A 57671-nucleotide genomic window follows, 5' to 3' on the forward strand; every position below is an offset into this window, starting at 1 on the left:
CTACTACCGACCACCCCGCTAGCTGAAATCGCACACAGCGGCGCATCACGAGACGGCAAGCTCGACCAGCGAGATGAAGACGACCCGAAACCGGGAAACCCGCACGACGCTTACCAAAACTAAAAGCTCGCCCGCGCGAGAAAGCTGTAGCTGGCACCCCAGAAACTCAGCGCGCACCTGCACGGGCCGCTCCTGGTCTGCAGCGCAGCCGCGGCGAGTCACGAGATGGTGATCTCGACACGTTTAACAACGGCGTGCGGACGACCCGAGACGGGGTCACCCGCACGACGATTTTTGAACCGTGGAATCAGATTTGCACGGCAGTACGGCAGTACGGGCGAGCTGGCGAGCTGGCGGTTTTCCGGGCGGATATCGGAGGCGCCAGACCGGCGCGTTAGAAGCCGAGACGCCCGAGCTGCTTCGGGTCGCGCTGCCATTCCTTCGCGATCTTTACCCGCAGCGAGAGAAAGACTCGCTTGCCGACGAGCGGTTCGATCTGCTTGCGGGCGCGGGTGCCGACATCCTTCAACCGGCTGCCGGACTTGCCGATGATGATGCCCTTTTGACTGTCCCGTTCGACGAACAGATTGGCATAGATTTCGACCAGTTCCTGGTCGTCGCGCTCGATGATGTCATCGATGGTGACGGCTATGGAGTGCGGCAGTTCGTCGGTGACGCCCTCGAGGGCGGCCTCGCGAATGAACTCCGAGATGCGCGATTCGAGGGTCTCGTCCGTGACGGCGTCGGCCGGGTACAGCGGGGCATCCGCGTGCGGCAGCAGGCGCAGCAGTTCCGTCGCGAGAGTGTCCAGCTGGATGCGGCTGGTCGAGGAGATCGGCACGATCGCCTCCCAGTCCCGCAACTGTGAAACAGCCAGCAACTGGTTGGCAACGTTGGTTTTAGAGGACGCATCAATCTTGGTGACGATGGCGACCTTTTTTGCGCGGGGGAAGGCATCCAGTTGCTCGTTGATGAACTTGTCGCCCGGGCCGATCGGCTCGTTGGCCGGGATGCAGAGGCCGATCACGTCGACGCCGGCCAGAGTCGCGGTGACGAGGCTGTTGAGTCGCTCACCGAGGAGGGTGCGCGGACGGTGGATGCCGGGGGTGTCCACCAGGATGAGCTGGCCGTTCTTCTGGTGCACGATACCGCGAATGGCGCGGCGGGTGGTTTGCGGCTTCGACGAGGTGATTGCAACTTTCTCACCCACCAGTGCGTTCGTCAGGGTGGACTTGCCCACGTTGGGCCGTCCCACGAACGAGACGAATCCCGCTCGATAATCGGCGGGGAGTGCCTCGGTTGCTCCGGTCATGACCGTTCTCCTTCATCATCTGACACTGTTCTTGGGGTACTCGTCGGTACCGTGAGGAATGCTGTTTGCGCATCGATCAGAGCCGCGTCGCGTTCCACCAGCACGGTGCTGATGCGCTTGCGGCGGCCCTCGGTGCGCTCGGCGGTGAGGTTGAGCCCGCTGACCGAGGCAACCGACCCGGCGACGGGAAGCCGCCCGAGGGCCTTGGCCAGCAGGCCACCCACCGAGTCGACGTCGTCATCGTCGAGTTCGAGATCGAACAGCTCACCCAGTTCATCGACCGGAAGTCGCGCACTCACCCGAAAATGCCCGCCGCCGAGGTCTTCGACCTCGACCACGTCACGGTCATATTCGTCGGAAATGTCACCGACGAGCTCCTCGATCAGGTCTTCCAGGGTGAGTAGTCCGGCGATTCCGCCGTACTCATCGACGACCATGGCCAGGTGGTTGGACTCCAACTGCATCTGTCGCAGCATGTCGTCGGCCTTCTTCGACTCCGGCACAAACACGGCCGGCCTGGCCAGGTCGGCCACGGTGAGCTGAAGGGCGTTGATCGGCCGCTCGAAAACCAGTCGGGCCACATCACGCAGGTAGAGGATGCCGGCAACGTCGTCGACCTCACCGTCCAACACGGGCAGGCGCGAGGTGCCGCTGCTCAGGAACAGGCCCATGGCCGCGTCGATACTGGCGTCGGCGTCGATGGTGATCATGTCGGTGCGCGGAATCATCACCTCGCGTACGACCGTCTCACTGAACTCGAAGATGGAGTGAATGAGCTCGCGGTCGTCTTCCTCGATCACATCAAGTTCTGTGGCCTCGTCCACCATGCTGAGCAGCTGGTCTTCGGAGGTGAATGTCGCCAGCTTGGTGCGACCGGGAGTGACCCGGTTGCCGAGGGCGACGAGTGCGTTCGCGATGGGTCCGAGCAGAACGCGTCCGACGTGCACGAGCAGCGCGGTCGCGGCCAGCAAGCCGACCGGGTGGGCCCGTCCGACGCTGCGCGGGCTGGCACCGACGAGCACAAACGACACCGAGGTCATGATGAGCGCCGACAGCAGCAAAGCGAGCCAGACGGCCTCGATCGTGGTCGCGAAGACCAGGGTGACCAAGACGGCGGCCGTGGTCTCGGCGGTGATGCGAATGAAATTGATCGCATTCAGGTGCGCGCCGGTATCGTCGGCGATGGCCTGCAACGACCGTTTGGCGCGATGATTCGCCACCATGTTTGCGATGTCGGCCCGGGACTGAGTCATGATCGCGGCGTCGACGGCGGCCATCAATCCGGCAAAAACGACCAGGACCACGGCCGCGTAAATGAACCAGACGATGTGCATCAGGGGCGTTGTCGTTCCTGCATGGCGAAACCGATGAGGATATCGCGCTGAATACCAAACATCTCCTTCTCCTCGTCCGGTTCCGCGTGATCAAAGCCGAGCAGGTGCAGCACGCCGTGGGTGGTGAGCAGCAGCAGCTCATCGAGGGTGCTGTGACCCGCGGTCTCTGCCTGCTCCTTGGCAACCTGCGGGCAGAGCACGATGTCGCCCAGCAGACCCGGCGGGGTCTCCTGCTCCTCTGTACCGGGGCGCAGTTCGTCCATGGGAAAGCTCAGCACGTCGGTGGGGCCGGGTTCATCCATCCACTGCACGTGCAGCTGTTCCATGGCACCCTCATCGACGAGCACGATGGCGAGCTCGGCGTCGGCGTGTACGTGCATGGTGTCGAGCGCGAAGGCAGCGAGACGCAAAATGGCAGCCTCATCGACCGGGATAGCCGACTCGTTGTTAATTTCGATGCTCAACTGGAACTCCGTTTCGGGTTGCGGCCCGAAGCGCTCGTGCGCTGGGGGCCACGGGTGGCAAATTCTCGGGCTTCAGCACTCTCCTGGCGAAGGGCCTGCCTCTGCGCGTCGTATTCGGTGTAGGCATCGACGATGCGCCCAACAAGCGAGTGCCGCACGACATCGGCACTGGTCAAATAAGCAAAGTGGATGTCGTCGATCCCGTCGAGCACGCGCGTGACCAGTTTCAGGCCACTCGTGCCCGCCGGCAGGTCGATCTGGGTGACGTCTCCGGTGATGACCATCTTCGAGCCGAATCCCAGGCGGGTCAGGAACATCTTCATCTGCTCCGGCGTGGTGTTCTGGGCTTCGTCGAGCACGACAAAGCTCGCATTGAGGGTGCGCCCGCGCATGTAGGCCAGCGGTGCCACCTCGATCGTGCCAGCAGCGAGCAATTTAGGAATGAGCTCTGGGTCAAGCATCTCGCCGAGCGCATCGTAGAGCGGGCGCAGGTACGGGTCGATCTTGTCGGTGAGGGTGCCAGGCAGAAAACCAAGCCGTTCCCCAGCCTCAACGGCCGGGCGGGTCAGGATTATGCGCTCGACCTCTTTGTTCTGCAGCGCCCGCACCGCTTTCGCCATGGCGAGGTAGGTCTTGCCGGTTCCGGCCGGGCCGATGCCGAACACGATCGTGTTGTCATCAATCGCGTCGACATAGTCCTTCTGCCCGATCGACTTGGCCCGAATGCTCTTGTTCCGCGCCGTGAGAATGGGGGCACCGAGTTGGGCGGATGGACTCACGGAGCTGTCTGCGGCGAGCATCCGCGCTGAGGTGGCAACTTCGGTCTCGCCGAGATCGTGGCCAGTGCGCAGAGCCAGTTGCAGTTCCTCGATCAGCAGGCGCACTGCCGCCACCTCGGCGACCGAGCCGCCGAGGGTGACGTCATTGCCGCGCACGTGCACGTCAACCCTGGGGTAGGCAGCCTCGATGGTGCTCAGGTAGCGATCTTCGGGACCGAGCAGGCGCACCATGGCGACGCCGTCGACGGTGAAGCGCAATTTGGTGTTAGCGCTCGCGTCGGATCTGGCGTTGTGGGGCTCAGAGGGCGCCAAGCGAGTCCTCCCCCAGCGAGTCGGTCGATTCCTGACTGCCCAGCACGTGGGCGTGCACGTGGAAGACAGTCTGGCCAGCGGCCGCCCCGGTGTTGAAGACGAGGCGGAATTGCCCGTTGGTTCGTTCGTCAGCGATGCGCTCGGCTACCGCGACGAGTTCGGCCAGGAGGGCGGGGTTGCCTGCGGCCAGTTCGACCACGTTCTGGTACTGCGGGTCTTTGGTGGTGACGACGACGTGCACCGGGGCTTTCGGGGCAATGTCAAGAAACGCGATGATGTGTTCGGTCTCGGCGACGATCGTCGCCGGAATCTCACGCGCGATGATGCGGCTGAAAATGGTCGGTTCAAAACCGGAAGAAGACATACCTCTATCTTAAGCGGCGCTACCAGCGGCACGCGCTACCAACGACCCAGGGTCGCATTGAGGATTGCGAGGGCGGCGGGACCGGCGGTCGACGTGCGCAGCACGGTGTCACCGAGGCGTACCTGGGTCGCGCCGGCTTGTTCCAGAAGTAGCAGTTCGGCCGGGGAGATTCCGCCCTCTGGCCCGACGACGAGCAGAATGTCGCGGTCGTCGGTGGGCGCGGCCACCTCGGTGAGGCGACCGCTCGCGGTCGGGTCGAGCAGCAGCATCCGTGTGGTGGCGGCGAGCACGGCCAGTTGTTTGGTGCTGGCGAGCGGGGCAACCTCTGGCAGCCAGGCCCGAATGGACTGTTTGCTGGCCTCACGCACGATGCTGGTCCAGCGTTCGTGGCCCTTGGCTATCTTCTGGCCCTCCCACTTGGTGATGGAACGGGCTGCGGCCCAGGGAATGACGCCATCGACGCCGAGTTCGGTGGCAGCCTGAATGGCCAGTTCATCGCGATCACCCTTGGCGAGGGCCTGCACCAAACGGATGCGCGGCGTCGCCGCCGCGGTCTCGCTCGCGTCATCGACGCGCAGGGTCAACACCATGGCCTCCGCCGTCAGCACCGTTCCCTGCAGCAGCAACCCGGCTCCATTGCCAACGCGGAGCCGGTCTCCGGGACGAACCCGGCTGACCGTGACCGCGTGCCGCGCCTCAGCGCCATCAACAGAAACGACCGCCCCCGGACGACACTGCGCCGCCCGGAGCGTTTCCTGCAGATAAAAATGTGCCACGTCAGCCGAGGAACCGGTCGCGCAGCTTCGCGAACAAGCCCTGCTGGTACTGGCTCAGGGTGGGCGCAGGCGCTGCATAACGGGCAGCGAACTGCTCGATCAGGTCGCGTTCCTTGTGGTCGAGCTTGGTCGGCGTAAGCACGTGGATGCCGATCTTCAAATCACCTCGGCCACTGCCGCGCAGCTTGGTGATGCCACGGTCCTTAATCGTGAGCACCTCTGAGCTTTGCGAACCAGGCCGAATCTCGACTTCGATGTCACCGTCGAGAGCCTTCACTGTGACGTTAGTGCCAAGAATTGCACTCGTCATCGACACGTCGAGCGAACACATGAGGTCGTCGCCGTCGCGACTGAACACGTCGTGGTGGCGCACCTTCATCTCGAGGTAGAGGTCGCCATTCGGGCCTGAGGCCGGACCGGCCTCTCCGCTGCCGGGCATCTGCAGGCGCAGGCCGGTGTCGACTCCGGCCGGAATGTCTACCGGAACCGTACGTCGGGCGCGCACGCGGCCCTGACCGGAGCAGGTCATGCACGGCGTTGCGATGATAGTGCCGTAGCCGCGGCAGGTGCCGCACGGGCTCGATGTCATCACGTTGCCGAGCAGGGACCGAACGGCGCGCTGGATGCTGCCGGTACCGTGGCAGATATCACAGGTGATCGGTGATGTTCCGGGGGCGCAGCAGGAGCCCTTGCAGGTGTCGCACACGATCGCGGTATCGACCTCGAGATCGCGGTGCGTGCCGAAGATGACCTCATCGAGGTCGAGTTCAACCCGGATGAGGGCGTCCTGGCCGCGTTCGCGGCGGGATCGCGGGCCACGGCTGCTGCCTCCTCCCCCGCCGAAGAAGGTCTCGAAGATGTCGCCGAAGTTGCCGAAGTTCTGCCCGTCGAAGCCGCCATTCTGACCGCCACCCTGATCGTATTTCTGACGTTGTTTCGCGTCGCTCAGCACGTCGTAGGCGTGGGTGATGCTCTTAAACCGTTCCGACGCTTCAGCGCCAGGATTGACGTCGGGGTGCAGTTCACGGGCGAGGCGGCGGTAGGCCTTTTTAATTTGGTCGGTGGTTGCGTCGCGGTCAACGCCAAGCGCTTCGTAGTGGTCAGCCAAAGGTGGCTCTCCTTGAGTTGTGATGGTTGTTCGAAATAATGATGAAGCCGCCGGGGCGGCAACAGCCTTAGGTCTCGCCGAGCAGGCGGGAGAGGTAGCGAGCGACGGCACGCACCGCCGCCATGTTGTTGGAGTAATCCATGCGCGTTGGACCGAGCACGCCCAGGCGGGCAAGGTTGCCGCCTGCGGTATAGCCGCTGGTCAGCACACTCGCCTCTGGCAGGCCGAAAGCCGCATTCTCCCGGCCGATGCTCACCGAGACTCCGTGCTGGTCGGTCTCCATCTCGCCGAACAGGCGCAGCAGCACCACCTGCTCTTCGATGGCTTCGAGTACCGGGTAGATGCTGCCGGAGAAATCTTCCTCGGTGCGCACGAGGTTCGCTGCCCCCGCCATGACGAGTTTATCCTGGCGATTGGCGCCGATTTGGTCGGCGAGAGTGCTCGTGATGAGGTCGACGAGCGGTTGTAGAGTCGGCGCGCCTGGCCAGACGCTCGCGGTGAGGGCGGCACTGGCCTCGGCCATGCCGAGTCCAACGACAGCGACATTGAGTCGGGCGCGCACTTCGACGAGTGTCTGCTCATCCAGCGCACGCGGCAGGTCGATCACGCGCTGTTCCACCCCACCGGAATCTGTGATCAGCACCGACAGAATGCGGGTCTCGGTCAGCGGCACGAACTCGACGTGCCGCACCTTGGCGCGGGAAACAGAGGGATACTGCACGAGCGCGACCTGATGAGTGAGCTGGGAGAGCAGTCGCACACTGCGCACGAGCACCTCGTCAAGGTCAGCGGCGTGACCCAAAAAGGTTTCAATGGCTTGACGTTGCGCCGGAGTGAGTGGTCGCAGATCAGCGAGGTGGTCGACGAAAACTCGGTAGCCCTTATCGGTGGGGATACGCCCCGACGAGGTATGCGGCGCTGCGATCAGGTCTTCTTCTTCGAGGAGGGCCATGTCGTTACGAATAGTGGCGGCGGAAACACCGAAGGCGTGCCGATCAACGATGGATTTGGAGCCGACGGGTTCACGCGAGGCAACGTAGTCCTGCACGATGACGCGCAACACATCGAGGCCACGGTCGGAAACCATTGCGCCCGCCTTCCTGATTCGTGGGGTTCAGCTTCAGTTGAGCGGATGCCGCTTGCCGCGCGCTCCGGTAGGCACACTGGAAGGCAGGTTTGCCGGCACATCGTTGGCACTCGCATCCGCTGACTGCTAATCATATCGCGACTGCCTGAGCAGACCCATTGCCAGCGGCCCGAAGCGAGGGTTTAATTACCGTTATACCCGCCCAGCGCGTGCAGTGAAAGGGACGATCATGAGCGATCCGCAGTCACAACCTCCGAACGATCCGAACTATCGTGAACCGAACGTCGGGCAGCCCCAGTACGGCCAACCGGGCTACGGCCAACAGCCGGGTGGGAACCCCTACGGCGCCCCGCCCACGGCCGCCCCACTTTCAGAAGCCGACGATCGCCAGTGGGCCTCGCTCGCGCACCTCGGCGGAATCCTGAGCCTGCTGCCCTCCCTGATCATTTGGCTGGTGTTCAAGGAACGCGGGCGTTTCACCAACACCGAAGCAAAAGAGGCACTCAACTTTCAGATCACGCTCCTGATCGCGTACGTCGCCATCATCGTCGTCTCGACCTTCCTCGCCCTCGTCACGTTTGGGATCGGCGGAATTCTCGCGCTTCTGGGTTGGGTCGTCTGGCTGGCCGGGGTGATCTTTTCGATCCTGGGATTTGTGCAGGCCAAGGATGGCCGAAACTACCGTTACCCGTGGTCGATTCGCTTGATCAAGTAGCCGAGCGGTCAGTCCACCACAACGACGATTAGTCTGAAGGGACAGGCGTGGCCCGTACACGACTGTACGAGTGGCTCCGGTGAGTAAGCGCCGGAACCGCCCCGACCAGACCGATTTGCTCGAACAGGAGACCACATGTCCGAGAACGATCCGCGCACGAACCCGTATGAATCCACCCCACCGCAAAATCCCTATTCGCAGAATGTCCCCCAACAACCGATGAGCCCCGCCGACGAGAAAATGTGGGCGACTTTGATTCACATCGGCGGCATTCTGCTCGCTTTTCTACCCGGCCTCATCGGTTACATTGTGCTGCGGGATCGTGGTCCGTTCATTCGCGCGCACAGCGCGACGGCGTTGAACTTTCAGATCACCCTGACGATCGTCTACGTGGTGGCCACCGCGTTGACGGCCATCCTGATCGGCTACCTGATTTTGCCGGTGGCCTTCGTCCTCGGCATTATCTTTTCGATTCTGGCCGCGCTGGCGGCCAATCGCGGCCAAGGATACGCCTACCCGCTCACCATCAAATTCTTTAGCTAATCGCTGAGGCGCCGCACCACGGCGTCGGCCAGAAGCCGTCCGCGCAGGGTTAGTTCGATTGTCCCGGCGAGGGCGGCTTTGGCGTTGATGAGCTCATCGGCAATGAGTCCGGCGACCTCGATGCGACCCTCCGCCGACAGCGATGCGACCGGGATTCCGGTGCGGATCCGGCTCTGCAAGAGGATGCGTTCAAGCTCACGGGTGGGCGCGTCGAGCGTCTCGCGGCCAGCTGCCGGTGACAGGCCGCCGAGCATCCGTTCGGAATAGGCGGCCGGGTGCTTGACGTTCCACCAGCGCACACCACCGACGTGGCTGTGAGCGCCGGGGCCGACGCCCCACCAGTCCTGGCCGGTCCAGTAAGCGAGGTTGTGACGCGAACGGTGGGCGTCGCTCGTGGCCCAGTTGCTGACCTCATACCAGTCGTACCCGGCGGCGGCGAGAAGTTCGTCGGCCAGCTCGTAGAAGTCAGCCTGCTGGTCGTCGTCGGTCGGAGCAACCTCGCCGCGGCGAATCTGCCGGGCCAGCTTGGTGCCGTCTTCAACGATGAGCGAATAGGCGCTGAGGTGATCCGGCTGCAGGCTGAGCGCCTGTTCGAGACTCGTGCGCCAGTCGGCCAGGGACTCCCCCGGCGTGCCGTAGATCAGGTCGAGACTCACGTCGAGCCCGGCGGCGCGGGCCCACTCCACGACGAGCGGCACCCGCTCAGGGTCGTGGGTGCGTTCAAGCGTCGCGAGCACGTGCGGCACCGCGGACTGCATGCCGAACGACACGCGGGTGAAGCCGGCATCGGCGAGGGCACCGAGGTAGGCGGCATCAACCGAGTCTGGGTTGGCCTCGGTGGTGACCTCTGCGCCGTGCTGCAGGCCCCACTGGTCACGCACGGCGCTGAGCATCTTCACGAGGTCGGTCACCGGCAACAGTGTTGGCGTGCCTCCCCCGAAGAACACCGTGGCGACTTCGCGGGCCGGCACGCCCGACGCGGTAAGGATGCGGCCGGCGGCCTCCACCTCGAGCACGGCTTGGCTGGCGTAATCGCTCTGTTTAACGCCGCGCAGTTCGGTCGCGGTGTAGGTATTGAAGTCGCAATAGCCGCAGCGCACCCGGCAGAACGGCACGTGCAGGTACACGCCGAAATCGCGTTCGGCCGCACTGACGGCCGCTGACGAGGGAAGGAGTCCGTCGTCGGGCGCGGCGTCGCCGACGGGGTGGGGTCCGGCCATGGGTAGTGCTCCAGTACGTTTCTATTTGATGCGCGTTATTTGATCGCGCCGACGGGGTGCAGGGCCCGCAGGTACAGCTTGGTGAATTTCGTCTGCTGAAAGCGCAGCACCGGCCAGGCCAGGCGGTAGTACCAGGTGCTGGCCCGCGAGAAGGAGCGGATGGTCAGCCAGACCGAGTCGTCGTCCCGGTGTTCGACGATGAAGGATTCCTCGCCGCTCTCGGGGTGACCGGCCATAGTTCCGTAGGCGAACCCGATGCGGGCGGCCTCGTCGATGACGTAGACCACGCGCACCGGCGCTGTCACCGCGAAGAGCCAGACCTTCATTTTCAACGTCGCGGTCATACCGTTGGCGATATACGGGGTGCCGTCATCGTCGAAGGTCGCTTCGTTCACCGGATGCTGCTGGCTGGCAGCCGGCGTACCGTCGGGTTGAAAAGTCACCGGGGTGTACTGCACGCCGGTGCCGTTTTCAAGATCGGTCACCTCCATGCCGCTGCCGCGCTGGATTCCCCACGTCATCAGCAGCTTCGTCGCCGCCTCAAAGCGTTCCTGTGAACTGCCCAGCCTGACGCTCTGTTCCATCGGGCGGTACCCCTTGGGCGGATAGCTCATCAGGTCGGGCGCCAGCGTGCCGCCGATGGCAGCGTAGCTGACGGCGGCGTCGGTGAAAGTGGATCTGCGCATCCGCTTTACTTCTTGTCTTTCGTCTCGATGTCCCCCGACAGCGCCGCGATGAACGCTTCCTGGGGAACTTCGACCCGGCCAACCATCTTCATGCGCTTCTTTCCCTCTTTCTGCTTCTCCAGCAGTTTGCGCTTGCGCGAGATGTCACCGCCGTAGCACTTGGCGAGCACGTCTTTACGCATCGCCGAAATGCTCTCGCGGGCGATGATGTGCGCGCCGATCGCGGCCTGGATGGGCACCTCGAACTGCTGGCGCGGAATCAGTTTGCGCAGGCGACCGGTCATCAGAGCGCCGTAGGCATAGGCCTTGTCGCGGTGCACGATGGCGGAAAACGCGTCGACCTGCTCGCCCTGCAGCAGGATGTCGACCTTGACCAGGTCGGCTTCCTGCTCGCCGGAGGGCTCGTAGTCGAGCGAGGCATAGCCGGCGGTGCGGCCCTTGAGCATGTCGAAGAAGTCGAACACGATCTCGCCGAGCGGCATCGTGTAGCGAATCTCGACGCGGTCTTCGCCGAGGTACTCCATGCCAAGGAGTGTGCCGCGGCGGCTCTGGCAGAGCTCCATGATGACGCCGACGTAGTCTTTTGGCGCGAGGATGGCGGCCTTGACCATGGGTTCGAGCACCTTGGCGATTTTTCCGGTGGGGTATTCGCTCGGGTTGGTCACCGTGATGGTGCGTTTGTCGTCGGTGGTGACCTCGTATGGCACGCTGGGCGCCGTCGTGATGAGGTCGATGTTGAATTCGCGTTCGAGGCGTTCGGTGATGATCTCGAGGTGGAGCAGGCCAAGAAAGCCACAGCGAAAGCCAAAACCGAGAGCGACGGATGTCTCCGGCTCGTACCCGAGACTGGCGTCAGACAGCTTGAGCTTGTCGAGCGCTTCGCGCAGCGCCGGGTAGTCGCTGCCGTCGATCGGGTACAGCCCGGAAAACACCATGGGCTGCGGTTCGTTGTAGCCGGGCAGCGCGTCGGTCGCCGGGCGCAGGGCGGTCGTGATGGTGTCGCCGACCTTGGACTGTCGCACGTCCTTCACGCCGGTGATCAGGTAGCCGACCTCGCCGACCTTGAGCCCCTTGCTCTCGATCGGTTCGGGCGAGATGACGCCGATCTCGAGGATCTCGTGGGTCGCCTTGGTCGACATCATCTGGATTTTCTCGTGGGCCTTCAAGTGCCCATCGATCATGCGCACGTAGGTAACGACGCCGCGGTAGCTGTCGTAGACCGAGTCGAAGATCATGGCCCGGGCGGCGGCATCCGGGTTGCCCTGAGGCGCGGGAATCATCGTCGTGGCGAGGTCGAGCAGTTCCTGGACCCCGGCGCCGGTCTTGCCGGAGACGCGCAGCACGTCTTCGGGGCGACCCCCAATGAGGCTCGCCAATTCGCGGGCGTACTTGTCGGGGTCGGCCGCCGGCAGGTCGATCTTGTTGAGCACCGGGATGATCGTGAGGTCGTTCTCGAGGGCGAGGTAGAGGTTGGCGAGGGTCTGGGCTTCGATGCCCTGGGCCGCGTCGACCAGCAAAATGGCGCCCTCGCAGGCGGCGAGGCTGCGGGAGACCTCGTAGGTGAAGTCGACGTGGCCGGGGGTGTCGATCATGTTCAGCGCGTAGGTGACGCCGTCCAGCTCCCACGGCATCCGCACGGCCTGGCTCTTGATGGTGATGCCGCGTTCGCGCTCGATGTCCATGCGGTCCAGGTACTGGGCCCGCATGGAACGCTCGTCGACGACGCCGGTGATCTGCAGCATCCGGTCGGCGAGCGTCGACTTGCCATGGTCGATGTGGGCGATGATGCAAAAGTTGCGGATGAACTCGGGGGCAGTAGCGGCCGGTTCCAGCGCGTGAAGGGCTCGGGGTGACATAGTTCGTCCATTCTTCCATGCTCCGCCGGGTTGTACCGTCTACGCGAGTTGCAGAGCGCTGTCCGACTCTGGTCAGGCGCGGTGGGCGCGCTCCACGACCCGGCCGAAGCCGTCACTGTGGCGGTAGACCTCGACGCCGTCGATGAGTACGATTTCGGCGCGCGACCCGAGGTCGAGTGGGTCACCCGACCAGATCACGATGTCGGCATCGAGGCCAACGGTGAGGGACCCGACCCGGGAGTCGAGGCCGAGGATCACAGCCGGGTTGACGGTGAGGGCCTCGAGCGCCGTCTGCACCGGCAGCCCCTCCTTCACAGCCAGGGAGGCCTGGTGCACAAGAAAATTCACCGGTACGACGGGATGGTCGGTCGTGATGGCGACGCGCACCCCCGCGGCGGCGAGCACGGCCAGGTTGCCGATGTCGCGGTCGCGCAGTTCGACCTTGGTGCGTGCGGTGAGCATCGGACCGAAGATGACCGGAATGTTCTTCTCGGCGAGCACATCGGCGATCTTGTGGCCTTCTGTGCCGTGGTTGATCACGAGACGATAGCCGAATTCTTCGGCCAAGCGGATGGCCGTGGCAATGTCGTCGTGGCGGTGCACGTGCTGGTCCCAGGCCAGTTCGCCGGAGAGCACCCTGGCCAGGGCTTCCTTGCCGAGGTCGCGGGTGAAAGCGTCGCCCTTCTCGGCGGCGGCATCACGCGCCTCGACGTAGTTCTGCGCGTCGACGAAGGCCTGGCGGATAACCAGGCTGACGCCGAGGCGCGTGCTCGGGGTTTGCGACTTGTCCCCATAGACCCGTTTCGGGTTCTCGCCGAGGGCACTCTTGATGCTCACCGATTCGCTGATCACCTGTTCGTCGATGGTGCGGCCGCCCCAGCTCTTGATCGCAACCGACTGGCCGCCGATCGGATTGCCGGAGCCGGGCTTGACCACGATCGTGGTGACTCCGCCGGAGAGCGCGTCGCGAAAGCCCTCATCGTCAATGTTGATGGCGTCGATGGCTCGAACCGCGGCCATGTTTGGACCGGTCATTTCGTTGGTGTCGTTGCCGGCCCATCCGTTTGCCTCTTCGTGGATGCCCACGTGCCCGTGCGCCTCGATGAAACCGGGAAGCACCCACTTGCCGCTCGCATCGATGACCTCTGCGCCACTGGGAACACTCAGATCGGCACCGATGGCGCGGATGCGACCGTTCTCGATCAGCACAGTGCCGTTCGGGATGGTATCGCCCAGAACCGGAACGACGCGGGCGTTGATGATGGCGGTCAAAGTGGGCGTGGGCGCAGTTGTCATGGCTTCAGCCTAGGCATGTTGCGCAGCAACGGGGTGGACCGCGCGCTTTTACGGTCGCCAGCGCGCTGCGGGCTGGGCCAACCATCCAGCTGATCAGGGGGATTTGCCGCAGCCAGAGGCAGACGCCAAGCTGACTGGACCTGCGGCTGGCTAGGCTCACGGGTATGGCGACTTCCGAGGCCCCTGTGCCGGTTTTGCTCGTGCACGGCATCCGTGCCTCGGCCACGATGTGGCGTTATCAGGAGCAAACGCTCCGAGCGGCCGGCTACCCGGTGCTCGCGATCGATCTGCCCGGCCACGGGCAGCGGATGAATGAGCCGTTCACGGTGCCGGCCGCGCTCGCCGCCATCGACGACGGGGTGGCAGAGCTCGGCGGCCGGGTGCTGCTCGTTGGCCTCTCACTCGGCGGCTATTACGCCGTCGCCTACGCCGCCGAACATCCCGATCGGGTGGCCGGGCTGGTCGCCGCCGGGTGTAGCGCCGTACCGCTGGGTGTATTGCTCGAGGGATATCGGTTGCTGGCCCGGATCATTCATCGACTGCCCGATCGAGGCTTGTGGCTGCACGAGAACATGGCGCGTCTCCTGTTGCCCGCCGCCGGCGCCCGCGATGTGCTCGCGGGCGGCGCAGCGCTCGACGTGATGGATTCCGGGCTGCAGGCGACTTCGACGCTGACTCCCCTGGCCAGCCTCGCCGCGTATCCCGGACCGGTCTGGCTGGTCAACGGTGCGCTCGATCATTTTCGGCTGAACGAGCGGCGCTTTCTGGCTGCCTGCAGCTCCGGGGAGGTCGTCGTGGTGCCACGGGCGACGCACCTGTCGAGCCTCGCCCAACCGGAGCGCTTCACGGCCATACTGCTGCGGATTGCCGGGCTGGTGTCGCGCACGGCCTGAGGTCACGGCATCCGCGTGGCTGCGCAGCCGTATGGACGTGTGGGGCGTCGGCCTGCGACTATCGGACCATGGACATCCGCTACCCACGACCGCTCTGTGCCGGCGACCTGATCGGCGTCACCTCGCCCTCGAGCGGGGTGGCCGCGCTGCTCCGGCCGCGACTTGACTTCGCAATTCACAGCCTGGAGGATCGCGGGTTCCGGGTTGTGGTCGGGGAGTGCATGGACGGCGCGACCCACATCAGCGCGCCGGTGAAACAGCGCGCGGCCGAATTCATGGGGATGCTCCTCGACCCGCAGGTGCGTGCCATCGTGCCGCCGTGGGGCGGTGAGACGGCGATCGATCTCATCGCGCACCTGGATTTCAACGCCATCGCCGCCGTTGATCCGACCTGGATCGTCGGCTATTCCGACATTTCCACGCTGCTCACGCCCATCACGCTCCTCAGCGGAATGGCCACCATTCACGGCAGCAACCTCATGGATACGCCATACACGACGCCAGCGTCGCTCATGCATTGGCTGCAGATCGCCAGCCACCCCGCTGGCGCGTCCTTTCGTCAGTCGTCACCGGATGTGCACCGCCTGAACGACCGGGACGACTGGTCGGCCCACCCCGACGTCACCGAGCACGCCTGGAACGGCCACGGTCGGTGGGTGCGTCTGGACGATGGCACGGGGCCGGTCGACGTCACGGGGCGATTGATCGGTGGCTGCATTGAGACGCTGGCCTATCTCGCCGGGACCCGCTATGCCGACACCAGCCGCCTGCGCGGTGAAACGGATGCCGCCACCCTCGTCTACCTGGAGGCCGCCGGTGACGAGGCGACCGCCATCTGCCGCGCTCTGCACGGGATGCGTCTGGCCGGCTTCTTCGACGGCGCTGCCGCCGTGCTTGTTGGTCGCACGGCAGCCAAGGACTCCCCCACGCTCACGCAGTCCGAGGCCGTGCTGGACGCCCTGGGTGAGCTCGGCGTGCCCATCATCGGAAACGTCGAGTGCGGGCATGTCCCGCCGCAACTTCCAATCGTCAACGGGGCGATCGGCCGCCTGGTCTGCACGGACTCCGACCAGTATCTGCAGCAGACCCTGCTGTAGCTCGTCGCGAAGCCCTTTTCACGTCGCGCGGGAGCTACGCCAGTGCGCGGGAGGCGGAACTCGCGCGCAGCGCCGCAGCTCCCGCGCGACGTGATCTGCTGGCCGGTATCTGCTCGGCGCGGTTTGAGGTTGGGGCAATTACTGGTAGCGTTAGTGGTTGGCTTGCGTGTTGGGTCCCACCCCGCACGATTTTCGCCGTTCGAGCGCCCTCTACCCGCTGAACGGCTGTCCGTACTAGAACCTAACGAAAGCGTAAAAAACGTGGCAAATATCAAGTCGCAGATCAAGCGAATTGGCACCAACAAGAAGGCCCAGGAGCGCAACAAGGCCGTCAAGAGCGAGTTCAAGTCCGCGATTCGCGCGACTCGTACCGCAATTGCTGCTGGCGACAAGGACAAGGCCGTCGTCGGTCTCGCCTTTGCTTCCAAGAAGCTCGACAAGGCCGTCAGCAAGGGTGTCATTCACCAGAACCAGGCTGCGAACAAGAAGTCGGCCATCGCGAAGGCCGTTTCCGCACTCGTCTAGTCAACACCAGCACGTGAGGTGATTATCTCGGCTCTCAGCGAGCGGATGCCGCCCCTCGTCGCACAGAAACCCCCGCCACTTCGGCGGGGGTTTTCTTGTTGTTGACGGCCTGCCCGGCACGAAGCGGTAGTCGGCCTGGCTGGGCCAGCGGCCCCACTAGACTGACGCCGTGAAGAGCACCCCGCCGACCAGTGTCAGTACCGCCGAAAACGCCCCGCATCAGCGTGCGCACGCTCGTTTTGTCGCCGCGTTGCTCGGCGCCGCAGCCGTGGCCGTCGCGGTGTGGCTGGCTGTCAACACGAACGATGCCGTGTCGGGCAGTCCGCGTAACCAGCTGCTCATCGGGCTGGCCTCGATCATGCTTCTAATCATTGGAATCATGTTCTACCTCGGTGCCGCCTCGGCGGTAGAGCACGACCCCGGGGACCTCGAACCTGCACGGTCTGCGCGCATTGCTCGCCGCATCCGCTCGCGCTCGAGGCTCGGTGCGGTATTCGCGGTCGCCGCCCTGCTGACCGTCGTCGGGCTCGGAACACTACGCATTCTGGTGCCGCCCGCCGAACGGCCGGTGTCGGTGCAGTTCACCGAAATTACCGGGCGAGTGCAACTCGAATACTGCCCGAGCCTGCCGTCATCGTTTGAAGCCCTGGCTAAGCAGACCGATCTGGCCAGTTCGTCGACTCTGCTGCCGGTCTGGGTTGCCAGCCGGGTTTGCGGCAATCCGAGTTTTCAGCACGGAGTGTGGCTCTACCTGAACCGCTCGAGCATCACGGTCGCGGACGCCGGCAACCGCTGAGGTCTGGCGCGACGATGCACCGGCAACCGCTACTGCTCGCCGCGACGCGAGATAATGCCGATCAGGCGTTCCAGCGCGAAAACCGGGTCGCGCCCGGCGCCCTTCACCGCGGCATCCGTTTCGGCCAGCGCGAGGATACAGCGGGCAAGGCCCTCGTCGCTCCAGCCGCGTAGGTCTTTTTGCGCGCGTTCGACCTGCCACGGTGCCAGTCCGAATTGTGCGCCGAGCTGCGCTGAACCACCACGGGCACCGAACACCTTGGCCATGGTGCGAATCTTCATGGCGAACGCCGCGACGATGGGCACCGGATCGGCCCCCGAAGACAGAGCGTGGCGCAGCGTCACCAAAGCCTCACCGTTGCGGCCAGCGATGGCCCAGTCGGCTACTTTAAACGCGTTCGTTTCGACCCGACCACCGTAGTAACGATCGACCGTGGTTTCGGTGACCTCGCTCGTCGCGTCAGAGATGAGCTGCTGGCAGGCCGCGGAGAGTTCGGCCAGGTCGTCAGAGAACGCGGCCACTAGCTGGCGCAGGGCGCTGACCGTGACCCGTTTGCCGGCGGCTTTAAACTCGTTCGACGCAAACTCGTATTTCTCGGTGTCTTTCTTGAGTTCGGTGCAGACGATTTCGATCGCGCCGCCGAGACCGCCGCGGATGGTGTCGAGTAGCTTCTTGCCGCGCACTCCCCCGCCGTGCCGCAGCACGACATACGTGTCGTCGGCCGGGTTCTGCAGGTAGTCCAGCGCCTCAGCCAGAAAGGTGTCGCTGCATTTTTCAACGTTGCTGACTCGAATCAGGCGTGGCTCGCCGAACAACGAGGGACTCGCGAGGGTGAGTAGCTCACCGGGCGCGTAGCTGTCCGCCTGCACATCGCTGATTTCAAGGCTCGGGTCTTCACGCTTGAGAAAATCGCGCAGCTGGCGAATGGCCCGCTCGGCGAGAAATGTTTCGGTGCCGGAGACGAGCACGATCGGGGCGGGACGCACCTCATGCCAGCCCAACTGGGGAATCACGGTGCCCTTAGTCGGTCGGGTGGGGGCTGCCTTGCCGGCCCGGGAGCCGGTCGTGGCGGGTCGTGCGGCCAATGCGATCTCCCTGGGTTTGGTGCGGGTATAAAACCAGCCTATCCCGCACCGCTGACGACCCGAGCAGCCGTGTCGGGAGCCGCTCCGACCGGAGCAGCCGCGGCAGGCAGAGCAACCGAAACCGCGGCCGGCGTTCCGGTCGGTGACACTGGCGGAGCTCGGGCGGCGACCTTCTCCGTCCAGAGTACGAGAGTGCCGTCGGCTCCCGGCGCCACGACCGACATCCCCTCCCGATCTGTGCACACCGACACGGTGCCGACCGACGCGAGAATATTGAGCAGCTTGTCGGTGGGGTGACCGTAGGTGTTCTTCAGCCCGACCGAGATTAATCCGACGCGAGCACGAAGTTCCGCGTACAACTCCGGGCTCTGGTCGGCCGAACCGTGATGGGCGACCTTCACGACGTCGACCCGCCCCGGCGGTGACACGCGACGCAGGGCATCCTGTGCCTCTTGCCCCAGGTCGCCGAGGAAAATAGAACGGATGCCGCGCCCGTCGAACGTGATGATGATACTTCCCGGGTTGCCAACCTGCATGGTCGTCGCTCCACGAACCGGCCAGTGGATGTTCCAGTGCAGGCCGCCCAGTGTGCCGGAATCGCCGCGCGCGGCCTGCCGCACGGTTGCCCCGCCCGTGGTGAGGCGCGCGTGCAGGCTCTCATCCTGGGCATTCTCGGGCACGCCGACGAGGGCCGTGTCGACCCGGCCGATGACGGCGTCGACCCCGCCGATGTGGTCGAGGTCGTAGTGGGTGAGCACGAGGAGATTGATGCGGGTTATGCCCAGGATATTGAGACAGGTACTCAACAGCTTGGGGTCTGGTCCAACGTCAACGAGACCGTAGGCGTCGCCGTCACGCACGACCACGGCGTCGCCCTGGCCAATGTCACACGCCGCTATCTGCCAGTTCGGCGGAAAGGAAACCACCCGGCCGATTCCGGTGCCGATCAGCGACCCGGCGTAGCCGCCCAGCCCGACCAAAAGCACGGCGAGCACTGCCGCCGGCCAGCGCGCGCGTCGGGCGCCCGGTCCGCGCAGAGCGACGACGAGGGTGAGCACGGTCCCGACGGCGAGCAGCAGCACCCCCCAGGCGCCGCCCAGCCAGGGCAGCCGGTTACCCGGCAGGGTCGAAACCGCTTGCGCGACGGCGGCAATCCAGGCCGAGGGAATCCACGCCAGTGCGAGCAGCCCAGACGCCACCCCTGGCAGCACCGGCAAGGTCAGGCACGCGACCAGCCCGACCACTGTCGCCACGGGCGCGGCCGGGCCAGCCAGAATATTTGCCGGAACCCCATAGAGCGGCAGGCTCGGACTGAGCAGAATTAATACCGGTTGGCAGGCCAGCTGGGCCGCGAGCGGAATGGCGATGATGGCGGCGAGGGCGGGCGGCATCCACTGACTGAGCACCCGGCTCAGCGGACCGGCGATCACGAGTAGTCCGGCAGTCGCGAGTACCGAGAGCGCAAACCCATAATTGCGAGCCAGCCACGGATCGCTCACCAGCAGCCCAATCACAACGAAAAGCAGGGTTGGCACGCCCCGTCCCGGTCGTCCGGCCCCGATCGAGGCGAGGGTCAGCGTGGCCATGACTGCCGAGCGCAGCACGCTCGGCTCCGGTGTGACCAAAATGGTGAAGCCGAGCAACGTCAGTAACGAGAGCGCGATGCGCCAGGAGCGGCGCATCCTGAGATAACCGCCGAGCAGCATGATCGATGCAATGACGATCGCGCAATTGGCGCCGGACACCGCCGTCAGGTGGCTGAGTGAGCTGGTCTTCATCGCGGCATCAAGCGTGGGGCTGACGGCGCTCGTGTCGCCGATGGCCAGGCCCGGCAGCAGGTCTCCGCCGTCGCCGGCGAGGCTCGTCGCGGCCGCCCGGAACCCGGCTCGCAGCTCGTTGGCCCACTGCAACCACCACGGGGGTGCCGCGACACGACGCGCTGTCTCGGTAGTGAATAACAGGGCGACCGTGGCATCACCGGGCTCAGTCATGCGCAGCGTGCCGCGCACTTCAAGGATTGACCCGATCTCAGGTTCGGTTCCGCCCCTGGCTGCTTCGGCGAACACGACGACCGGGCTTGAGACGTGCGCCGTCTTGCCGCGGCTGTCGATCTGGGTCAGGGTGGCCTTGTACCGCACCCGTCCCGACGGTCCGCTGCCGATGAATGCTTTGGCCGCAACCGGCACCGACCAGATAGTGAGTGTGGCGGTGACCGGCGCGTGCGACCCGGCGGCGTCGCGCACCTCCGGCGGCAGCCGAACCGGCGACCACACGCCGACGGCGGTGGCCACGAGCGCCGCGCCGGCGCAGCAGAGCACCACGCTGGCGCACGCTGTCTGCCAGCGCGTGGACTTCGGCGCTGTCGGCCACTGGATGCGACGCGGCATTCGGCTGATCAGCACTATGCCGATACAGCCGCCCGCCACCAGCCACAGCGTCACAGCAACGGCGACGGCCCCGTCGGGCGCGGCGATCAGCAGGCCGGCGGTCAGCCAGACAGCAAGTGCCGGCAACGCAAGCCGAAGATCGAGGTTCATACCGTAATGAAGTCTTTGAGAGCCTCGAAGGTTTTGTCGCCGATCCCCGCGACGTCACGCAGCCCGTCGATGCTCGTAAACCGGCCGTTCTTCGTGCGGTAGTCCATGATGCGCTGGGCCATGGTCGGGCCGATCCGAGGCAGAGAGTCCAGGTCGGCCACCGTTGCCGTGTTGAGGTTCACCTTGGGCGCTTTCGCGTTGGCTCCTCCCGAGCCGCCGACCGCTGAGGGGAGCTCCGGTGGCACCTCGCCCTGTCGGGGAACATAGAACTGCTCGCCATCACTGAGAACGCGCGCCAGGTTCACGCCCGCAGGATCGGCCTCCGCTGTTCTACCACCGGCAGCAGCGATCGCATCCATGACTCGGTCGCCATCGTGCAGCTGAAACAGGCCGGGACGGGCCACAGCTCCCAGAACGTGCACAAAGATGATGACGCCGGCGTCCGTCGCTGTCGCCTGGCCGGGCGCGGCACCCGCTCCTGCGTCGAACGGTTCAACTGTCGCGCTGCTGCCCGAGGAGATCGACACCGCTTTGGACCCGACCGTGCGCTGCCCGGCCTGCTGGCCGAAGGCGGACACGATGGCGGCGGCGACGAGGGCAAGCAGCAGAAGCACGACCGCCGCTCCGACGCCGACGCGCATTCGGGGACGACCCCGAGCTGCGGGAGCGAGGCGCTCCAGATCGAGGGGGGAACGGTCGGGCTGCATGCTGGCAGGCTAGGCCGCGCGGAGCATCCGCTTGCCGCCGGTCGACCGATCTGTGCACAGCCGAGCGGGAAGCAGGGCTGTGGAGAAGGCCCCGACCGATCACTCACGATCGATCGGGGCGTTCACTTCGTTACGGTCGTGTGACGAACGAAACGAGCTTGGGCACGCGAACAATTACCTTGATGATCTCGCGATCACCGATCGAACGGATGACCGCAGCGGCGTCCCGCGCCATCTTCTCCAGGTCTTCGCTGGAGATTTTCGGCGAAACTTCGAGCAGGGTACGCATTTTCCCGTCGACCTGCACGACCGCCGTCACCGACTCCTGCACGAGCAGCGTCTGTTCGGCCTTACGCCACGGCACGAGAGCGATGCACGGCTCATAGCCGAGGTGCTCCCACATATCTTCGGCGGAGTAGGGCGCGAACAGGTTCAGCGCCATGGCGGTGGCCTCGGCGGCTTCACGCACTGCGGCATCCCCCGGGCCGGCACCGGTGTCGATGACCTTACGGGTGGCGTTGACGAGCTCCATCAGGCGTGCCACGACGACATTGAACTTGAACGACTCCACCAGGCCGGGCGCATCCGCGAGGAACCGGTGGGTGACACGGCGCAGGGTAACGTCGCCGGTCTTCCACTCCACATCGGGCGCGCTGGTTACGTCGCGCGCGACGCGCCAGGCGCGGGCGAGGAACTTGGCCGAGCCGACCGGGGACACGTCGGCCCAGTCAATGTCGTCTTCGGGCGGGCCAGCGAAGGCCATTGTGAGGCGTACGGCATCGACACCGTGGCGTTCGATTTCCTCGGTGAAGTAGACGAGGTTGCCGCGACTCTTACTCATCTTGGCACCGTCGAGAATGACCATGCCCTGGTTGAGCAGCGCGGTGAAGGGCTCGGTGAAGCTCACATAGCCTTCGTCGAACAGAAACTTCGTGATGAAGCGCGCGTAGAGCAGGTGCAGGATGGCGTGCTCGACACCGCCGACGTACTGGTCGACTGGCGCCCACTTCTCGGCCTCCTTCGGGTCGAAGGCCTTGGTGTCATCACTCGGGTTCAAGAACCGCAGAAAGTACCAGGAGCTGTCGACGAAGGTATCGAGAGTGTCGGCGTCGCGTCTCGCCGGAGTGCCGTCAATCGGATTCGGCACATTGACCCAGTCGGTCGCTCCGCCCAGCGGCGAAGTTCCCCGCGGCTTCAGATCGAGGCCCTCTGCGGGCGGCAGCAACACCGGCAGCTGGTCTTCGGGAACCGGGATCTCGGTGCCGTCGGCGCCGTGGATGATCGGGATTGGAGCACCCCAGTAACGCTGGCGTGAGACGAGCCAGTCGCGCAGGCGATAGTTCTTCGCGGAGCGGCCGAGTCCGTCGGCGGCCAGTTGCTCAATGACGCGCTTGATCGCGGTGATCTTGCTCAGGCCATTGAGGGGGCCCGAATTAATCAGGCGGCCCTCGCCAGCCAGCGCGACGCCGGTGCTGAGCGGGTCGAGCTCAGGCAGCTCTTCTGTACCGTCGAGCATGCCCTGGGTGATCACCGGGATCATGCCGGTGGCTGGGGAGTTGGTATCGACGACGACCCGCACTGGCAGGTCGAAGGCGCGGGCGAAGTCGAGGTCGCGCTGGTCGTGGGCCGGCACGGCCATGATCGCGCCGGTGCCGTAGTCGGCGAGCACATAGTCGGCGGCCCAGATGGGCAGGCGTTCGCCGTTGACCGGGTTGATCGCGTAGCGACCGAGGAACACGCCGGTCTTGGGCCGATCGGTGGCCTGACGCTCGATCTCGGTGCTGCGTTGTACCTGCACGAGGTATTCCTGGAACGCCTCCTGCACCTCGGGCGTTGCCTCAGCGACGAGTTCGGCTGCGAGGTCAGAATCTGGCGCCACGACCATGAAGGTCGCGCCGAACAGAGTGTCGGGACGGGTCGTGAACACGGTTACGCGCTCCGTGCGACCCTCGACCTGGAAGTCGACATCCGCTCCGATGGAGCGCCCGATCCAGTTGCGCTGCATGTTGAGCACCTTGGCCGGCCAGGTGCCCTCAAGCTGGTTCAAGTCATCCAGCAGACGGTCGGCGTAGTCGGTGATCTTGAAGTACCACTGGGTGAGCTTCTTCTTCACGACGACAGCGCCGCTGCGGTCGCTTGTGCCGTCGGCCAGTACCTGCTCGTTGGCGAGCACGGTCTGGTCGATCGGGTCCCAGTTGACCCAGCTGTCCTTACGGTAGGCGAGCCCCTTCTTGTACAGCTGCAGAAACAGCCACTGGGTCCATTTGTAATATTCGGGGTCGCTCGTGTGCAGTTCGCGGTCCCAGTCAAAGCTGGTCGCGTAGAGCTTCATGCTCTTCTTCTGCTGGGCGATGTTGTCGTAGGTCCAGCCGCGCGGGTCGATGCCCCGCTTGATGGCGGCGTTTTCGGCTGGCAGCCCGAAGGAGTCCCAGCCGATCGGGTGCAGCACGTTGAAGCCCTGGTGGCGCCAGTAGCGGGCGACGACATCGCCGAGCGCGTACACCTCGGCATGGCCCATGTGCAGGTCGCCGGAGGGATAGGGGAACATGTCGAGCACGTACTTGCGGGGTCGGGTGTCACCCTCGGCGCTCGTCTTGAACGGAGCGAGCTCCTCCCAGATGGGTTGCCACTTCGCCTGGATCGCGGCGAAATCATAGACTTCTTCGTCGCTCTCGTCGCGCGCGTCAATGCGTACGCTTTCGTGCTCGTGTTCCACGTGACTCTCATTCATTGCAGGGGATATACATGATCGATGCGGGAGCAAACGCTCGGGCGCACGCGCGACGAAGCGCACGTGTACGCGTTCTAGATTACTAGGGCGCGGCGATGCCGAGGCTCGCCAGCAGCGCGGCCGCCTTGATTCGGGTCTCTTCGATCTCTTCGGCGGCGATCGAGAGTGCGGTGATTCCGCCACCCGTGCCGATAGTGGCTCCCGCGCAATCGAGCACGATGCTGCGGATGACGATGGCCAGGTCGGCAACGCCATCCGCCCCGATGTAGCCGAACGCTCCAGAATAAATACCACGCGGACCCCGCTCGAGCGAGTCCAGAATGGCCATCGCGCTCTGCTTCGGGGCACCCGTCATGGAACCGGCCGGAAAACACGCTTCGATGGCGTCGACGACGGTGACGCCACTTGCCAGTTGCGCTTCGATGGTACTAACCAGCTGGTGTACGTGCGGGTAACTCTCCACGGCGAGCAGGCTCGAGACAGCGACGGTGCCGAGCTCGGCGATGCGACCGAGGTCGTTGCGCATGAGATCGACGATCATAAGGTTCTCGGCGCGCTCCTTGTCGCTTCGCGTAAGTTCGACTTTCAGCCGTTCGTCTTCGGCCGCCTCATTCGAGCGTGGGCGGGTGCCCTTGATCGGTTTGGTACGGATGCGTCGATCCCGGCTCACGTGCAGAAACTGCTCCGGGCTCGCGCTCAGCAGCGCCACGTCACCGAAGCGCAGCAAACCGCCGTGGTGGCTCGGACTGCCGGTTCGCAGCCGGCCGTAGGTCTCGACCGGGTGCCACTCGCCCGGCACCTGAATCTCATTGGTCAGACACAATTGGTAAGCGTCGCCGTCGCCGATGACAGCCAGGCAGGTCTCAATCAGGGCGGAATAGTCGGTGGGGTTGTGACGCCAGTGCGCGGCAGCGGATGCCCACGGCGAGGCAGTGCGGGTCGGCGCGGGTGTTAGCTGGTTCACCGTCTTGGTTGCCGTTAGGGCCGCAATGACCTGATCGAACCAGTCGGCGACGGACGCTTCTATCTCGGATGCGCTCGTGCGTGCCACCAGCGTCACCGTACGGTCACCGTGGTCGAACCGGATCATGCGGTCTATTTCGAGCAGGGCGGCATCGGGGTACCGTGACTGGTGCGTGGGCGTACCAACGGTGTTCGCACCCAGTTCGTAGCCAAGCCAGCCGACCCAACCGAGTTCAAACCCGTCCAGGTTTGAAGCAGCGCTTGCCGCTGGACTCTCGCGGGTAAGGTCTCGACGCAGAAACTCGAAGACGGTCTCGTGCGTGCTGAGCGGAGGCGGAGCATCCTGTGGATAAACGTATGTGCTGGTGACCGTTCCCTCCATTACCGAGGCCGTGACGAAGCGGGATCGGGGCGACGCCGCTCCGAGGTAGCTGATGCCGGTGCGCGCGCCAGGGCCGGCATCGAGCCAGAAAGAATACCGGTCGGTACCATAAAGCGTCGTAAAAACTGCGGCCGGGTCGAACCAGTCGGCCAGGAGCTTGCTCTGCACGGTGCCGGTCACCACAACAGCCTAGCTTTTCGGTGCGGTGCCGGCCGGGACGACCTTGTTGAATCGCGCGCGGCACGTAGGCTGGGCACAATGAATGACATCCTCACGTGGATCCTCGACACCGTCTCCGGCGTCGACCCGGTCATTCGAACGCTTCTGGCCGGTGTGGGCATGCTGTTGGAGACCTCGGTGCTGGTGGGGCTGATCGCACCCGGCGACACCATTGTGATCGTTGCGAGCACTGCGGTAGCCAGCCCGGTGCAATTCGTCACCCTGGTTCTGGCCGTGATCGTTGGAGCCCTGGCCGGGGAGAGCATCGGTTTTGCCCTCGGGCACCATTTCGGACCGTTCATTAGGAGCAGCAGGCTGGGCCGGCGCATCGGCGAGCACAATTGGGCTCGCGCGGAGAATTACCTCGAGCGGCGCGGAGGGTTGGCGGTTTTCATCTCTCGGTTTCTGCCGGTATTGCACTCGCTGATCCCGCTCACCGTGGGAATGAGCCGTATGCGGTATGGCACCTTCATGGCCTGGACCGTTCCCGCCTGCGTCATCTGGTCCCTCGCCTACGTGAGCGTCGGCTCGGCTGCGGCGGAAGGTTACCGCGAGTTGAGTGGGCGCTTGCACTTCGCCGGCTACCTCTTTGTCGGCGTGATCGCCCTATTCGTGCTCGCGGTCTTCCTGATCAAGAAGTGGCTGCATCGCCGCGAACTGCGCCACATGGACTGACCTCAGGTGTGCGTTCCGGCACGGGCCGGAAGCGTTACCCTGGCGGTCAGGAGTTCGTCGGGCACCGGGGTATGCGAGATGAGCAGCACTGCTCGGTGCGCATCGGCCGCGGCCGTCAGGATGTCGCGCACGAGGGCATCCGCCCCGACGCTGTCGACATTGGCGGTCGGCTCGTCAACGATCAGCACCGGAAAGTCGGCGAGCAGGGCCCGCGCCAGGGCGATCCGCTGCGCCTGACCGCCGGAGACCAGCAAACCACGCTCGCCCACGCGGGCGTCGAGGCCGCCGCGTGCGCGGGACCACTCCGCCAGTCCGACTCGGGCCAGCACGGCGTCGAGCTCGGCATCGGTGGCGGTATCGCGGGCGAACAGCAAATTCTGGCGGATGCTGTCGTCAAACAACCACGGGCGCTGCTCACACAGTCCGACCACACGTCTCACCTCGCGCTGGGCGAGCAACCGCGTCTCAACCCCGTTCAATCGATACGAACCGGTGTAGTCGAGAAAGCGCACGAGGGTTTGGGCGAGGGTGGTCTTGCCGGCGCCGCTCGGCCCGGCCAGGTGTACGCGGTCGCCCGGTGCCAGCCGCAGGGTCACGCCGGCCACGCCGGGTTCGTGCTGCCCTGGCCAGCACGCACCGAGGTTGGTCAGTTCCAGTACAACCGGACCGCGGGTCAGGTCGGGGGTAAATAAGGTCTGCGGGTCGACCACGTCGACGGGAATCTCCCCCGGTACCGTCGCCGGAACAACGCCGGCGACCCGGGTAGCGCTCACTCGCACCTGCCGCCAGGCCGAGCCTGCGAGGGGAATCATGCCGAAGACCTCGAACACGGCCATCGGTACGAGCACGGCGACGATGACGGTCGGGCCGAGCAGCACGGGGCTGAGCACACCACCGCCGCTATCGAGGGCGGGGACACCAAAATACAGAGCTCCGAGCGTTGCCGCGCCGGCGAACAGCGATACCACCGCCGACTGAACGCCGATCCCGACCGATCGGCGCAGAGTGGCCTTTCGGAGGCGCGCGTCGGTACGCGCGAGCTGTTCGAGACGCGGGCCTAGAGCGTCGAAGGCGGTGAGGACGTCGAGGTTCTCGACGATTTCGAGCACTTCATCGGCGAGGGCGCCGCGCAGTGGTGAGAGTTCACGATCGGCACGTGCGGCGAGTGTGCCGGAGAAGAACGTTCCGAGTATTCCGGCCAGCAGCAGGCAGACGAGCAGCGTGAGTCCGGCAGCCGGCACGATCAGCCAGATGGCGACCACGCTGAGCAGGGCGGTTGTTCCCGCCACGATCAGCGGTTGCACAACGCGCAACGGCAGGTCCTGAAGATCGTCGACATCCCGCACGAGACGGGTGAGCAGGTCACCGCGGCCGGTGCTCGCGAGCCCGGCCGGGGCGATTGGCACGATGCGTCGAAACACGCCGAGGCGCAGCTCGGCGAGCTGCCGGAACGCGGCATCATGGCTGGAGAGCCGTTCCAGATAGCGAAACACGGAGCGAAAGATGGCGAAGGCGCGAACCCCGACGACGGCCATGCCCAGAACCGCGAGGGACGGCATTTCGGCCGCGACGGTAATCAGCCAGGCCGAGCAGGCCAGGAGTGCTACCGCCATGACGGCGCTACCGATTCCGGCCAGCAGCCCGGGAACGAACCAGCGCGGGCGAGGCTGCGCGAGGCGCAATACGTCGCCGATAGGAATGGGGAGCGTGGCCTCAGACATGAGCCAGCTCCTGCAGTTCGATCACGTTGTCGGCGGCCGCCACGACAGCCGGGCGGTGGCTGACGACGATCACAATGCGCCCCTGGTCGGCCAGGCGTCGAAGCCCGACGAGCAGACCGGCCTCGGCGGCGGAGTCGAGCGCCGAACTCGGTTCGTCCAGAATCAGCACGTGGCAATCGGTCGAAATGGCGCGGTAGATGGCCCTGGCTGCGGCGACGCGTTGCGCCTGACCACCCGAGAGACCTTCACCGTTCACCCCGAGAACCGTAGCCGGTGATACCTCGGCGGCACCGGCCCAGCCCAGTGACTTTAAGACCAGCCTCTGGTCGAGGCCGGTGTGATCAGCGGATGCCGCCCCGAGCGCCACATTTTCGGCCACCGTCCCCCGGAATAAGCCGGGGCGCTGGCCGGCCCAGGCCAGCCAGCCGCGCGTCGCGCCGGCCGGCACGGTCACACCATCGAGGGTGAGGGTACCGGTAAAGGGTACGAAACCGAGCAGGGCTGCGACCAGGGTCGACTTGCCGACCCCGCTCACTCCGCGCAGAACGCTGAGCTGTCCGGGAGGAAATTCCGCGTGCACGTGATCGATCACGAGAGTTTCGCCGCGCCGAACGGAGACTCCGTCCAGCAGCAGGGCTCCCGAGCCGAATTGCACTGCCTGGGCGGCGCCATCCGCTCGCGAGATTGCCGGGGTGGTCTCGTCGTCGAGGATGGCGAACAATTCTTCGGCGGCGGCGAGCCCATCGGATGCGGCATGGAATTGCGCGCCGACCTGACGCACCGGGAGAAAAGCCTCCGGGGCGAGCAGCAGAACGAACAAGCCGACGCCGAGCAGCAGGGCACCGTCGATCAGCCGCAGGCCGATAGACACGGCGATGAGCGCGACTGAGAGGCTGGCGGCGAGTTCGAGCACGAACCCGCTGAGGAACGAGACACGCAGCACCGTCATGGTGCGGGTGCGGTATTCCTCGGTGATCGACCTGATTCGGTCGAACTGGCGTCGTTCCCGGCCGTAAATCTTGAGGGTTCCGAGGCCCCCGACCACGCCGAGAAACCCGGTCGACAGACGCTGCAAGGCCTGCCACTGCTCCTGCTGCACCGATTGGGTGACCCGGCCGATGAGAATCATGAAAATGGGAATCAGCGGAATCACGACGATGACGATGAGCCCGCTGATGAGGTCCTGCGAGAGGATGACCGCGATCAGGATGGGTGTGGCGATCATGGTCAGCAACAGCTGTGGCAGGTACCGGGCGAAGTAGTTGTCGAGCGCGTCCAGCCCGGTCGTCACGACGGTCGAGAGTCGCGCACTCTGCCGGGATGCGACCCAGTCGGGGCCGCGCTCGGCGAGCTTGGCCATGACTTTGGCGCGCAGCTGGCTCTTCACCTGGGCGGCGCCACGGTTGGCCGCGACTTCGAGCAGCCAGATGAGCGCCGAGCGCAGCACGACAACGCCGGCGAGGGCGGCCAGGGTCGGCATGATTGTGCGCAGCGGCTCTCCCGCAACGGTGAGCGTGATCGCCCGGGTCAGCAACCAGGCGAACGCGATGACGACGAGCGTTTGCGCCAGGCCCAGCAGCGCGCCGACCAGGAGAAACCGACGCGCTGCATGGGCGTAGCGAAGGAGGCGAGGATCCAGGGGACGCACTGCCTTAGTGAACGGCGAGGTCAATGTGGGCCCGGCCGATCCGCTTGCGGAACACCCAGTAGGTCCAGCCCTGATAGAGCAGAATGACGGGCATACTGATCAGGGCAGTCCAGCTAATCACCCCGAGCGTGTACGTCGACGAGGAGGCGTTCGCGATCGTCAGGCTGTTGGCCGGGTCGTTACTGGCCGGCATGACGTCGGGAAACAATGACGAGAACAGGGTCAGCACGACGAGACCGATCGTGCCGGCCATCAGGCCGAACGCGAGCCGTTCGGCCCCGCGCAGGTTGGCCAGGAACGATGCGATCAGCAGGGCAGCAGCCAGAGCTGCAAAAATAGCGGATGCCACGGTGCCGTACGCCAAGGTCGTCCAGGCCAGGAAGGTGGCCGCGGCAACGATCGTCACGATTTGCGCCTTCGTCGCCAGTTTGCGGGCCCGCACCCGGATGTCCCCCTCGGTCTTGAGCGACACGAACACCACCCCGTGCACGAAGAACAGCAGCAGCGTCGTGATGCCGCCAAGCAGGGCATAGGGGTTCAGCAGGTCGAAGAGGGTACCGATGTAGTCGTGGTTGGCGTCGAGCTTCACGCCGCGCACGACGTTGGCGAAGGCCACGCCCCAGAGCAGTGCCGGAACGGCCGAACCGACGATGATCAGGCCGTCGAACCATTTCTTCCAGGATGATTCGGGACGCTGGTGGCGATACTCAAACGACACACCACGCAGGATCAGCGCCACCAGAATCAGCAGCAGCGGCAGGTAGAAGCCGCTGAACATGGTTGCGTACCACTCCGGGAACGCCGCGAACAGCGAAGCCCCGGCCACAATGACCCAGGTTTCGTTGAGGTCCCAGACCGGTCCGATGGTGTTAATGAGAACGCGGCGATCGGTGTCGTCGCGGCCGAGAAACGGCAGCGACATGCCAACTCCGAAGTCGAAGCCATCGAGCACGAAGTAGCCGATGAACATGAAAGCGATGATCCAGAACCAGAGTATTGAAAGATCCATTGTGTATTTCCGCTACCCGTTCTAGTAGACCGTGACAGTGTGCTTGCGGTCGCCGGATTCGGCGTCCTGAACCGGCGCATCGTCCGGGCCGTTCTGCACGGCCTTCAGGATGAGCTTGAACTCGACCACTGCGAGGATTCCGTAGAGCACGGTAAAGACGATCAGTGAGATCAGGATCTCCACACCGGTCACGCCGGGCGAGACACCGTCCGCCGTGCGCATGAGTCCGAACACGAGCCAGGGCTGACGGCCCATTTCCGTGAAGACCCAGCCGACGCTCATCGCCAGCAACGACATCGGGAAGCTCCAGATGGCCACCTTCCACACCCAGGTGCGCTTTGGGCTCTGCCCCCCACGGGTCAGCCATAGGCCGACGACGGCGACGAGCATGTGCGCGAGGCCGAGACCGATCATCCAGCGGAATGCCCAGTAGGTGATCCAGATCGTCGGCGTGTAGTCGCCGGGGCCGTAGAGAGTGACGTACTGCGCCTGCAGGTTGTTGATGCCCTCGACGGTGCCGTCAAGGGTGTGGGTCGACAGAAAGGAGAGCAGGTACGGAACACGCACGGAGAACAGCTCGTGTACGCCGTCCGGTGTGCCGAGAGTGAAGACGGAGAAACTTGCATTGGCGCCCGTCGCCGTGTGATAAAGCGCCTCGGCCGCCGCCATTTTCATCGGCTGGGCGTCGACCATCACCAAGCCCAGCTGGTCACCCGCGAGGGTGGTGAGCACTCCGGCGATGACCATCATCCAGAGACCGAACTTGAGTGCGGGTCGCATCGTGTCGAGGTGCTGGTTGCGATACAGGTGCCAGGCGGCCACCGAGATGATCAGTCCGCCAGACACCATGAAGCAGGCGAAGATCGTATGCGGGAACGCGGCGACGGCAATGGGGTTCGTGAGCAGTTCCCAGATGCTCGTAAGTTCGGCACGCCCCTTCTCCTCGTTGATTGTGTACGCGATCGGGTTTTGCATGAACGCGTTCGCGGCAAGAATGAAATAGGCCGAGGTGATCGAGCCGGCCACGGTCATCCAGATCGTGGCCAGGTGAATCTTTTTGGGCAGCTTGTCCCAGCCAAAGATCCACAGTCCGATGAACGTCGCTTCGAGAAAGAACGCGACGATGCCCTCAAAGGCGAGCGGTGCGCCAAAGACGTCACCGACGAAACGTGAGTAGTCCGACCAGTTCATGCCGAACTGAAATTCCTGAACGATTCCGGTCACTACGCCCATGGCGACGTTGATGAGAAAGATCTTGCCGAAGAAGTGCGTCAGCTGCAGATATTTCGCCTTATCCGTGCGCACCCACGCCGACTGGAAGATCGCGACAGTAAGCGCCATACCGATCGTGAGTGGGACGAAAAGAAAGTGGTACATGGTGGTGAGACCGAACTGCCACCGGGCGAGGAGTAACGGATCCAACCAGTCGTTCATATGCCCTCCAGCATTTTTGTTCCCAGCACGCACTTTTCTACGCCGTGTAGAAGATTACACTTCTACCCTGTGTAGAAATCGGTTTTTCTACGATTCGTAGAAGTCTCCGTTTTGCGGCGTATTATAAAGAACATGGGATCGCTGGGTGTACTCGAGAGGCTGATGATGGATGTCCTGTGGGATTCTTCGACCCCGCTGACAGCCAATGAACTCAAGGAGTCTCTGACTCATCCAAATTTGTCGAGTACCCCCACGAAGCAGCTGGCAACGACGACCGTTTTGACCGTACTGTCCCGGCTCGAAACAAAGGGCTTCGTCGCTCGTGACCGCGGAGTTCGCCCGCACGCCTACACGGCGGTCATGACTCGCGCCGCACACACGGCGGGTCTGATGCACGAGGTGCTCGGCCAGGTGCCCGACCGCCAGGCGGCGCTGGCCCGGTTCATCGGCGATGTCACCCCGCAGGAGGCCGAGACCCTGCGGCAACTACTCGGCGTCGCGCCCACACACACCGCCTGACCTACCAGCCAACTCGCCGATTCACGTGATCACCGCCGCCGCCCTGCTCGGCGCCATCGCCGTGCTGCTCGCCTGGCCGGTGCCGCTCGTGCTCGCCCGCTCTGCCTGGCCGGCGCGTTCTCCAGCCGTGGCACTCGTACTCTGGCAAGCCATTGCGCTGTCCGGCGGCATGTCCATGATTGGATCGCTGCTCGTCTATGGCCTCGTTCCCTTCGGCGACGCACTGCCGCAGAGCATCGCCGCCCTGGGCGGCGATCTGCGAGCAGGCACCCTTCCCACCGGCACGACCTTCACCCACGTGCTCGCGCTCGGCGCGGCCGTTCTGCTCGGCACGCACCTCCTGCTGAATTTGCTCGCCACCTTCGTGCGGGCCGAGCGGCAGCGCCGGCGTCACCACGCCCTCATCACCCTGCTCAGCGATCCCCTGCGCGGTCAGCCGGGAATGCGGGTCATTGACCATCCCGCCCCGGTCGCCTACTGCCTGCCGCGAGTCGGGCACTCGGCGACGGTACTCTCGAACGGACTGCTCCGACTGCTGGATGCCGACCAGGTACGCGCCGTGATCGCCCACGAGCAGGCGCACCTCGTGCAGCAGCACCACCTGGTGTTGCTCGCGTTCAAGAGCTGGCACAGCGCACTGCCGTGGTTTCCCATCGCCAACCGCGCCGAAAACGCCGTCGCTCTGCTGGTCGAAATGCTCGCCGACGATCACGCCCGCCGAGTCGTGGATGACTACACACTGGCACGCGCTATCGCCCTCGTAGCATTCGCACTCGTCGGGTCTTCTCCCCCGTTAAAGCGCGAAGCGGATGCGGCGGCGCGAGCCGTCGCATCCGCTTCGCGCTCTGGAAGAGCACACGCTGCAGATCCCGAGCATCCGTCCGACCAGGTCGCGCCGCGAGTGTCGCGGCTGGTGAACCCGATCGTGCCGCTCGGCTACGTGGCGACGGCCGGAACACTCGCCGTGTCGGCGGTGCTCCTGGCCGGGCCGGCGCTCATTCTGTTCGCTGCCTAGAGCAGCGCCTCACTACAGAAAACCGTTGGTGGTGAGCCACTCGGTGGCGAGCTTCTCGGGCGAGGGCTTTGCATCGGAGTTGCTCTTTTCGTTCAGGTCGAGCACCCCTTCCGTCGTCAATTTGGCCGACACGGGGTTCAGCAGCGCGGCCAGCTCATCTGAATAGACCGAGGTATTCAGCAGCGGCACCACGTTTTGGGCTGCAATGAGATTTTCCGGGTCTTCGAGGATGACGAGGTTGTTCTGCTTGATCGATGGGGTCGTCGTATAAATGTCGGCTACCTGGATATTCCCGGCCAGGAGGTCGCTCAGGGTACCCGGCCCACCGAAATCGTCGATCGCCTTGAAGGTATAGCCGGTCACGCCGTATACAGACTCGAGGCCGCTCTGGCCGTACGGACGCGTTTGGAACTCGGTGTTAGCCCCGAGGGTAATCGTTGACGCGATGGGAGCCAGGTCAGCGATGGTCACGAGGTTGTTGGCCGCGGCGAATTCGGGCGTTACGACGAGCGAGTCAGCGTCTTCGGCCGGTGCTGCGTCGAGCACCGTGAGACCTTCCGGTTCGAGGGCCGCTGGTAAGGCTGCTTCGATGTCTTCCGACGAGGATGCGCTTGCCGACGGGTCGAGGAACTGGAGTAGGTTACCCGAGTACTCCGGGATCATGTCGATGGAGCCGTCTTTCAGACCGGGGACAAACGCTTCTCGCGAACCGATTCCCGGGTTGTAGTCGACCGTATAGCCGTTGGCCGCGAGAACCTGGCCATAGATCTGCGCGAGGATTTCACTCTCCGCAAACCCTTGCGACCCAATTGTGATCGTCGTTGGATCGGCAGGGGCTGCTGAACCGGGGTCGAGAGGGTCACTGGAACTGCATCCGGCGAGGGCTGCCGTGACGGACAGTGCTAACGCTGCGCCCAGAACGAGGCGACCACGACGCGGGGTGAATGTTCGGTGCTGTGTGAACATGCGACATATCCTTAAGGGTTGGATGGTGCTGGTGAGACGCGCCCGTGCTGCCTTGGTGTTGGCGCGGCGGATTCATCGGTGTGTCGCGTCAGTCCGCGGGCAACCCCGTGCGGAACGACGAGTCGTTGGGCCAGCGCGAGAATCGCATCGACGCAAAGCGCCAAGGCAATGACGAGTATTGCACCGGCGAGGGCGAGCTTGTAATCGCGCAGCGCGAGACCCTCGATGAGGAAACGGCCGAGGCCAGTCAGGCCGACGTAGCCGGCGATTGTGGCGGTCGCGATCACCTGAAGAGTCGCTGAGCGAATGCCGCCGAATATGAGCGGCATCGCCAGGGGCATCTCGACCTTGAGCAGAATCTGCCACTCCGTCATACCGATCGCCCGAGCAGCGTCGATGGTCTGGCGATTAACGGCTTCGAGGCCCGAGTAGGCACCGGCTAGAAGCGGCGGAACGGCGAGAATGACGAGCACGACGATGAGCGGACCGACCCCGAGACCGGTGTAGAGAATAATGAGGAAGATCAGCCCGAGCGTCGGAAGTGCGCGAGCCGCGCTACTGACAGCGACGACCGCGTTGCGCCCGCGCCCGGTGTGTCCGACCAGCAGCCCAAGCGGGATGCCGATGACGACGGCGACGGCCATGCTCAGGCCGGTGTACCAGAGGTGGTCGACGAGGCGGGACAGGATTCCATTGGAACCGGCCAGGTTGGCCGGATCAAACAAGAAATTAAGGGCGTCCAGAAATAGGTTCATGCGGTCACCGCCGCCGAGGCCGACGTCACGGAGCGGCGGCGTGGTGTCGCGCGCGTCCAGGGCATGAGCAGACGGCCCACGAGCACCAGAATTGTGTCAAAGACCACGGCGACAATAACGGTGAATGCGATTCCGATCAGGATTTCCCCAGGAAAGTCACGTTGGTAGCCGTTGATAAATAGATAACCCAGGCTCTGGACGCCGATCAGAGATCCGACGCTGAGCAGGCTGACCGTGCTGACCGAGACAACACGGAGACTTGCCAGCAATACGGGCCCAGCGAGGGGGAATTCGACGGTCCAGAACCGTGACACCGCCGAAAACCCGACGGCGGTGGACGAGGAGATGACGTCCCTCGACACCGAGGAGAACGCATCCGCTGCCCCGCGTACCATCACCGCAATCGCGTAGACGCAGAGCGCTACAACGACGTTGGCCTCGTCGAGAATGCGAGTGCCAAGAAGAGCTGGGAGGGTCACGAACAGGGCCAGCGACGGAATACTGAAGAGGACTCCGCCCAGGGTCAGCAGAATGGTGCGCGCAACCGTGTACCGGTTCGCGAGCCAGCCAAACGGGATACAGACGATGAAACCAACCACGATCGGGATGATGCTCAGACGGACATGATCAGCTGTCAGCCTGAGTACCAGATCGAGGTTGTCCCACAGCCAGACCATCAGGCATCGCCCGCCTGATCCGTCTTGTTCGACACGCTGCGAGCCAGGGAATCCGTGTTCACTCCGGCACCCGCGCCGGGCAGAACGCCCCCCGGTGCCTCGATTACACCGGCGACGTAGCCGGCACCATCGACGAGAACGACATCGTCGCCGGAACGAGCGACGCTCGAATCAACGGCCAAGCGTCGCTTTCCGCGGTCTGCTCCGATGAAAGAGGCGACAAAGTCGCTTGCCGGGTTGGCCAAAATCTCTTTCGGGGTTCCGACCTGAGCAATCTGTGCGCCCTTCTCCAGGATCACGACCTGATCGCCAAGCAGGAACGCCTCGTCGATATCATGCGTCACGAAAACGACAGTCTTGTCCAGGTCGTGTTGCAGGCGAAGCAATTCCTGCTGAAGGTCGTCGCGCACGATCGGATCGACCGCACCGAACGGTTCATCCATAAGAAGAATGTTCGGGTTCACCGCCAGGCCGCGGGCGACGCCGACACGCTGCTGTTGCCCGCCAGACAACTGGCTGGGATACCGGTAGGCGAGTACCCGATCGAGACCTACCGTGTCCAGCAATTCCATGGCTTGCGCGTGGGCATCCGCTTTCTTGACGCCCTTGAGGAGAGGGACGGTGGCAACGTTGTCGATAACGCGACGGTGCGGAAGAAGTCCGGAATTCTGCATGACGTATCCGATACTGCGCCGCAATGCAACGGCCGACCCGCTTGCGATATCGACTCCGTCGATCGCGATAGACCCACTCGTGGGATCGATCATGCGGTTGATCATGCGCAGCAGTGTGGTTTTGCCACAGCCCGATGAGCCGACGAAGACGGTCGTCTTGCGGGAAGGCAGCACAAGGCTGAAGTCTTCGACGGCGAGGGTGCCGTCGGGGAACCGTTTGGTCACCGAGTGGAATTCAATCATCCTGGTGGCTCGCTCCTCGTTTTTTCGGGTCAATACAACCAGATGCTAACCCAATCACTATTTCGGGCGACAGGCAAAACACATCGCGAACAAAGATTTATCTATAAGCGAACAGGCGCGGCCCCGCGGTACAAAAAAGCCGGGCACCCCCAGTGGGGTGCCCGGCTTTCAGCGGGTATTACGACGCAGTGGCGAGAAGATTCAGCGCCTGCGGGCTATAGAAGCGGTCGAGGTAGTCGCGCATGACCAGGCGGCACTCGGCGATGAAGCGCTCGTCACCGATCGGATCGGTGTGGAAGGCGCGGGCGAGCAGCGCGTCTGCCATTTCGACGGCGACTCCGAGTCGAAAGATCAAATCGTCGCCGGCTGGCAGATCGAACTCGTTCACGAGAACATCGGCGAGGCGGCGGGCGAAGAAGTCGGCATCCGCAACGACGTCGGCGACGGGAGCACCGTCGCGGTCGTCGAAGTTCACAATGCGAAAGCCGGGCTCCGTACGATAAAGGCCGACAAAGGCGGTGACAACACAGTCCACGGCGTCCCACCAGGAGGTGAGGGTGCTGGCACTGAGTTCGTCGACGACACGCTGCCGAAAACGCACCACGGCACGCTCGTGCAGTGCGTGCAGAACAGCCACCCTGTCGGGGTAGTAGCGATACACGGTACCGATGGATGCACCGGCGCGTTCTGCGACCATCGCGGTCGTGATGCGGTCGAAACCGACCTCGTCCACAACGGCGGCGGCCGCATCGAGCAAACCGGACAGACGTGCAGCACTGCGCTGCTGAATCGGCTCTGTGCGCACCTGTTGTGGTGCTGCACCGGTCTCTTCACCTAATAGGCCACCAAGCGACATGTATCCCCCTTGAAGATAAGTCACCATCCTACGGGGTAAAACCCTTTTTTCACAGGCTTGATCGGGGGATGCACAGCAACGTGGCAGAATGAAGGAGTGCCAGAGTCCCCAGACGCCACTCCGCGTGCACCCAGTCCCGAGCGAATCATGCACCGTGCGGCTCGCATCGAAGACTGGCTCCACGACCATCGCGAGCATTCCGCCCGTCGCCGCGGCTACCAACCCACCGTCATCCCGTATACCGGTTACGGCTCGACCGCCTGGGTACGCATCCTCTGCCGAGTACTTCTGACCAAGCCGGAAAAGCCCGCGAAACGTCAAAAACGCCCCCGAGCGGATGGCCGTGACGCGGGCATTCGAGGCTGGCGGAGCTTTACGAGTGTGCCAGTCAACGATGTCACCGTCACGATTGAGATCGACGGGCAGACGCATCGTGTTCAGGCGGATCGCGGCGGGGTCGTCGATACCGTGGTTCCTGTGTCGCTGCCCGCCGGGTGGCACGTTGCCCGACTGCATACCGAGTTCTCGAACGTGGTCGAAGCCCCGATCTTCATCGTGGCACCCACGGTCGCCCTCGGCATCGTCTCCGACGTCGACGACACCGTGATGGTCACCACACTCCCTCGCCCCCTACTGGCCGCCTGGAACACGTTTGTGCTCGACGAGCACGCCCGGGTACCGACCCCCGGCATGGCGGTGTTTCTGGAGCGTCTGGCGTCGTTCACCCCCGGCGCCCCGGTTATCTACCTCTCTACCGGCGCCTGGAATGTGGCACCCACCCTGTCGCGTTTTCTCTCCCGCAACCTGTATCCCGCCGGGGCGCTGTTATTGACCGACTGGGGACCAACGCACGACCGCTGGTTCCGCAGCGGCAGTGCCCACAAACGCGAGAACCTCCGCCGACTCGCTGAACAGTTTCCGCAGATGCGCTGGATTTTGATCGGCGATGACGGCCAGCACGACGAGGCCATCTACAGCGACTTTCAACGCGACTATCCGGGCAGCGTAGCAGCCGTGGCCATCCGCCAACTCTCCCCGAGCGAAGCGGTACTCGCCGGCGGTCGCTCGCGCGATGCCGTGCTCATCGAGGGCGGCCCTGAGGGCCCCTGGGTCTACGGCCCGGACGGCTCCAGCCTCTCCAATCAGCTCGCCGAGCACGGGCTGTTGTAGCCACGCAAGAAAGTCCTCGACAGTACAGCGCGTCAGTTTGCTGTGCTCGCCTCCATGCTCATACGACGCAGCACCAGGTTCTCGACGACCTGGGCCAGGCCGTAGAGAACGAGGGACACAATGGTGATCGCCACGACCGATGCCCACACCTCGGAATTCTGTACCTTGGCAACCGCGGCAACAATCGAGTTGCCGAGCCCTTGACCGGTCGTGAGCCATTCGGCCAGCAGCGCGCCGGTGATAGCTCCGGGTACCGAGATCTTCACCGCCGCGAAGAAGGCCGGCAACGAGCTGGGCAGCGCCACCATGCGCAGGCTCGTGAAGGCGCTGCCGCCGTAGACAGTGATCACGTCGCTGATCTGCGGTGACGATGAGCGTAGCCCGAAGGCAATGTTTACCAGCGCCGGAAACAGCACCACGATGGCGCCCATCACCACCGTGGTGGTCAGCCCACGACCGGTAATGAGGCTGATGATCGGCGCGAGAGCCACGAGCGGAACCGAGCGCAGCAGCAGGGCTATGGGCATGAGGGCGTGCTCGATCCCCCGCGACAGGGTGAAGACCACGGCGAGCAGCAGGGCGCAGGTGAGGCCGGCGACGAAGCCGAGAAAGGCGTCGCCGAGGGTGACCATAAGGTTGCCAAGAATCAGGGCGCGATTGTCGGCGGCGTCGGGTACGGTCACGAGCCAGGTCCACACGTCGAAGGGCCCCTTGGCCAGGAACGGCGAAATGTTTAGCAGCAGCAGCAGTCCCTGCCAGGCGAGCAGAACCAGAACCAGCGTGATGAGTCCGGTCAGCAGACCACGCAATACCGTCGTGAGCGCTACCCGGGCAAAGCTCATCGGCTGCTCCGTCCGGTCGTCCACGGTGTCGCAAAACGCAGGATGACTGCGAAGATTGCGTAGCCGAGCCCCGCAGTGACCCCGGCGACGAGCGCGAGGCTCCAGACCCGGTCGACATTGGCCGTTGATCCGGCCACGAGCATGGCGATACCCAGTCCCCGACTGACCCCGCCGAGATACTCCCCCAATATCGCACCGATGAACGCGGCTGGCGCTGCGACCTGCAGCGCCGTCAGAACGCTGGGGAGCCCGGCGATCAGGCGCACCTTACGCAGCTGGGTGAACTTGCTGCCGCCGTAAACCGTGATGAGATCGAGGCTAGCGGCGTCCGCTGCCTTGAGGCCGACGAGCGAACCAATGACCGTCGTGAAGAACACCGACATGGCGGCCAGGAACACGGCCGTTCCGGCCGGGTCGCCCGCGCTCGGCGCCCCGATCACGATGTACGCGATGGGGCCGATGGCCACGATCGGAATGCAGTAGGTGATCACGGCTACCTGCATTGCGATCTTCTCGATGCGCGGCAGCAAGAGCACGAGCGCCGCGAGGGCCAGGGCGAGCCCATTGCCCCAGGCGAAGCCGATGAGTGCTTCGAGCACGGTGACGCTGACGTGCGGTAGATAGAACGCCGGGCCGTCGTTGACGAGCTGCACGACCACATCCAGCGGGGTCGGCACCGCTCCACCGGGGAGCGAGCCGACCTCGGCGAAAACAGTGACGGCGCTGATCCACCACAGGGCGATGATGATCCCTCCACCAACCAGGCCGGTCGCCCAGGCGGGCAGCGTGCGCAGTGAACCTCGGATCACTGGTCGTCGCCCGCCACGGCCGCATCGCTGAACAGCAGGTCGGAGGCGCGGTCGTGCAGGGCGTGGAATTCGGGAGAACGCATCATCTCGGGCAGCCGGGGGCGTGGGAGGTCGACATCGATAACTTCCTTCACCCGACCGGGACGTGCGCTCATGACGGCGACGTGGTCGGAGAGGAAGATGGCTTCGGCGATGCCGTGGGTGACCATGAGGGTCGTGGCCGGCTTTTGAGTCCAGATGCGCAGCAGCTCGAGGTTGAGGCGTTGCCGGGTCATGTCATCGAGCGCGCCGAAGGGTTCATCGAGCAGCAGCACCGAGGGCTTGAGCACGAGCGACCGGGCGATCGACACGCGCTGCTTCATGCCGCCGGACAGCTGCGCCGGCTTGGCATTCTCAAAGCCCTGCAGGCCGACGAGTGCGACCAATTCGTCGATGTACGCATCGTCGACGGGAATGCGGGCCACCTCGAACGGTAGGCGAATATTCGAACGTACGCTGCGCCAGGGCAGCAGGGCGGAGTCCTGGAAGGCGATCCCGAGTTGGTGCCCCTGCCGCAGTTCTTGCGGGCTCTTGCCGTCGACCCTGGTGGTGCCGCTCGTGGGCTGTTCCAGACCGGCCAGGATGCGCAGAATGGTCGACTTTCCACAACCGGACGGCCCGAGCAGCGAGAGAAAGCTGCCTTTGTCGGTGTGCAGGTTGGCGTTGTCGAGGGCAACGACTTCTTTGCGCCCGACCGCGAAGACCTTATGCAGCTGGGAGATGTGCAGGCCGGTGCCCGCGGCTTCGTTCCTGGAACTCGGGCGGGCCACCGAATCACGAACTCCAGCGTCAGTACTGTTCACGTGATTCGCTCCTTGGCGATAGCAAGACTGGGGTGGTTTGTAGTGCAGGGTCAGGTGCTGCCTCACGTTCCCGCGCGGCATCCGCGCAAACGCTGACGCGCTCCGATGGTGCGCGTCAGGCTGCTGCGTGCTACGGCTGGTTACCGTAGGCGAGAAGGTCCGGGTTCTCGGCGTAAACCTCTGCGAGCAGGCTCAGGTCGAACAGCTGGTTCGCCGTGATCGTCAGGCCGGTCGCAGTGAGCGTGTCAATGCTTTGCTCCTGCAAAGCTGTGCTGATCGAGAACAGGCCGTTGGCGAGGGTCTCCGAGCTGACAACGAGGTCGCTGGACTGAATTTCGGCCTGTCGGGTCTCCTTCTCGATGGATAGGTCGAAGGTCGGCCCGTAGGTGTCGACGGTCAGTTTCGCAGCGGCATGGGGGTCGTTGATCGCGTCGGTCCAGCCGCGAATCTCGGCGACGAGGAGGGCCTTGAGCTTTTCGCGGTCATTCCTGATCGCGTCGTCGGTGACCGTGAGGGTCTCGGAGACGAACGGCAGGCCGAAGTCGGCCAGCGGCAGGTTCACCGGGTTGAGTCCGTTGAGTTCCGCGTCAATGGACTCGTTGGTGAGGTAGGAGAACCAGCCGTCGACCTCGCCGGTGAACAGCGCGGTCGGGTCGTACTGCACCGGCAACGTCGTCAGCGAACTCTCCTCGATGTTGTTGACCTTGAGGAAGGCTTCCCACAGGCTCAGGTTGCTTGCCTGCACGCCGATGGTCTTGCCTTTCAGATCGTCGAGGGTGGCAATGTTCCCCTTGTCGGCGAGAGAAAGAATAGTGAAGGGGTTCTTTTGGTACGTGGCGCCGATGATCTTGAGCGGCGCGCCCTCGTTGGCGACGATGGTGCCGGTGGAGATCGCATTTCCGATGCCCATGTCGGCATTTCCGGAGATGACGGCGGCTTCGATGGACGCGGGGCCCTCGATCATGTCGACCGTGTCGAACCCGGCGTCGGTGAAGTAACCATTCTCGTCGGCGAGATACTCGCCCATAAACTCAGCGTTCTTGATCCAGCTGAACTGAATGCTCGCGTCGCCGAACGATGCACTCGCGCCATCTGCCCCTGTTCGATCCGCGTCCCCGCTGCCCGCGCAAGCAGCGAGGGAGAGCGCGAGTACGGCGGCGACCGCGACTCCGCGCGCCACCCGGGTTACCGATCGATGGTTGAACGAGCCTCTGGATGCTGTCATTGCGGAGTTCCTGTCGGGTGCAAGGGCGCTGTGGAGTTACAGCTGCTGTGGTTTTGTCGAACAAGTTTGACGCGCGGCCGACGCGAGTGTTTCCGTTTATTGGCTCGTTCCGGCCAGGATGCGGTCGAGCCCGCGGTTGATCTGGCGCGCCCAGAGCGGACCACGGTACAAAAACGCCGTGTAGCCCTGCACCAGGGTGGCCCCGGCAGCGAGTCGCTCGGCGACCTGAGCGGCCGTGTCTACCCCGCCAACGGAGATGACGCAGAAGTCGGGCGGCACGACAGCACGGATCTGCTGCAGGATGGCGAGCGACCGGGTATGCAACGGAGCGCCGGACAGGCCGCCGGCCCCGGCAGCGACGATGGTGGCGGCATCCGTTTTCAAATCGGCGCGCGAGATTGTGGTGTTGGTGGCGATGATGCCGTCGAGGCCGAGTTCGACGGCGAGGGTCGCGATGCGCGCGACCTCGGCGTCCGCCAGGTCTGGTGCAATCTTGACGAGCAGCGGGGTGGTGCCGGCAGCTCGCTTGACCGCGGTGAGCAACGGGGCGAGCTGGTCCAGCTCCTGTAGTCCGCGCAGCCCTGGGGTGTTGGGTGAACTCACGTTGACCACGAGGTAGTCGGCGAGGGGGGCGAGGGTTTCGGCGCTCTGCAGGTAGTCGCCCGTGGCGTTCTCGACGGCGGTCACGCGGCTCTTGCCAATGTTGATGCCGAGCACCGGGCGCCCGGCACGTGCCCGTACCCGGGTGAGTCGGGCGACGGCAGCGGCGGCGCCGTGGTTGTTGAACCCCATGCGGTTGATCACCGCGCGGTCAGCCACGAGTCGAAACAGGCGCGGTTTCGGGTTTCCGGGCTGGGCTACGGCCGTCAGCGTTCCGACCTCGACGTGACCGAACCCGAGCTGGCCAAGGCCGATCACGGCCTCGCCGTCCTTGTCGAAGCCAGCCGCTACGCCGAACGGTGACGCAAAGTGCAGGCCGAGGGTGTTCACGCTGAGGTCGGTGCGCGGACGCGTCCATCGGTGCACAAGATGGCCAATGCCCAGCGCCGGCAGCAGCCGAATGACGGTGAAAGCGAGGTGATGAGCGCGCTCGGGGTCCATCCGGGTGAGCACGAGCTTGAAGAACAGCGGATACATCCGGCCCTACCGTTTGGTGGCGGCAGGGCCGACAACGGGCGCGCCGGCTGTCGACCCTGCGCTTGCGGTTTTCGAGCGTCCTGAGTGCTCTGTGCGCAGCTGGGTAATGGCGCTCTCGAAGTCATCAAGCGAGTCGAAGCCCTGGTAGACGCTCGCGAATCGCAGGTACGCGACCTCGTCGAGGTCGCGTAGCGGCGGCAGAATGGCCAGGCCTATGTCGTTCGCATCGACTTGGGAGGCGCCCGTCTGGCGGATGGCTTCTTCGACTTTCTGGGCCAGCATAGCCAGATCGGAGTCGGTGACGGGTCGTCCCTGACACGCTTTGCGTACCCCGGAGACGATCTTCTCGCGGCTGAACGGCTCAACCACGCCGCTGCGTTTGATGATGTTCAGGCTCGCTGTCTCGGTGGTGCTAAAGCGGCGGCCACATTCCGGGCACTGCCGGCGGCGGCGAATCGACAATCCGTCGTCGCTCGTGCGCGAGTCGACGACTCGGGAATCGGGGTGGCGACAGAACGGGCAGAACATGGTGCTACCAGCCTAGCGTTCGGCCGAAAACCGGGCAGCCACAGCGTCGCCGTGTGCCGGCAGAGCTTCGGCGTTCGACAACGCCGCAATGTGATCGGCGACAGCTTCGAGCGCCTCGCGGCTGTACCGCACGACCTGCTGCGGTCGAAGGAAGGTGTAAGCGCCGAGTCCCGACGAGAACCGGGCTTGTCCTCCGGTTGGCAACACGTGGTTGGAACCCGCGACGTAGTCTCCGAGGCTCACCGGCGAATATGGGCCGAGAAAAATTGCGCCGGCGTTTTCGATGTCGGCCAGCACCGCATCGGGGTCGCTCGTCTGAATTTCGAGGTGCTCCGGTCCGAAGGCGTTGCTGAACCCGGCGGCAACCTGCAGGTTATCGACGAGCACGATCGCCGACTGGCGTCCGCCGAGCGCTGCGGTCACCCGTTCGCTGTGGGTCGTGGATGCTGCCAGCTCGCCTAGTCGCGCCGCCACCGCGTCGGCGAGTTTCACCGAATCGGTCACGAGCACGGCGGCTGCGAGTTCGTCGTGCTCGGCCTGGCTGACCAGGTCGGCGGCGACGAGCAGCGGGTCGGCGGCGGCATCCGCTATCACCAGGATGTCGGTGGGGCCGGCCTCGGAGTCGATGCCGGCCTGCCCACGAATAAGCCGCTTGGCGGCGGCGACGTAGACGTTGCCGGGGCCGGTGACGATCTGCACGGGCTCGAGGCCGATGTCAGCCACCCCGTACGCGAGGGCACCGATAGCGCCGGCGCCACCCATGGCATAGATCTCATCGACACCGAGCAGTGCGGCAACGGCGAGGATGGTCGGGTGTACCCGGCCGTCAAAGTGGCTCTGCGGCGGCGAGGCCAGCGCTATCGACCGCACGCCGGACACCTGCGCGGGCACGACGTTCATCACCACGCTCGAAGGGTAGACGGCCTTGCCGCCCGGTACGTAGAGGCCAACTCGGCTCACCGGCTGCCAGCGCTGGGTGACGGTGGCTCCAGCTTCGATCGTGGTCGTCAGGCGCGGCGGTACCTGCGCGGCACTGGCCAGGCGCACTCGACGGATGGTCTCGGTGATGGCGGTGCGCACGGCCGGATCGAGTCCCGCGACGGCGTCGGCGATGTGGCTGGCGGGAACCCGCACCTGGCCTGGGCGCACCCGGTCGAGGCGCTCAGCCTGGTCGAGCAGGGCGACCTCGCCACGCTCGCGCACATCGGCGATGAGCTCGGCCGCAATGTCGGCAGCGACGGCGACGCTCGTGGCGGCGCGCGGTACGGCAGCCAGGAGGGAGGCCGGTGTTGGCTCGGTCCCGCGAAGGTCAATAGTCTGAATCATCGTGACCCAGCCTATCCGGCGCGAGCCGTAACCATCAGCGCACGGGAATAGGCTGAGGGTGAAATAGATTGTTGGTTGAGTATGCAAAGCAACGTTGAACCCCCAGTGACTCTGCCAGTCCCCCCGCCGCTCGCCGCCGATCCCAATGCCCCAGACGACCTCGCCGCGTTCAAGCATGCCTTCCGCCGTCATGCTGCCGGGGTCGCCGCCATCACGACCCTCGCCCCCGACGGAAGCCCGGTCGGTTTCACGGCCACCTCCCTCGCGTCGTTGTCCGCGGTTCCCCCGCTCGCGACGTTCAATATGGCCCGGTCGGCAAGCTCATGGACCGCGATCGCCGCCGCCGAACGCGTCGTCATTCACATGCTCGGAGCGCACAACCGCGGCGTCGCCGAGAAGCTCGCCGGGCCGCACGGCGATCGTTTCGTCGGTGAGCACTGGCGGCCCGGCCCCTACGGACTTCCGGTGTTGGAGGGGGTCACCAGCTGGATGGTCGGTCGCATCGTGGAACGGGTGTCGGTACACAACAACGCCGTCGTGGTCGTGCAGATCGAGGGCGGCGGTATGGGCCCAGATGATGAGGCCTTGCTCTACCACGAGCGTACCTACCGGGTTCCGGGCGCCCCCGTCTAGAGCCGTCTCTCCTCCATACGGATCGCGGCAGAGCCCGCTGGCGCGAGGTGCCCCTTGGCCCCATCATCTGCGGTCGGGCGTTCCAGGGTCCGGCCTGGTCGAGCCGCGCGGCTATTTGTGGCCGGGGAGCTTTTCGGCAGCCTTGCGGCGCCGGCGTTCGGCTTCGACGACCGCGGCCTCTGCCGGGGTCGGCGCGGTCCCGCCGAGGTGCGTCGGCTGCCACCACGCTCCGGCGCCCGGCACCGCATACTCGGTCTGCACGGCGTCGACGAGGGCCTGGAGGGTGTCGTGCAGCCGCAGGGTGGCGATCGCAACGTTGTTGTCCGCCGGGTCGGCGCCATCCGCTGAAAAAGGCTGACCGAAGCGGATGCTGACCGGCACGCCGACCCGCTCCCGGAGTGTCGACCGGTGGTTCTTGGTCATCAGCCGATGCCCGCCCCACACGGCGACCGGAATGATCGTCACGTTCGCGGCCTGCGCCATGCGCACCGCGCCGGTTTTGAGCTCCCGCACCGTGAATGAGGCATTGACGCCGCCCTCGGGGAAAACACCGAGAAGTTCGCCGTCACGGAGGGCGTCGACGGCCTGCGCGTAGGCCTCCCCGCCGCTCTCCATGTCGACCGAAATGTGCTTCATGCCGCGAAGCAGCGGTCCAACCAGCGGCTGGTCGAAGGCGCCCTTCTTAGCCATGAAGCGAATGTGGCGACGATTGTGCCGCCAGGTGATCCACTCGACCAGGGCGAAGTCGAGGTAGCCGAAATGGGTGATCGCGAGTACCGCACCACCGGTGGCCGGCACATGTTCGAGGCCGGTCACGGTCGGGCGCACCCGGAGCAGTCCAAACAGGGCGCGTCCAGCGCCGATCGCAGTCGAATAGATCGGCTCTCGTTTGTGCATGTAGCCAGCCTAGGCGCTCAGTCTTCTGCAGCGCGCGCCGGATATCAGGTCAGGCAATTCGGACCGAGGATGCTTTTAAGCTCGCCGAACAGGTCCGCGCTCACCTTGACGCGGTGCGGCAGCTCGAACACCCGCGCCACATCACCCTTGACCAGTTTCAGCCGTACCTCGGCGTCTCCGGCGTGGCGCTGGAGGATCTCGCCGAGCGCACCGACCGTGTCGGTGGTCGCGCGGGCCTCCCCCACCGTGATCGAGACCATGCTCTGGTCTGAACCCTGGCCGAGCTCCGGCTGGAACACGCTGAACGCGTGCAGGTTCATGCCGTCATCGCGCAGGCTGACTCGGCCGCGCACGACGACGACCGCGTCACTGATCAACTCGGGTGCGAACTCGAGGTAGGCCTTACCCATGAACATCGCGGTGATCTCACCGCCGAAGTCTTCGACCTGGATCATGCCGTACTGATTGCCCGACTTCTTGGCAATGCGGTGCTGCACGCTCGTAATCAGTCCCGCCACGGTCACCGTGTCACCGTCTTCGGTCGATTCCGAGGCGATCAGGTCGGCAATCGTGGTGCTGGCGTGCTTGGCGAGCGGAATCTCCAACCCGGCGAGCGGATGATCGGACACGTAGAGTCCGAGCATGTCCCGCTCGTAGGCGAGCTTCTCCTTCTTGCTCCACTCGGGTCGGTCTGGCACCTGCTCGGTGTCCTGCGGTTCGTCGAACAGGCTGTCGAAGTCGAACCCGATATTGCCGTTGCTCTCTTCACGCTTGATCTTGACGGCCGATTCAACGGCCGACTCGTGAATTTCGACCATGCCGCGCCGGGTGGCACCGAGCGAATCGAATGCCCCCGCCTTGACCAGCGATTCGATGGTGCGCTTGTTGGCAACCGGCAATGGCACCTTACGCAGAAAGTCATGGAACGATTCGAAGCGTCCCTTTTCCTCGCGGGCGCCGCGAATGGCCTCGACCACGTTGAACCCAACGTTGCGGACAGCACCAAGACCGAAACGGATGTCCGTACCCACGGCCGCAAAGAACCCGATCGACTCGTTCACGTCGGGCGCCAGCACCTGGATTCCCATGCGGCGGCACTCGTTGAGGTAGAGCGCAAGCTTGTCACGGGAGTCGCCGACGCTCGTGAGCAGGGCCGCCATGTACTCCGCCGGGTAGACCGCCTTGAGGTAGGCGGTCCAATAGGAGAGCACCCCGTACGCAGCGGAGTGCGCCTTGTTGAAGGCGTAGTCGGAGAACGGCAGCAGAATGTTCCAGACCGTGGTCACGGCATCCATGGAGTAGCCGCGGTCCTGCATACCCTTTGAGAAGCCTTCGAACTGCTTGTCCAGCTCAGACTTCTTCTTCTTACCCATCGCGCGGCGCAGCAGGTCGGCTTCACCGAGCGTGAAGCCCGCGAGTACCTGCGCGATGGACATCACCTGTTCCTGGTACACGATCAGGCCGTAGGTGGTGCCAATGACATCCTTGAGGGGCTCCTCGAGCTCCTTGTGGATGGGAATGATCTCCTGCACACCGGTCTTGCGCAGCGCATAGTTGGTGTGCGAGTTGGCGCCCATTGGCCCCGGGCGGTACAGGGCGATGACGGCCGAGATGTCTTCGAAGTTGTCGGGCTTCATGAGCCGCAAAAGCGCTCGCATGGGGCCGCCGTCGAGCTGGAACACTCCGAGGGTGTCTCCGCGCGCCAGGAGTTCGTAGGCGGCGGGGTCTTCGAGCCCGAGGTCTTCGAGTACGGGCCGGTGGCCGCGGTTCACCGCGATATTGTCGAGGGTGTCGTCGATGATGGTGAGGTTGCGCAGCCCCAGGAAGTCCATCTTAATCAGCCCGAGGGCCTCGGAAGCCGGGTAGTCGAATTGCGTGACGATCTGGCCATCCGCTTCACGCTTCATGATCGGAATAATGTCGATCAGGGGGTCGCTCGACATGATCACGCCGGCGGCGTGCACGCCCCACTGGCGTTTGAGGTTTTCCAGGCCGAGTGCGGTGTCGAAGACGGTGCGCGCTTCGGGGTCGCTTTCGATCACCGCGCGAAAGTCGGCCGCTTCGCGGTAGCGCGGATGGTCCTTATCGAACATGCCCGTGAGGGGCACATCCTTACCCATGATGGCCGGCGGCATGGCTTTGGTGAGTTTGTCGCCCATGCCGAACGGAAAACCAAGTACGCGGGAAGCGTCTTTCAGGGCCTGCTTGGCCTTGATCGTGCCGTAGGTGACGATCTGGGCAACGCGTTCCTCGCCGTACTTCTCGGTGACATACTTAATGACCTCACCGCGACGACGCTCGTCGAAGTCGACGTCGAAGTCAGGCATGGAGACGCGGTCGGGGTTCAAAAACCGTTCAAAGATGAGTCCGTGCACGAGCGGATCGAGGTCGGTGATGCCCATGGCGTAGGCGACCATGGAGCCAGCGCCCGAGCCACGACCAGGGCCGACGCGGATGCCCTGCTGCTTGGACCACATGATGAAGTCGGCAACGACGAGAAAGTAGCCGGGGAACCCCATCTGCACGATGATGCCGACTTCGTAGTCGGCGCGCTTGCGTACGTCGTCCGGAATGCCCTTCGGGTACCGTTTGGCCAGCCCGATCTCATTCTCTTTGATGAACCAGCTTTCCTCGTTCTCACCCTCCGGGCAGGGAAAGCGGGGCATGTAGTTGGCTTTGGTGTTGAATTCCACCTCACAGCGCTCGGCGATGAGCAGCGTGTTGTCGCAGGCTTCCGGGTGGTCACGAAACAGGTGCCGCATCTGCGCGGCCGTCTTGAGGTAGAACTCGCTGGAGTCGAACTTGAACCGATTGGGGTCGTCGAGGGTGGACGCCGACTGTACGCACAGCAGGGCGGCGTGGGCGGTGGCGTCGTGAGCGTGCGTGTAGTGCAGGTCGTTGCTGGCCAGCAGGGGCAGGTCGAGTTCTTTTGCGAGCTTGAGCAGGTCGGTCATGGTGCGGCGTTCGATGTCGATGCCGTGGTCCATGATCTCGCAGAAGAAGTTCTCCTTACCGAAGATGTCTTGGAAATCTCCGGCGGCCTTCTTGGCTTCCTCGTACTGGCCGAGGCGCAGGCGGGTCTGTACTTCCCCACCGACGCAACCGGTGGTGCCGATCAGTCCCTTGGAGTACTGGCTGAGCAGCTCGCGGTCCATGCGCGGTTTGAAGTAGTAGCCCTCAAGGCTGGCTTTCGACGAGAGCCGGAATAGGTTGTGCATGCCGGCGGTGTTCTCGGAGAGCAGCGTCATGTGGGTGTACGAGCCGGCGCCACCGACGTCGTCCCGGTTCTGGCCACTCGTTCCCCAGCGCACCCTGGTCTTGTCGCGGCGGTCGGTGCCGGGGGTGATGTACGCCTCTGTACCGATGATCGGCTTGATGCCGGCGTCGGTCGCGCTCTTCCAGAAGTCGAAGGCACCGAACACGTTACCGTGGTCGGTGATCGCCACCGCCGGCATCCCCTGCTCAACAGCGGCGTTGATCAGGGGTTTCACCCGGGCCGCTCCGTCGAGCATGGAATATTCGCTGTGCACGTGCAGGTGCACGAACGAATCGGTGGCGGTTACCGCGTTACTCACACTTGCTCCGAGCAGTCAATGAAACGAATTTGAAGACGAATACCGAAGTTCAATCTCCGCGCAACACGCTGAGTGCGTGTGTGAGGTCGGTCGGGTAATCGGCGTTGTAGGTAACCCATTCGTGACTGTCCGGGTGGGTGAAAGCCAGCTGTTTGGCGTGCAGCCACTGGCGTTTAAGTCCGAGCCGGGCGGTGATCGACGGATCGGCACCGTACATGGCGTCGCCGACACACGGATGCCGTTGGGCCGTCATGTGCACGCGGATCTGGTGGGTGCGCCCTGTTTCCAGGTGCACCTCAAGCAACGAGGCCGAGGGGAAGGCTTCGAGGGTCTCGTAGTGGGTGATTGAATGCTTGCCGTCAGCCCGTACCGCGAACTTCCAGTCCGACCGTGGGTGGCGGCCGATGGGCGCGTCGATGGTGCCGGTGAGCGGGTCGGGATGGCCCTGCACTACCGCGTGGTAGATCTTCTCCACCTCGCGGTCGTGGAACGCCTTTTTGAGCGCCACGTAGGCCGTCTCCGACTTGGCAACGACCATGAGCCCGCTGGTACCGACGTCGAGGCGATGCACGATACCCGCCCGTTCGGCAGCGCCGGACGTCGCGATGCGATACCCCGCCGCCGCCAGGGCGCCCGGAACGGTCGGCCCGGTCCAGCCGACGCTCGGATGGGCGGCGACGCCGGCCGGCTTATTGATGACGACGATGCTCTCATCGTCGTGCACAACCGTGAGGTCGGGAACGGCGATGGGAATGATGCGCACCGGCTGCTTGGGCTGCCAGGTCACTTCGATCCAGCTGCCGGCCCGCAGACGATCCGATTTGCCGACGACGATGCCGTCAAGCACGACGCCGCCTGCTTCGGACACCTCGGCGGCGAAGCTGCGGGAGAACCCGAACAGCTTGGCCAGGCCGGCGTCAACGCGCACGCCTTCCAACCCGTCAGGGAGGGGCAGCGATCGCCGCTCCGGAGGGCTGGACAGGTCGAGAGAACCAGTCATGGGCGGGCCTCGGCCCCAGGGGTTGGCCGGTCGCTGCTCGTTGAGTCGGGAGTAACGGAGTCGCTGGTGTAGGAATCGGGAGTCACAGCATCCGTTTGTTTCAGTGTTGGGGTGGTGGTCTTGCTGACGGCCACGACCTTCTTGCCGTCGAGGCCGATGCCGCGAATGGTCAAAATCATGAAGATGACCATGCTGCTCACGATGGCCATGTCGGCGACGTTGTAGATCGCCGGCAACAACCAGGGTGTCGAGATGAAATCGATGACGTGCCCGACCCCGAAGCCGGGTTCGCGCAGAAGCCGGTCGGTCAGATTGCCGAGCACTCCGCCGAGCAAAAGCCCGAAGACGAGTCCCCAGGCGAATGAGTGGATGCGCCGGGCGAACCACAGGATGAACACCACAACGGCGGCGGCGATGATGGAGAAGATCCAGGTGGACCCACTCGCGAGCGAAAAGGCCGCCCCCGGGTTCCGAACGAAGTGCCATTGCAGCAGATCGTTCAGAACCCGGATCACGGAACCCTCGATCATCGACGCGACAACGAGGTACTTACTGAATTGATCGAGCGCGTAAACGCCCAGCGCGACGAGGGCTAGAACGATAAGCGCTCGCGAACGCTTCTTCGTTCCGGCGCTAGGCTCCAAAGCCCTGGAAGCTGGGCTTCGGCGTGTTGCCGGCGTCAGCCGCAGAGCTAGCCGAGCTCGCGTCGAGGTCGTGCAGCTGACCCTCGATGTAGCTCTTGAGCTTCAGACGATACTCGCGCTCGAACGTGCGCAGCTCGTCGATCTTGCCTTCGAGCGTCGAACGCTCCTGGCCGAGCTTCTGCAGCTGAACGCGCTGCTGGGTCTCGGCCTCGGCGATGACGCGCGCCGCGGTGGCGTGGCCTTCAGCAATCAGGGCATCGCGCTTCTCAGCGCCTTCCTTGACGTGCTCTTCGTGCAGGCGGCGAGCCAGCTGCAGCAGGTTGGTCGTTCCGGCCGTCTCGTCGATCGGCGTCGCGGCGACAGCGGCAACCGGAACGGCGACGGGTTCGACGACAACGGGTTCGGACGACACGGCAGGCACTGGAGCTGACTCGGCTGCGGGAGCAGCATCGGAGCCGACCTGGCCGCGCAGTTCTTCGTTTTCCTTGGTCAGGCGACGCAGTTCGACAACGACCTCGTCGAGGAAGTCATCGACTTCGTCCTGGTCGTATCCCTCACGAAACTTGGTCGACTGAAACCTTTTGTTGACTACATCTTCCGGAGTTAGCGCCATGGCTTTCCACCCTCAAAACTTGTATTTATTGCGAACATTTGACTGACTCGAGGCGATGAGTGCCTCAAGTGTTGGATTGACTACGGGCTACCGACGAGCGAGTGCAGGCTCGGGGCGAACCAGTCATCCGACAAGGATACATGCCTCACTAGGCCCGTTGTATTATTCCTGCCACGGTCATGCCGACGATGCAGCAAAGCATTGTCAGCGTGAAGCCGAAATCCAGCGCGATCGGCCCGATGCGAAGCGGCGGGACCAGGCGACGGAAGAAACGTACCGGCGGGTCCGTCAGCGTGTAGACGAGCTCGACCAGCACGAGGAGGAAGCCCTGTGGACGCCAAGCCCGATTGACACCGCGCACGAGGTCGATAATGAATCGACCCCAGAGGACGAGGAAGTACATGAAGAAGAGGAAATAGAGAAGATTCCCCAGAATTGATAGACCAGTCACACTTAAGTCTAGCCTTGAGCGAAGAAGGAACTATCTTCAGCGCCCTCTTCGGTGGTGCTGTCGCCGGAAACGACGACGTGGGACGGCGAGAGCAAGAAGACCTTGGCCGTGACGCGCTCGATCTTGCCATAGAGGCCCTGTGACAGGCCGCTGGCGAAGTCGATGAGGCGGCGCGCGTCACCGTCGCTCATCTGCGACAGGTTGATGATGACGGGAATGCCTTCGCGGAAGGATTCGGCAATGACCTGGGCGTCTTTGTAGGCGCGCGGGTGAACCGTGAGAATTTCGTTCATTTCAGACGCAGCCACATTCTGGGGGGTCGAAGTCTTGCGCAGGGGGGTGACCGGTGCACGACCGGCAGAGTTCTGAGCCGTGTTGGAGGGTGCGCCGCTACCGTGCGGCGCATTGTCGTGACCGCGGGACGGAACGGCACTCACGTGGTTGGTGGCAGCAGCACTCTGGGCGCTGGCGGGCGCCTGGTACTCCAGCTCTTCGTCTGCCAGACCCAGGTAGACCATGGTTTTCTTGAGCGGGTTGGACATGTCGACCTCCGTGTTGGTTTGCTACTTCGAGATTATTAGAGCACCGGGCGATTGCCGGTGATTGCCGTGCCAATTCTTAGGTGTGTCGCCCCTTCGAGCACCGCAGCCGCATAGTCCTGGCTCATGCCCATGGACAGCGCGGTGGCCGCGGGGGCCTGCTGACGGATCTGCTCGCTGAGCTCGCGAACGTGGGCGAAAGCACGGCGCGGCTCTTCCCCCAAGGGAGCGACGGCCATGAGACCGAGCAGGCGCACGCCGGGGGCGATGAGGGCGCTGTCTACCAGAGCAGACAGATTCGCGGGATGCACGCCTCCGCGCGCCGCGTCATCCGTCAAATTCACCTGGATGAAGCAATCGATCGTCGATTCTTCCGAGGCCAGTGCGGTCACGAGAGACTCGCGATCGACCGAGTGGATGACGTTGGCGTAGGCCCGCACCTGGCGCGCCTTCTTGCCCTGTATCTGCCCGACAAAATGCCAGACGAGGTCGAGATCGGCAAGCGACGCGGCCTTGGACTGCGCCTCCTGATGCCGGTTCTCTCCCATGTTGCGTACACCGAGGGCGTAGAGCTCTTCGAGCAGTGAAACTGGGTGAAACTTGGTGACGACGATCGTGGTGATGTCGGCCGGCTCGCGGCCCGCTGTTCGGGCAGCATCGGCGACACCAACGCGCACGGTTTCCAGACGGGTTGCCAGATCGCTCGGTGCCGACGTGTTTGACGCCGGTTCGGAGGGTGCCCCGTTAGGAAATGCCGGGCTCATAGTGCTCTGTTCGTTGCGTGTGGTGGAATGGGTGCATCCCGGAGTCGACGCGACGTGCTCGACTCCGGGATTGCCTGACATCGACCTATTTGAGAAAGTCGGGGATGTCCAGATCGTCGGCCTCTTCTTCAAAGGCCGGGTCGGCAACGGTCACGCCGTTACCAGCGTCAGAGCCGCCCCAGACGGAGGCCGCGAGCTCGCCGTCGCTGTAGCTGCCGGAGTCGGTCGCCGGTGTGGCGCTGAGCGTGGATGTTGCCGCGCCGGCCGTTGCTGACCCGGCGCCAGCCGCAATTCCAGCGGCCACCAGGTCGGCACGACGCACCTCGACCGCTTTGGCGCCGGGCTCGCCACCGTCGAAGCCGGCGGCGATGACGGTGACTCGGACCTCGTCGCCCAGGGTGTCGTCGATGACGGCACCGAAGATGATGTTCGCTTCCGGATGCACGGCTTCCTGCACGAGGCGGGCCGCATCGTTGATCTCGAAGATTCCCAGGTTGGATCCGCCCTGGATCGACAGGAGCACACCGTGGGCGCCGTCGATTGAGGCTTCGAGCAGGGGCGACGCGACGGCGAGTTCGGCCGCCTTGATCGCACGGTCGGCTCCGCGAGCCGAGCCGATGCCCATGAGGGCCGAGCCGGCGCCCTGCATGACCGACTTGACGTCGGCGAAGTCGAGGTTGATCAGCCCGGGGGTGGTGATCAGGTCGGTGATGCCCTGCACGCCAGCCAGGAGCACCTGATCAGCGGTCGCGAAGGCCTCGAGCATACTGATGCCGCGGTCGCTGATTTCGAGCAGGCGGTCGTTGGGCACGACGATGAGGGTGTCGACCTCGTTCTTGAGCGAGGCAACACCGGTCTCGGCCTGGGCCTGGCGGCGCTTGCCCTCGAAGCCGAATGGCTTGGTGACGACACCGATGGTGAGCGCGCCGATCGACTTGGCGATGCGGGCGACGACGGGGGCGCCACCGGTACCGGTACCACCACCCTCTCCTGCCGTGACGAAGACCATGTCGGCCCCGGCGAGGGCTTCTTCGATCTCCTCGGCGTGGTCCTCGGCGGCGCGGCGACCCACCTCAGGGTCTGCGCCGGCACCGAGGCCGCGGGTGAGGTCACGACCGACGTCGAGCTTGACGTCGGCGTCGCTCATGAGCAGAGCCTGGGCATCCGTATTGATGGCGATGAACTCAACACCGCGGAGGCCCAGTTCGATCATGCGGTTGACGGCGTTGACGCCACCACCGCCGATGCCGACAACCTTGATAACGGCTAGATAATTTTGATTGTTTGACACGTCCGGCCTCCGGGTGGAACCCTAAACCTCTAGTCGAAGTTTAAAGTTATGCTGAGTATGCAATTCCTGATTACGAAAGTATGCGGGCGCGGCGCGTGGCTGGGGAGGCGCGCCCGCGTGTCGCGAAGAACGGGCAGAATCCGTTGCAAACTACCGCAGCACCGCGCTGTCGGGCGACGACACGTCGTACTCATTGACCGTGCCGGCGGGGTGGCCGATCAGCAGGGCGGCGAGCACGATGGCTTTGTACTCGGATTTTTCCGGGCTGCCCCAGACCACCCGCTCACCACCGAGCAGGCTCAGTGTGACATCGTCGGTGGTAACGGCAGTCACCGCGTCCAACTGGGTACGGATGCTTTCGGGCAGCACCGCGAGAACCGCGGCGGCCGCCTTGAATCCGGGGCTGGAGATTCCGTCCGGCGCGTCGATGAGCGGGTAGCCCGCCGTGCGCTCCGGCGTTGTTTCAATGATCACTCCGGCGGCGTCGACCAGATCGAACCCGGTCGGACCGGCGAGCACACCCACCGGGACACGTTCGACGATGCGCACCACGAGCGTGCCCGGCGGGCGACTTTCGGTGACGTAGCTCTGAATCAGGGTGAACTGCGACAGTTCACGCTTGACCAAATTGCTGTCGATCAGGGGCAGCGGGGTTCCGAGCTCCTCGGAAAGCGCTGCAGACACATCCGCTGCCGCAATGCGGCTGGTACCGACGACCTCTATCGTGCGCAGAGCCATCAGGGGTGAATAGGCGGCGCCGATGATGAGCGCGAAAGCGAGAAGAATCGAACCGACACCGAGAATCCACGCGGTTCGCCGACGACGCGTGCGCCCGGTGAACCGCCGTACTTCGGCCCGTTCAAAACGTTTGCGGGCGCGCTGGGCCGCCCGGAGCAACGACCGGGCCGCGCTGGCGCCTGCACTGCCGCTGGAGGGTTCCTGGGGCCCGTCTGCCTGCACCGAAGCAGCAGGCACCGCGTGCGGCAGAACCGACACTGGCGCAGCTCTGACGAGCGAACCGGATGCGCCTCCCCCGGCGAGAACGATCGGTTCCGTCGTCGTTTCGGACGCGTTGAACGGTTTCGGCGCGCGTTTTTGTGCAGCGGCTCCCCCTCCACGTGCAGCCTTCGGCGCTGTCGATGAGGAAGGCGGGTTCCGTGGCGGCCGCGCTGGCGCTCGCGCCGCGTCGGTATCCGTGGGTGGCGTGGACGTCGGTTTAGCTCGGGGCGAGTCCGCAGGCCGTTTCGGGGCAGGAGCGCTCGAGCGAGCCGACTCGGGAGGCGGCTGGGCCGGACGATCGAAGCTGGCCGGTCGTCTCACCGCCGCCTCATCCGCGTACTTTTTCGAGCGAGGCGAGCAACTGGGGCACGATACGGTTGACGTCTCCGCAGCCGAGGGTCACGACG

At 64.5% G+C, this 57671-nt stretch carries 55 protein-coding genes (1 of these 55 running past the window's edge); 11 read left to right on the forward strand and 44 right to left on the reverse strand.

The window, feature by feature from the left end; translation table 11 throughout:
* Positions 1-394: 394 nt before the first annotated feature.
* From era to hrcA, 8 genes are all read right to left on the reverse strand, one after another.
* Complete coding sequence (era, locus tag E3T39_RS07935; protein WP_134514196.1) at positions 395-1312, reverse strand: GTPase Era; 918 nt, start codon at positions 1310-1312, stop codon at positions 395-397.
* Positions 1309-2646 (reverse strand): hemolysin family protein, encoded by a 1338-nt coding sequence (locus E3T39_RS07940; protein WP_174845107.1) that lies wholly within the window; start codon positions 2644-2646, stop codon positions 1309-1311. Before E3T39_RS07940 ends, era begins: the two co-directional genes overlap by 4 nt.
* Positions 2646-3110 carry an rRNA maturation RNase YbeY gene (ybeY, locus tag E3T39_RS07945; RefSeq protein WP_134514198.1) on the reverse strand — a complete coding sequence of 155 codons (465 nt, stop codon included), beginning with the start codon at positions 3108-3110 and terminating at the stop codon, positions 2646-2648. The genes E3T39_RS07940 and ybeY overlap by 1 nt, the downstream gene beginning before the upstream one ends.
* A complete protein-coding gene (locus tag E3T39_RS07950; RefSeq protein ID WP_420898152.1) occupies positions 3107-4201 on the reverse strand; it encodes a PhoH family protein in 1095 nt (364 codons plus the stop codon). The genes ybeY and E3T39_RS07950 overlap by 4 nt, the downstream gene beginning before the upstream one ends.
* Positions 4188-4565 (reverse strand): HIT domain-containing protein, encoded by a 378-nt coding sequence (locus tag E3T39_RS07955; protein ID WP_134514200.1) that lies wholly within the window; start codon positions 4563-4565, stop codon positions 4188-4190. The genes E3T39_RS07950 and E3T39_RS07955 overlap by 14 nt, the downstream gene beginning before the upstream one ends.
* A 35-nt stretch (positions 4566-4600) precedes the next feature.
* Positions 4601-5341 carry a 16S rRNA (uracil(1498)-N(3))-methyltransferase gene (locus E3T39_RS07960; protein ID WP_134514202.1) on the reverse strand — a complete coding sequence of 247 codons (741 nt, stop codon included), beginning with the start codon at positions 5339-5341 and terminating at the stop codon, positions 4601-4603.
* A 1-nt stretch (position 5342) separates the two neighbouring features.
* The gene (gene dnaJ, locus E3T39_RS07965; RefSeq protein ID WP_134514204.1) at positions 5343-6449 is read right to left on the reverse strand and encodes a molecular chaperone DnaJ; all 1107 of its coding nucleotides are present in this window, start codon (positions 6447-6449) and stop codon (positions 5343-5345) included.
* 67 nt (positions 6450-6516) lie between these two features.
* Positions 6517-7536 (reverse strand): heat-inducible transcriptional repressor HrcA, encoded by a 1020-nt coding sequence (gene hrcA / locus E3T39_RS07970; protein WP_134514206.1) that lies wholly within the window; start codon positions 7534-7536, stop codon positions 6517-6519.
* A 229-nt stretch (positions 7537-7765) separates the two neighbouring features.
* Here hrcA and E3T39_RS07975 point away from each other — a divergent pair, with 229 nt between their 5' ends.
* Together E3T39_RS07975 and E3T39_RS07980 are read left to right on the forward strand one after the other, a co-directional pair.
* On the forward strand, positions 7766-8251 hold the full coding sequence (locus tag E3T39_RS07975) for a DUF4870 domain-containing protein (RefSeq protein WP_134514208.1): 486 nt from the start codon (positions 7766-7768) through the stop codon (positions 8249-8251).
* Positions 8252-8386: 135 nt separating this feature from the next.
* Complete coding sequence (locus E3T39_RS07980; protein ID WP_241979595.1) at positions 8387-8794, forward strand: DUF4870 domain-containing protein; 408 nt, start codon at positions 8387-8389, stop codon at positions 8792-8794.
* Here the strand turns inward: E3T39_RS07980 and hemW are convergent.
* From hemW to E3T39_RS08000, 4 genes are all read right to left on the reverse strand, one after another.
* Entirely contained in the window at positions 8791-10014 is a 1224-nt protein-coding gene (hemW, locus tag E3T39_RS07985) for a radical SAM family heme chaperone HemW (protein ID WP_134514210.1), read from the reverse strand. The genes E3T39_RS07980 and hemW overlap by 4 nt on opposite strands.
* Before the next feature lie 35 nt (positions 10015-10049).
* Entirely contained in the window at positions 10050-10700 is a 651-nt protein-coding gene (locus E3T39_RS07990) for a DUF1990 family protein (protein WP_134514212.1), read from the reverse strand.
* Between the two features lie 5 nt (positions 10701-10705).
* Positions 10706-12556, reverse strand: a complete 1851-nt coding sequence (lepA, locus tag E3T39_RS07995) for a translation elongation factor 4 (protein WP_104191847.1) — start codon at positions 12554-12556, stop codon at positions 10706-10708.
* Positions 12557-12628: 72 nt separating this feature from the next.
* Positions 12629-13852, reverse strand: a complete 1224-nt coding sequence (locus tag E3T39_RS08000; protein ID WP_134514213.1) for an amidohydrolase — start codon at positions 13850-13852, stop codon at positions 12629-12631.
* Positions 13853-14016: 164 nt separating this feature from the next.
* On the opposite strand from E3T39_RS08000, the gene E3T39_RS08005 reads away from it, so the two are divergent.
* The 4 genes from E3T39_RS08005 (at position 14017) to E3T39_RS08020 (ending at position 17163) form a co-directional block, all read left to right on the forward strand.
* Entirely contained in the window at positions 14017-14745 is a 729-nt protein-coding gene (locus E3T39_RS08005; protein ID WP_134514215.1) for an alpha/beta fold hydrolase, read from the forward strand.
* A 68-nt stretch (positions 14746-14813) separates the two neighbouring features.
* Positions 14814-15842, forward strand: coding sequence for a S66 family peptidase (locus E3T39_RS08010; RefSeq protein ID WP_134514217.1), 1029 nt, complete (start codon positions 14814-14816; stop codon positions 15840-15842).
* Positions 15843-16103: 261 nt separating this feature from the next.
* On the forward strand, positions 16104-16367 hold the full coding sequence (gene rpsT, locus E3T39_RS08015; protein ID WP_092339797.1) for a 30S ribosomal protein S20: 264 nt from the start codon (positions 16104-16106) through the stop codon (positions 16365-16367).
* A gap of 169 nt (positions 16368-16536) precedes the next feature.
* Positions 16537-17163 (forward strand): hypothetical protein, encoded by a 627-nt coding sequence (locus tag E3T39_RS08020; RefSeq protein ID WP_134514219.1) that lies wholly within the window; start codon positions 16537-16539, stop codon positions 17161-17163.
* A 29-nt stretch (positions 17164-17192) separates the two neighbouring features.
* Here E3T39_RS08020 and holA read toward each other — a convergent pair whose 3' ends face one another.
* The 5 genes from holA to E3T39_RS08045 form a co-directional block, all read right to left on the reverse strand.
* Positions 17193-18248, reverse strand: coding sequence for a DNA polymerase III subunit delta (holA, locus tag E3T39_RS08025; protein ID WP_134514221.1), 1056 nt, complete (start codon positions 18246-18248; stop codon positions 17193-17195).
* Positions 18249-18286: 38 nt separating this feature from the next.
* The gene (locus E3T39_RS08030; RefSeq protein ID WP_134514223.1) at positions 18287-20785 is read right to left on the reverse strand and encodes a ComEC/Rec2 family competence protein; all 2499 of its coding nucleotides are present in this window, start codon (positions 20783-20785) and stop codon (positions 18287-18289) included.
* Complete coding sequence (locus tag E3T39_RS08035) at positions 20782-21492, reverse strand: helix-hairpin-helix domain-containing protein (RefSeq protein WP_134514225.1); 711 nt, start codon at positions 21490-21492, stop codon at positions 20782-20784. The genes E3T39_RS08030 and E3T39_RS08035 overlap by 4 nt, the downstream gene beginning before the upstream one ends.
* Positions 21493-21622: 130 nt before the next feature.
* Positions 21623-24223: a leucine--tRNA ligase gene (gene leuS / locus E3T39_RS08040; protein ID WP_134514227.1), complete on the reverse strand. Its 2601-nt coding sequence runs from the start codon at positions 24221-24223 to the stop codon at positions 21623-21625.
* A gap of 82 nt (positions 24224-24305) precedes the next feature.
* Positions 24306-25748 carry an anthranilate synthase component I family protein gene (locus E3T39_RS08045; RefSeq protein ID WP_134514229.1) on the reverse strand — a complete coding sequence of 481 codons (1443 nt, stop codon included), beginning with the start codon at positions 25746-25748 and terminating at the stop codon, positions 24306-24308.
* Positions 25749-25826: 78 nt separating this feature from the next.
* Between E3T39_RS08045 and E3T39_RS08050 the strand changes: the two genes are divergently transcribed.
* The gene (locus tag E3T39_RS08050; protein ID WP_134514231.1) at positions 25827-26462 is read left to right on the forward strand and encodes a DedA family protein; all 636 of its coding nucleotides are present in this window, start codon (positions 25827-25829) and stop codon (positions 26460-26462) included.
* Between the two features lie 2 nt (positions 26463-26464).
* Here E3T39_RS08050 and cydC read toward each other — a convergent pair whose 3' ends face one another.
* From cydC to E3T39_RS08070, 4 genes are read right to left on the reverse strand one after another with little or no spacing between them, the layout of a single operon-like run.
* Entirely contained in the window at positions 26465-28183 is a 1719-nt protein-coding gene (gene cydC, locus E3T39_RS08055) for a thiol reductant ABC exporter subunit CydC (protein WP_134514233.1), read from the reverse strand.
* The gene (gene cydD / locus E3T39_RS08060) at positions 28176-29831 is read right to left on the reverse strand and encodes a thiol reductant ABC exporter subunit CydD (protein ID WP_134514235.1); all 1656 of its coding nucleotides are present in this window, start codon (positions 29829-29831) and stop codon (positions 28176-28178) included. Before cydD ends, cydC begins: the two co-directional genes overlap by 8 nt.
* Before the next feature lie 4 nt (positions 29832-29835).
* Positions 29836-30840 carry a cytochrome d ubiquinol oxidase subunit II gene (cydB, locus tag E3T39_RS08065; protein WP_134514237.1) on the reverse strand — a complete coding sequence of 335 codons (1005 nt, stop codon included), beginning with the start codon at positions 30838-30840 and terminating at the stop codon, positions 29836-29838.
* Between the two features lie 21 nt (positions 30841-30861).
* Positions 30862-32274 carry a cytochrome ubiquinol oxidase subunit I gene (locus E3T39_RS08070; RefSeq protein ID WP_134514239.1) on the reverse strand — a complete coding sequence of 471 codons (1413 nt, stop codon included), beginning with the start codon at positions 32272-32274 and terminating at the stop codon, positions 30862-30864.
* 132 nt (positions 32275-32406) lie between these two features.
* Here E3T39_RS08070 and E3T39_RS08075 point away from each other — a divergent pair, with 132 nt between their 5' ends.
* Positions 32407-32793, forward strand: coding sequence for a BlaI/MecI/CopY family transcriptional regulator (locus E3T39_RS08075; protein WP_134514241.1), 387 nt, complete (start codon positions 32407-32409; stop codon positions 32791-32793).
* 25 nt (positions 32794-32818) lie between these two features.
* On the forward strand, positions 32819-33808 hold the full coding sequence (locus E3T39_RS08080; RefSeq protein WP_241979596.1) for a M56 family metallopeptidase: 990 nt from the start codon (positions 32819-32821) through the stop codon (positions 33806-33808).
* A 12-nt stretch (positions 33809-33820) separates the two neighbouring features.
* On the opposite strand, the gene E3T39_RS08085 is transcribed toward E3T39_RS08080, so the two are convergent.
* From E3T39_RS08085 to E3T39_RS08105, 5 genes are all read right to left on the reverse strand, one after another.
* Positions 33821-34774, reverse strand: coding sequence for an ABC transporter substrate-binding protein (locus E3T39_RS08085; protein WP_134514245.1), 954 nt, complete (start codon positions 34772-34774; stop codon positions 33821-33823).
* 11 nt (positions 34775-34785) lie between these two features.
* Positions 34786-35529: an ABC transporter permease gene (locus tag E3T39_RS08090; protein WP_134514247.1), complete on the reverse strand. Its 744-nt coding sequence runs from the start codon at positions 35527-35529 to the stop codon at positions 34786-34788.
* Complete coding sequence (locus E3T39_RS08095) at positions 35526-36206, reverse strand: ABC transporter permease (protein ID WP_134514249.1); 681 nt, start codon at positions 36204-36206, stop codon at positions 35526-35528. The genes E3T39_RS08090 and E3T39_RS08095 overlap by 4 nt, the downstream gene beginning before the upstream one ends.
* Entirely contained in the window at positions 36206-37123 is a 918-nt protein-coding gene (locus E3T39_RS08100; protein ID WP_134514251.1) for an ABC transporter ATP-binding protein, read from the reverse strand. Before E3T39_RS08100 ends, E3T39_RS08095 begins: the two co-directional genes overlap by 1 nt.
* Positions 37124-37301: 178 nt before the next feature.
* The gene (locus E3T39_RS08105; protein WP_134514253.1) at positions 37302-37979 is read right to left on the reverse strand and encodes a TetR/AcrR family transcriptional regulator; all 678 of its coding nucleotides are present in this window, start codon (positions 37977-37979) and stop codon (positions 37302-37304) included.
* Between the two features lie 147 nt (positions 37980-38126).
* Here E3T39_RS08105 and E3T39_RS08110 point away from each other — a divergent pair, with 147 nt between their 5' ends.
* The gene (locus E3T39_RS08110; protein ID WP_134514432.1) at positions 38127-39149 is read left to right on the forward strand and encodes an App1 family protein; all 1023 of its coding nucleotides are present in this window, start codon (positions 38127-38129) and stop codon (positions 39147-39149) included.
* Between the two features lie 32 nt (positions 39150-39181).
* On the opposite strand, the gene E3T39_RS08115 is transcribed toward E3T39_RS08110, so the two are convergent.
* From E3T39_RS08115 to hisD, 7 genes are all read right to left on the reverse strand, one after another.
* Positions 39182-39991, reverse strand: a complete 810-nt coding sequence (locus tag E3T39_RS08115) for an ABC transporter permease (RefSeq protein ID WP_134514255.1) — start codon at positions 39989-39991, stop codon at positions 39182-39184.
* On the reverse strand, positions 39988-40800 hold the full coding sequence (locus E3T39_RS08120; protein ID WP_241979597.1) for an ABC transporter permease: 813 nt from the start codon (positions 40798-40800) through the stop codon (positions 39988-39990). The genes E3T39_RS08115 and E3T39_RS08120 overlap by 4 nt, the downstream gene beginning before the upstream one ends.
* The gene (locus tag E3T39_RS08125) at positions 40797-41609 is read right to left on the reverse strand and encodes an ABC transporter ATP-binding protein (protein ID WP_241979608.1); all 813 of its coding nucleotides are present in this window, start codon (positions 41607-41609) and stop codon (positions 40797-40799) included. The genes E3T39_RS08120 and E3T39_RS08125 overlap by 4 nt, the downstream gene beginning before the upstream one ends.
* A 163-nt stretch (positions 41610-41772) precedes the next feature.
* Complete coding sequence (locus E3T39_RS08130; RefSeq protein ID WP_134514259.1) at positions 41773-42867, reverse strand: ABC transporter substrate-binding protein; 1095 nt, start codon at positions 42865-42867, stop codon at positions 41773-41775.
* A 96-nt stretch (positions 42868-42963) separates the two neighbouring features.
* Positions 42964-44004 (reverse strand): quinone-dependent dihydroorotate dehydrogenase, encoded by a 1041-nt coding sequence (locus E3T39_RS08135; protein WP_134514261.1) that lies wholly within the window; start codon positions 44002-44004, stop codon positions 42964-42966.
* A 6-nt stretch (positions 44005-44010) separates the two neighbouring features.
* Positions 44011-44532 (reverse strand): transcriptional regulator NrdR, encoded by a 522-nt coding sequence (nrdR, locus tag E3T39_RS08140; protein WP_134514263.1) that lies wholly within the window; start codon positions 44530-44532, stop codon positions 44011-44013.
* A 12-nt stretch (positions 44533-44544) separates the two neighbouring features.
* Positions 44545-45858 carry a histidinol dehydrogenase gene (gene hisD / locus E3T39_RS08145; RefSeq protein WP_134514265.1) on the reverse strand — a complete coding sequence of 438 codons (1314 nt, stop codon included), beginning with the start codon at positions 45856-45858 and terminating at the stop codon, positions 44545-44547.
* A gap of 111 nt (positions 45859-45969) precedes the next feature.
* Here hisD and E3T39_RS08150 point away from each other — a divergent pair, with 111 nt between their 5' ends.
* Positions 45970-46491 (forward strand): flavin reductase family protein, encoded by a 522-nt coding sequence (locus tag E3T39_RS08150; protein ID WP_241979609.1) that lies wholly within the window; start codon positions 45970-45972, stop codon positions 46489-46491.
* Between the two features lie 111 nt (positions 46492-46602).
* On the opposite strand, the gene E3T39_RS08155 is transcribed toward E3T39_RS08150, so the two are convergent.
* The 11 genes from E3T39_RS08155 to murC form a co-directional block, all read right to left on the reverse strand.
* Positions 46603-47388, reverse strand: coding sequence for a lysophospholipid acyltransferase family protein (locus E3T39_RS08155; RefSeq protein ID WP_134514269.1), 786 nt, complete (start codon positions 47386-47388; stop codon positions 46603-46605).
* Positions 47389-47432: 44 nt separating this feature from the next.
* A complete protein-coding gene (gene dnaE / locus E3T39_RS08160; RefSeq protein WP_241979610.1) occupies positions 47433-50900 on the reverse strand; it encodes a DNA polymerase III subunit alpha in 3468 nt (1155 codons plus the stop codon).
* A 112-nt stretch (positions 50901-51012) separates the two neighbouring features.
* Positions 51013-51963, reverse strand: coding sequence for an RluA family pseudouridine synthase (locus E3T39_RS08165; RefSeq protein WP_134514272.1), 951 nt, complete (start codon positions 51961-51963; stop codon positions 51013-51015).
* Positions 51960-52607 carry a signal peptidase II gene (gene lspA, locus E3T39_RS08170; RefSeq protein WP_134514274.1) on the reverse strand — a complete coding sequence of 216 codons (648 nt, stop codon included), beginning with the start codon at positions 52605-52607 and terminating at the stop codon, positions 51960-51962. The genes E3T39_RS08165 and lspA overlap by 4 nt, the downstream gene beginning before the upstream one ends.
* Positions 52597-53220, reverse strand: coding sequence for a DivIVA domain-containing protein (locus E3T39_RS08175; RefSeq protein WP_134514276.1), 624 nt, complete (start codon positions 53218-53220; stop codon positions 52597-52599). The genes lspA and E3T39_RS08175 overlap by 11 nt, the downstream gene beginning before the upstream one ends.
* Positions 53221-53368: 148 nt before the next feature.
* Positions 53369-53671: a YggT family protein gene (locus E3T39_RS08180; protein ID WP_241979598.1), complete on the reverse strand. Its 303-nt coding sequence runs from the start codon at positions 53669-53671 to the stop codon at positions 53369-53371.
* An 8-nt stretch (positions 53672-53679) separates the two neighbouring features.
* On the reverse strand, positions 53680-54213 hold the full coding sequence (locus E3T39_RS08185) for a cell division protein SepF (protein ID WP_134514278.1): 534 nt from the start codon (positions 54211-54213) through the stop codon (positions 53680-53682).
* 35 nt (positions 54214-54248) lie between these two features.
* Positions 54249-55055: a YggS family pyridoxal phosphate-dependent enzyme gene (locus E3T39_RS08190; RefSeq protein WP_241979599.1), complete on the reverse strand. Its 807-nt coding sequence runs from the start codon at positions 55053-55055 to the stop codon at positions 54249-54251.
* Positions 55056-55059: 4 nt separating this feature from the next.
* Positions 55060-56265 (reverse strand): cell division protein FtsZ, encoded by a 1206-nt coding sequence (gene ftsZ, locus E3T39_RS08195; RefSeq protein ID WP_134514279.1) that lies wholly within the window; start codon positions 56263-56265, stop codon positions 55060-55062.
* A 150-nt stretch (positions 56266-56415) separates the two neighbouring features.
* Entirely contained in the window at positions 56416-57261 is an 846-nt protein-coding gene (locus E3T39_RS08200; protein WP_241979600.1) for a cell division protein FtsQ/DivIB, read from the reverse strand.
* A gap of 331 nt (positions 57262-57592) precedes the next feature.
* Positions 57593-57671, reverse strand: the 3' end of a protein-coding gene (murC, locus tag E3T39_RS08205) for a UDP-N-acetylmuramate--L-alanine ligase (RefSeq protein ID WP_134514281.1). It continues 1343 nt past the right edge of the window; the window shows 79 of its 1422 coding nt (coding positions 1344-1422); its start codon lies beyond the right edge, outside the window — the gene reads right to left on this strand; the stop codon is at positions 57593-57595.

This window comes from Cryobacterium suzukii (assembly GCF_004403185.1).
In the GTDB taxonomy this organism is placed as follows: domain Bacteria; phylum Actinomycetota; class Actinomycetes; order Actinomycetales; family Microbacteriaceae; genus Cryobacterium; species Cryobacterium suzukii.

Coding starts and splice junctions, on each gene's coding strand:
- E3T39_RS08105 (WP_134514253.1), bottom strand. CDS start 37,979: ATGTCGCTTGGTGGCCTATTAGGTGAAGAGACCGGTGCAGCACCACAA.
- leuS (WP_134514227.1), bottom strand. CDS start 24,223: ATGAATGAGAGTCACGTGGAACACGAGCACGAAAGCGTACGCATTGAC.
- lepA (WP_104191847.1), bottom strand. CDS start 12,556: ATGTCACCCCGAGCCCTTCACGCGCTGGAACCGGCCGCTACTGCCCCC.
- E3T39_RS08010 (WP_134514217.1), top strand. CDS start 14,814: ATGGACATCCGCTACCCACGACCGCTCTGTGCCGGCGACCTGATCGGC.
- E3T39_RS07955 (WP_134514200.1), bottom strand. CDS start 4,565: ATGTCTTCTTCCGGTTTTGAACCGACCATTTTCAGCCGCATCATCGCG.
- dnaE (WP_241979610.1), bottom strand. CDS start 50,900: ATGCTCGACGGAGCGGCCCGGGTGAAACCCCTGATCAACGCCGCTGTT.
- E3T39_RS08185 (WP_134514278.1), bottom strand. CDS start 54,213: ATGTCCAACCCGCTCAAGAAAACCATGGTCTACCTGGGTCTGGCAGAC.
- E3T39_RS08000 (WP_134514213.1), bottom strand. CDS start 13,852: ATGACAACTGCGCCCACGCCCACTTTGACCGCCATCATCAACGCCCGC.
- E3T39_RS08155 (WP_134514269.1), bottom strand. CDS start 47,388: ATGCACAAACGAGAGCCGATCTATTCGACTGCGATCGGCGCTGGACGC.
- era (WP_134514196.1), bottom strand. CDS start 1,312: ATGACCGGAGCAACCGAGGCACTCCCCGCCGATTATCGAGCGGGATTC.
- E3T39_RS08190 (WP_241979599.1), bottom strand. CDS start 55,055: ATGTCAGGCAATCCCGGAGTCGAGCACGTCGCGTCGACTCCGGGATGC.
- cydB (WP_134514237.1), bottom strand. CDS start 30,840: ATGGATCTTTCAATACTCTGGTTCTGGATCATCGCTTTCATGTTCATC.
- E3T39_RS08085 (WP_134514245.1), bottom strand. CDS start 34,774: ATGTTCACACAGCACCGAACATTCACCCCGCGTCGTGGTCGCCTCGTT.
- E3T39_RS08115 (WP_134514255.1), bottom strand. CDS start 39,991: ATGAGCTTTGCCCGGGTAGCGCTCACGACGGTATTGCGTGGTCTGCTG.
- E3T39_RS08135 (WP_134514261.1), bottom strand. CDS start 44,004: ATGTATCCGCTGTTCTTCAAGCTCGTGCTCACCCGGATGGACCCCGAG.
- E3T39_RS08035 (WP_134514225.1), bottom strand. CDS start 21,492: ATGCAGCCCGACCGTTCCCCCCTCGATCTGGAGCGCCTCGCTCCCGCA.
- hisD (WP_134514265.1), bottom strand. CDS start 45,858: ATGATTCAGACTATTGACCTTCGCGGGACCGAGCCAACACCGGCCTCC.
- E3T39_RS07980 (WP_241979595.1), top strand. CDS start 8,387: ATGTCCGAGAACGATCCGCGCACGAACCCGTATGAATCCACCCCACCG.
- E3T39_RS08165 (WP_134514272.1), bottom strand. CDS start 51,963: ATGACTGGTTCTCTCGACCTGTCCAGCCCTCCGGAGCGGCGATCGCTG.
- E3T39_RS08090 (WP_134514247.1), bottom strand. CDS start 35,529: ATGAACCTATTTCTGGACGCCCTTAATTTCTTGTTTGATCCGGCCAAC.
- hrcA (WP_134514206.1), bottom strand. CDS start 7,536: ATGGTTTCCGACCGTGGCCTCGATGTGTTGCGCGTCATCGTGCAGGAC.
- nrdR (WP_134514263.1), bottom strand. CDS start 44,532: ATGTTCTGCCCGTTCTGTCGCCACCCCGATTCCCGAGTCGTCGACTCG.
- E3T39_RS08005 (WP_134514215.1), top strand. CDS start 14,017: ATGGCGACTTCCGAGGCCCCTGTGCCGGTTTTGCTCGTGCACGGCATC.
- E3T39_RS08175 (WP_134514276.1), bottom strand. CDS start 53,220: ATGGCGCTAACTCCGGAAGATGTAGTCAACAAAAGGTTTCAGTCGACC.
- E3T39_RS08130 (WP_134514259.1), bottom strand. CDS start 42,867: ATGACAGCATCCAGAGGCTCGTTCAACCATCGATCGGTAACCCGGGTG.
- E3T39_RS07975 (WP_134514208.1), top strand. CDS start 7,766: ATGAGCGATCCGCAGTCACAACCTCCGAACGATCCGAACTATCGTGAA.
- cydC (WP_134514233.1), bottom strand. CDS start 28,183: ATGTCTGAGGCCACGCTCCCCATTCCTATCGGCGACGTATTGCGCCTC.
- E3T39_RS07990 (WP_134514212.1), bottom strand. CDS start 10,700: ATGCGCAGATCCACTTTCACCGACGCCGCCGTCAGCTACGCTGCCATC.
- E3T39_RS08095 (WP_134514249.1), bottom strand. CDS start 36,206: ATGGTCTGGCTGTGGGACAACCTCGATCTGGTACTCAGGCTGACAGCT.
- E3T39_RS07940 (WP_174845107.1), bottom strand. CDS start 2,646: ATGCACATCGTCTGGTTCATTTACGCGGCCGTGGTCCTGGTCGTTTTT.
- E3T39_RS08110 (WP_134514432.1), top strand. CDS start 38,127: ATGCACCGTGCGGCTCGCATCGAAGACTGGCTCCACGACCATCGCGAG.
- E3T39_RS08050 (WP_134514231.1), top strand. CDS start 25,827: ATGAATGACATCCTCACGTGGATCCTCGACACCGTCTCCGGCGTCGAC.
- E3T39_RS08075 (WP_134514241.1), top strand. CDS start 32,407: ATGGGATCGCTGGGTGTACTCGAGAGGCTGATGATGGATGTCCTGTGG.
- E3T39_RS08070 (WP_134514239.1), bottom strand. CDS start 32,274: ATGAACGACTGGTTGGATCCGTTACTCCTCGCCCGGTGGCAGTTCGGT.
- E3T39_RS08100 (WP_134514251.1), bottom strand. CDS start 37,123: ATGATTGAATTCCACTCGGTGACCAAACGGTTCCCCGACGGCACCCTC.
- E3T39_RS08030 (WP_134514223.1), bottom strand. CDS start 20,785: ATGAACCTCGATCTTCGGCTTGCGTTGCCGGCACTTGCTGTCTGGCTG.
- hemW (WP_134514210.1), bottom strand. CDS start 10,014: ATGGCCGGACCCCACCCCGTCGGCGACGCCGCGCCCGACGACGGACTC.